The organism is Marinobacter sp., from assembly GCF_039977835.1.
In the GTDB taxonomy this organism is placed as follows: Bacteria; Pseudomonadota; Gammaproteobacteria; order Pseudomonadales; family Oleiphilaceae; genus Marinobacter.
This window is the reverse complement of sequence record NZ_JBDWCL010000017.1, coordinates 1-57,671: the sequence shown is the minus strand read 5'-3', so window position 1 is coordinate 57,671 and position 57,671 is coordinate 1. Positions and strand designations below refer to the sequence as shown.

The 57,671-nt window shown below is 54.5% G+C and carries 53 protein-coding genes and 1 pseudogene (1 of these 54 running past the window's edge); 16 read left to right on the top strand and 38 right to left on the bottom strand.

Annotation, left to right across the window (positions count from 1 at the left end; all coding sequences use genetic code 11):
• The 6 genes from purE to ABJM11_RS06610 all read left to right on the top strand — a co-directional run.
• Positions 1 to 170: the final stretch of a 5-(carboxyamino)imidazole ribonucleotide mutase gene (gene purE / locus ABJM11_RS06635; protein ID WP_348294969.1), read on the top strand. It extends 322 nt beyond the left edge of the window; the window shows 170 of its 492 coding nt (coding positions 323-492); its start codon lies off the left edge, out of view; its stop codon occupies positions 168 to 170.
• Between the two features lie 176 nt (positions 171 to 346).
• Positions 347 to 1,465 carry a 5-(carboxyamino)imidazole ribonucleotide synthase gene (locus ABJM11_RS06630; RefSeq protein ID WP_348294968.1) on the top strand — a complete coding sequence of 373 codons (1,119 nt, stop codon included), beginning with the start codon at positions 347 to 349 and terminating at the stop codon, positions 1,463 to 1,465.
• Positions 1,466 to 1,537: 72 nt separating this feature from the next.
• A complete protein-coding gene (sodB, locus tag ABJM11_RS06625; protein ID WP_348294967.1) occupies positions 1,538 to 2,116 on the top strand; it encodes a superoxide dismutase [Fe] in 579 nt (192 codons plus the stop codon).
• A gap of 273 nt (positions 2,117 to 2,389) precedes the next feature.
• The gene (locus tag ABJM11_RS06620) at positions 2,390 to 4,456 is read left to right on the top strand and encodes an EAL domain-containing protein (RefSeq protein WP_348294966.1); all 2,067 of its coding nucleotides are present in this window, start codon (positions 2,390 to 2,392) and stop codon (positions 4,454 to 4,456) included.
• Between the two features lie 45 nt (positions 4,457 to 4,501).
• The gene (locus ABJM11_RS06615) at positions 4,502 to 5,089 is read left to right on the top strand and encodes a LemA family protein (RefSeq protein ID WP_348294965.1); all 588 of its coding nucleotides are present in this window, start codon (positions 4,502 to 4,504) and stop codon (positions 5,087 to 5,089) included.
• Between the two features lie 11 nt (positions 5,090 to 5,100).
• Positions 5,101 to 7,053, top strand: coding sequence for a M48 family metallopeptidase (locus ABJM11_RS06610; RefSeq protein WP_348294964.1), 1,953 nt, complete (start codon positions 5,101 to 5,103; stop codon positions 7,051 to 7,053).
• 48 nt (positions 7,054 to 7,101) lie between these two features.
• Here ABJM11_RS06610 and gspD read toward each other — a convergent pair whose 3' ends face one another.
• From gspD to ABJM11_RS06580, 6 genes are all read right to left on the bottom strand, one after another.
• Positions 7,102 to 9,051: a type II secretion system secretin GspD gene (gspD, locus tag ABJM11_RS06605; protein ID WP_348294963.1), complete on the bottom strand. Its 1,950-nt coding sequence runs from the start codon at positions 9,049 to 9,051 to the stop codon at positions 7,102 to 7,104.
• A gap of 32 nt (positions 9,052 to 9,083) precedes the next feature.
• On the bottom strand, positions 9,084 to 9,938 hold the full coding sequence (locus ABJM11_RS06600; RefSeq protein WP_348294962.1) for a type II secretion system protein N: 855 nt from the start codon (positions 9,936 to 9,938) through the stop codon (positions 9,084 to 9,086).
• Positions 9,938 to 10,732, bottom strand: a complete 795-nt coding sequence (gene gspN, locus ABJM11_RS06595; RefSeq protein ID WP_348294961.1) for a type II secretion system protein N — start codon at positions 10,730 to 10,732, stop codon at positions 9,938 to 9,940. Before gspN ends, ABJM11_RS06600 begins: the two co-directional genes overlap by 1 nt.
• Before the next feature lie 168 nt (positions 10,733 to 10,900).
• Positions 10,901 to 12,553, bottom strand: coding sequence for a chaperonin GroEL (gene groL / locus ABJM11_RS06590; RefSeq protein ID WP_348294960.1), 1,653 nt, complete (start codon positions 12,551 to 12,553; stop codon positions 10,901 to 10,903).
• Between the two features lie 64 nt (positions 12,554 to 12,617).
• Complete coding sequence (gene groES, locus ABJM11_RS06585; protein WP_007155569.1) at positions 12,618 to 12,905, bottom strand: co-chaperone GroES; 288 nt, start codon at positions 12,903 to 12,905, stop codon at positions 12,618 to 12,620.
• A 161-nt stretch (positions 12,906 to 13,066) separates the two neighbouring features.
• A complete protein-coding gene (locus tag ABJM11_RS06580; protein WP_348294959.1) occupies positions 13,067 to 13,627 on the bottom strand; it encodes an FxsA family protein in 561 nt (186 codons plus the stop codon).
• A gap of 96 nt (positions 13,628 to 13,723) precedes the next feature.
• Here ABJM11_RS06580 and ABJM11_RS06575 point away from each other — a divergent pair, with 96 nt between their 5' ends.
• Positions 13,724 to 14,485 carry an SDR family oxidoreductase gene (locus ABJM11_RS06575; RefSeq protein WP_348294958.1) on the top strand — a complete coding sequence of 254 codons (762 nt, stop codon included), beginning with the start codon at positions 13,724 to 13,726 and terminating at the stop codon, positions 14,483 to 14,485.
• 215 nt (positions 14,486 to 14,700) lie between these two features.
• On the opposite strand, the gene ABJM11_RS06570 is transcribed toward ABJM11_RS06575, so the two are convergent.
• The 3 genes from ABJM11_RS06570 to ABJM11_RS06560 all read right to left on the bottom strand — a co-directional run bounded on the left by ABJM11_RS06570 (position 14,701) and on the right by ABJM11_RS06560 (position 16,997).
• A complete protein-coding gene (locus ABJM11_RS06570) occupies positions 14,701 to 15,012 on the bottom strand; it encodes an MGMT family protein (RefSeq protein WP_348294957.1) in 312 nt (103 codons plus the stop codon).
• Positions 15,013 to 15,086: 74 nt separating this feature from the next.
• On the bottom strand, positions 15,087 to 16,436 hold the full coding sequence (locus tag ABJM11_RS06565) for an AmpG family muropeptide MFS transporter (RefSeq protein ID WP_348294956.1): 1,350 nt from the start codon (positions 16,434 to 16,436) through the stop codon (positions 15,087 to 15,089).
• Between the two features lie 78 nt (positions 16,437 to 16,514).
• Positions 16,515 to 16,997, bottom strand: a complete 483-nt coding sequence (locus ABJM11_RS06560; RefSeq protein ID WP_348294955.1) for a YajQ family cyclic di-GMP-binding protein — start codon at positions 16,995 to 16,997, stop codon at positions 16,515 to 16,517.
• A gap of 157 nt (positions 16,998 to 17,154) precedes the next feature.
• On the opposite strand from ABJM11_RS06560, the gene ABJM11_RS06555 reads away from it, so the two are divergent.
• Both ABJM11_RS06555 and ABJM11_RS06550 read left to right on the top strand, forming a co-directional pair.
• Positions 17,155 to 18,126 carry a response regulator gene (locus tag ABJM11_RS06555; protein WP_348294954.1) on the top strand — a complete coding sequence of 324 codons (972 nt, stop codon included), beginning with the start codon at positions 17,155 to 17,157 and terminating at the stop codon, positions 18,124 to 18,126.
• Between the two features lie 268 nt (positions 18,127 to 18,394).
• Complete coding sequence (locus ABJM11_RS06550; RefSeq protein ID WP_348294953.1) at positions 18,395 to 19,417, top strand: AraC family transcriptional regulator; 1,023 nt, start codon at positions 18,395 to 18,397, stop codon at positions 19,415 to 19,417.
• Between the two features lie 154 nt (positions 19,418 to 19,571).
• Here ABJM11_RS06550 and ABJM11_RS06545 read toward each other — a convergent pair whose 3' ends face one another.
• The 6 genes from ABJM11_RS06545 to ABJM11_RS06520 all read right to left on the bottom strand — a co-directional run bounded on the left by ABJM11_RS06545 (position 19,572) and on the right by ABJM11_RS06520 (position 26,601).
• Entirely contained in the window at positions 19,572 to 20,783 is a 1,212-nt protein-coding gene (locus ABJM11_RS06545; protein ID WP_348294952.1) for an argininosuccinate synthase, read from the bottom strand.
• 121 nt (positions 20,784 to 20,904) lie between these two features.
• The gene (gene fliS, locus ABJM11_RS06540; RefSeq protein ID WP_348294951.1) at positions 20,905 to 21,306 is read right to left on the bottom strand and encodes a flagellar export chaperone FliS; all 402 of its coding nucleotides are present in this window, start codon (positions 21,304 to 21,306) and stop codon (positions 20,905 to 20,907) included.
• Positions 21,307 to 21,395: 89 nt separating this feature from the next.
• Positions 21,396 to 23,387, bottom strand: a complete 1,992-nt coding sequence (fliD, locus tag ABJM11_RS06535; protein ID WP_348294950.1) for a flagellar filament capping protein FliD — start codon at positions 23,385 to 23,387, stop codon at positions 21,396 to 21,398.
• A gap of 235 nt (positions 23,388 to 23,622) precedes the next feature.
• A complete protein-coding gene (locus tag ABJM11_RS06530; protein ID WP_348294949.1) occupies positions 23,623 to 24,075 on the bottom strand; it encodes a flagellar protein FlaG in 453 nt (150 codons plus the stop codon).
• An 84-nt stretch (positions 24,076 to 24,159) separates the two neighbouring features.
• Positions 24,160 to 25,287, bottom strand: a complete 1,128-nt coding sequence (locus tag ABJM11_RS06525; protein WP_348294948.1) for a flagellin — start codon at positions 25,285 to 25,287, stop codon at positions 24,160 to 24,162.
• Positions 25,288 to 25,464: 177 nt separating this feature from the next.
• Complete coding sequence (locus tag ABJM11_RS06520) at positions 25,465 to 26,601, bottom strand: flagellin (protein ID WP_348294947.1); 1,137 nt, start codon at positions 26,599 to 26,601, stop codon at positions 25,465 to 25,467.
• A 382-nt stretch (positions 26,602 to 26,983) separates the two neighbouring features.
• Between ABJM11_RS06520 and ABJM11_RS06515 the strand changes: the two genes are divergently transcribed.
• Entirely contained in the window at positions 26,984 to 28,447 is a 1,464-nt protein-coding gene (locus tag ABJM11_RS06515) for a flagellin (RefSeq protein WP_348294946.1), read from the top strand.
• An 88-nt stretch (positions 28,448 to 28,535) separates the two neighbouring features.
• Here ABJM11_RS06515 and ABJM11_RS06510 read toward each other — a convergent pair whose 3' ends face one another.
• Positions 28,536 to 29,942, bottom strand: a complete 1,407-nt coding sequence (locus tag ABJM11_RS06510) for a plasmid pRiA4b ORF-3 family protein (protein WP_348294945.1) — start codon at positions 29,940 to 29,942, stop codon at positions 28,536 to 28,538.
• 125 nt (positions 29,943 to 30,067) lie between these two features.
• On the opposite strand from ABJM11_RS06510, the gene ABJM11_RS06505 reads away from it, so the two are divergent.
• Both ABJM11_RS06505 and ABJM11_RS06500 read left to right on the top strand, forming a co-directional pair.
• Positions 30,068 to 30,307 (top strand): type II toxin-antitoxin system Phd/YefM family antitoxin, encoded by a 240-nt coding sequence (locus tag ABJM11_RS06505; protein WP_275704463.1) that lies wholly within the window; start codon positions 30,068 to 30,070, stop codon positions 30,305 to 30,307.
• 1 nt (position 30,308) lies between these two features.
• The gene (locus ABJM11_RS06500) at positions 30,309 to 30,695 is read left to right on the top strand and encodes a type II toxin-antitoxin system VapC family toxin (RefSeq protein WP_348294944.1); all 387 of its coding nucleotides are present in this window, start codon (positions 30,309 to 30,311) and stop codon (positions 30,693 to 30,695) included.
• Positions 30,696 to 30,786: 91 nt separating this feature from the next.
• Here ABJM11_RS06500 and ABJM11_RS06495 read toward each other — a convergent pair whose 3' ends face one another.
• Both ABJM11_RS06495 and ABJM11_RS06490 read right to left on the bottom strand, forming a co-directional pair.
• Positions 30,787 to 31,158 (bottom strand): type II toxin-antitoxin system HicB family antitoxin, encoded by a 372-nt coding sequence (locus ABJM11_RS06495; protein WP_348294943.1) that lies wholly within the window; start codon positions 31,156 to 31,158, stop codon positions 30,787 to 30,789.
• Entirely contained in the window at positions 31,155 to 31,421 is a 267-nt protein-coding gene (locus ABJM11_RS06490) for a type II toxin-antitoxin system HicA family toxin (protein ID WP_348294942.1), read from the bottom strand. Before ABJM11_RS06490 ends, ABJM11_RS06495 begins: the two co-directional genes overlap by 4 nt.
• A gap of 435 nt (positions 31,422 to 31,856) precedes the next feature.
• On the opposite strand from ABJM11_RS06490, the gene ABJM11_RS06485 reads away from it, so the two are divergent.
• The gene (locus ABJM11_RS06485; protein ID WP_348294941.1) at positions 31,857 to 33,854 is read left to right on the top strand and encodes a hypothetical protein; all 1,998 of its coding nucleotides are present in this window, start codon (positions 31,857 to 31,859) and stop codon (positions 33,852 to 33,854) included.
• 69 nt (positions 33,855 to 33,923) lie between these two features.
• On the opposite strand, the gene ABJM11_RS06480 is transcribed toward ABJM11_RS06485, so the two are convergent.
• From ABJM11_RS06480 to ABJM11_RS06470, 3 genes are all read right to left on the bottom strand, one after another.
• On the bottom strand, positions 33,924 to 34,139 hold the full coding sequence (locus tag ABJM11_RS06480) for a hypothetical protein (protein ID WP_348294940.1): 216 nt from the start codon (positions 34,137 to 34,139) through the stop codon (positions 33,924 to 33,926).
• A gap of 99 nt (positions 34,140 to 34,238) precedes the next feature.
• Positions 34,239 to 35,684, bottom strand: coding sequence for an exodeoxyribonuclease I (gene sbcB / locus ABJM11_RS06475; RefSeq protein WP_348294939.1), 1,446 nt, complete (start codon positions 35,682 to 35,684; stop codon positions 34,239 to 34,241).
• 48 nt (positions 35,685 to 35,732) lie between these two features.
• Complete coding sequence (locus ABJM11_RS06470) at positions 35,733 to 36,599, bottom strand: hypothetical protein (RefSeq protein ID WP_348294938.1); 867 nt, start codon at positions 36,597 to 36,599, stop codon at positions 35,733 to 35,735.
• Between the two features lie 200 nt (positions 36,600 to 36,799).
• Here ABJM11_RS06470 and ABJM11_RS06465 point away from each other — a divergent pair, with 200 nt between their 5' ends.
• Both ABJM11_RS06465 and ABJM11_RS06460 read left to right on the top strand, forming a co-directional pair.
• Positions 36,800 to 37,825 carry a response regulator gene (locus ABJM11_RS06465; RefSeq protein WP_348294937.1) on the top strand — a complete coding sequence of 342 codons (1,026 nt, stop codon included), beginning with the start codon at positions 36,800 to 36,802 and terminating at the stop codon, positions 37,823 to 37,825.
• A gap of 2 nt (positions 37,826 to 37,827) precedes the next feature.
• A complete protein-coding gene (locus ABJM11_RS06460; protein WP_348294936.1) occupies positions 37,828 to 38,793 on the top strand; it encodes a diguanylate cyclase in 966 nt (321 codons plus the stop codon).
• Between the two features lie 49 nt (positions 38,794 to 38,842).
• Here ABJM11_RS06460 and ABJM11_RS06455 read toward each other — a convergent pair whose 3' ends face one another.
• From ABJM11_RS06455 to ABJM11_RS06375, 17 genes are all read right to left on the bottom strand, one after another.
• Positions 38,843 to 39,211, bottom strand: a complete 369-nt coding sequence (locus ABJM11_RS06455) for a histone-like nucleoid-structuring protein, MvaT/MvaU family (RefSeq protein ID WP_348294935.1) — start codon at positions 39,209 to 39,211, stop codon at positions 38,843 to 38,845.
• Between the two features lie 157 nt (positions 39,212 to 39,368).
• Positions 39,369 to 40,631: a Vi polysaccharide biosynthesis UDP-N-acetylglucosamine C-6 dehydrogenase TviB gene (gene tviB / locus ABJM11_RS06450; protein WP_348294934.1), complete on the bottom strand. Its 1,263-nt coding sequence runs from the start codon at positions 40,629 to 40,631 to the stop codon at positions 39,369 to 39,371.
• Positions 40,632 to 40,665: 34 nt separating this feature from the next.
• Positions 40,666 to 42,078: an MBL fold metallo-hydrolase gene (locus tag ABJM11_RS06445; protein ID WP_348294933.1), complete on the bottom strand. Its 1,413-nt coding sequence runs from the start codon at positions 42,076 to 42,078 to the stop codon at positions 40,666 to 40,668.
• Between the two features lie 65 nt (positions 42,079 to 42,143).
• Positions 42,144 to 42,335: a DUF2283 domain-containing protein gene (locus ABJM11_RS06440; RefSeq protein ID WP_348294932.1), complete on the bottom strand. Its 192-nt coding sequence runs from the start codon at positions 42,333 to 42,335 to the stop codon at positions 42,144 to 42,146.
• A gap of 5 nt (positions 42,336 to 42,340) precedes the next feature.
• Complete coding sequence (locus ABJM11_RS06435; RefSeq protein ID WP_348294931.1) at positions 42,341 to 42,598, bottom strand: DUF4258 domain-containing protein; 258 nt, start codon at positions 42,596 to 42,598, stop codon at positions 42,341 to 42,343.
• Positions 42,599 to 42,812: 214 nt separating this feature from the next.
• Positions 42,813 to 44,582 carry an SLC13 family permease gene (locus ABJM11_RS06430; RefSeq protein ID WP_348294930.1) on the bottom strand — a complete coding sequence of 590 codons (1,770 nt, stop codon included), beginning with the start codon at positions 44,580 to 44,582 and terminating at the stop codon, positions 42,813 to 42,815.
• Between the two features lie 6 nt (positions 44,583 to 44,588).
• Entirely contained in the window at positions 44,589 to 45,209 is a 621-nt protein-coding gene (gene cysC / locus ABJM11_RS06425) for an adenylyl-sulfate kinase (RefSeq protein WP_348294929.1), read from the bottom strand.
• 35 nt (positions 45,210 to 45,244) lie between these two features.
• Positions 45,245 to 47,185, bottom strand: coding sequence for a nucleoside-diphosphate sugar epimerase/dehydratase (locus tag ABJM11_RS06420; protein WP_348295137.1), 1,941 nt, complete (start codon positions 47,183 to 47,185; stop codon positions 45,245 to 45,247).
• 38 nt (positions 47,186 to 47,223) lie between these two features.
• Positions 47,224 to 48,399: a DegT/DnrJ/EryC1/StrS aminotransferase family protein gene (locus ABJM11_RS06415; protein WP_348294928.1), complete on the bottom strand. Its 1,176-nt coding sequence runs from the start codon at positions 48,397 to 48,399 to the stop codon at positions 47,224 to 47,226.
• Between the two features lie 25 nt (positions 48,400 to 48,424).
• The gene (locus ABJM11_RS06410; protein WP_348294927.1) at positions 48,425 to 49,042 is read right to left on the bottom strand and encodes an acetyltransferase; all 618 of its coding nucleotides are present in this window, start codon (positions 49,040 to 49,042) and stop codon (positions 48,425 to 48,427) included.
• Complete coding sequence (locus tag ABJM11_RS06405; RefSeq protein ID WP_348294926.1) at positions 49,039 to 49,635, bottom strand: sugar transferase; 597 nt, start codon at positions 49,633 to 49,635, stop codon at positions 49,039 to 49,041. The genes ABJM11_RS06410 and ABJM11_RS06405 overlap by 4 nt, the downstream gene beginning before the upstream one ends.
• Complete coding sequence (locus ABJM11_RS06400) at positions 49,628 to 50,851, bottom strand: glycosyltransferase family 4 protein (RefSeq protein ID WP_348294925.1); 1,224 nt, start codon at positions 50,849 to 50,851, stop codon at positions 49,628 to 49,630. The genes ABJM11_RS06405 and ABJM11_RS06400 overlap by 8 nt, the downstream gene beginning before the upstream one ends.
• Positions 50,848 to 51,963, bottom strand: coding sequence for a glycosyltransferase family 4 protein (locus ABJM11_RS06395; protein WP_348294924.1), 1,116 nt, complete (start codon positions 51,961 to 51,963; stop codon positions 50,848 to 50,850). Before ABJM11_RS06395 ends, ABJM11_RS06400 begins: the two co-directional genes overlap by 4 nt.
• Entirely contained in the window at positions 51,944 to 53,401 is a 1,458-nt protein-coding gene (locus ABJM11_RS06390) for an O-antigen polymerase (RefSeq protein ID WP_348294923.1), read from the bottom strand. The genes ABJM11_RS06395 and ABJM11_RS06390 overlap by 20 nt, the downstream gene beginning before the upstream one ends.
• Complete coding sequence (locus ABJM11_RS06385) at positions 53,388 to 54,293, bottom strand: hypothetical protein (RefSeq protein WP_348294922.1); 906 nt, start codon at positions 54,291 to 54,293, stop codon at positions 53,388 to 53,390. Before ABJM11_RS06385 ends, ABJM11_RS06390 begins: the two co-directional genes overlap by 14 nt.
• Before the next feature lie 85 nt (positions 54,294 to 54,378).
• A complete protein-coding gene (locus ABJM11_RS06380; RefSeq protein ID WP_348294921.1) occupies positions 54,379 to 55,707 on the bottom strand; it encodes a hypothetical protein in 1,329 nt (442 codons plus the stop codon).
• Positions 55,700 to 56,491 carry a hypothetical protein gene (locus ABJM11_RS06375; protein WP_348294920.1) on the bottom strand — a complete coding sequence of 264 codons (792 nt, stop codon included), beginning with the start codon at positions 56,489 to 56,491 and terminating at the stop codon, positions 55,700 to 55,702. Before ABJM11_RS06375 ends, ABJM11_RS06380 begins: the two co-directional genes overlap by 8 nt.
• A gap of 530 nt (positions 56,492 to 57,021) precedes the next feature.
• Here ABJM11_RS06375 and ABJM11_RS06370 point away from each other — a divergent pair.
• Positions 57,022 to 57,564: pseudogene (locus ABJM11_RS06370) on the top strand (IS110 family transposase); the annotation flags it as partial.
• Positions 57,565 to 57,671: the final 107 nt, after the last annotated feature.

Below are 57,671 nucleotides of genomic sequence, written 5' to 3'. Positions count from 1 at the left end.
GCATCGCGGTTGGTACTCTGGCCATTGGCAAAGCCGGGGCTACCAATGCAGGGCTGCTGGCAGCTCAGATTATCGGTACATTCAGGGACGATGTTCGTCAGGCTGTTGATGAATTCCGTGCGAACCAGACACAGACGATTCTGGACAACCCTGATCCCAGCGATCAGTGAATTCAACTCCACAGTCGACTGAGCAGGTCGGGGCAGGCTTTCCAAAACTGTGCGGAGCCATGGATGGCGGAGCTCAAGCGCCACAGGGATGTGCTTGAGCGTGTTTTGGAAAGCCTGCCCCGACCTGCTCACAACACCGAACTTTGCAGAGGCCTACTAATGGCAGGAGATAACGAATGAGAATTGGTGTTTTAGGGGCGGGACAGCTTGGGCGCATGTTGGCGCTTGCTGGGTACCCACTGGCCAAGACGTTTGTTTTCTACGATATGTCGGGTAGTCCCAGCGCTGGACTGGGCGAGGTTATCATCGATCGGGACGGACAATATCTGGACGACTTTATTTCCAGAGTAGACCGGGTCACTTACGAGTTCGAACACTTACCGGTCGACGTAGCCGAGCGAATCGCGAAGGAAAAGCCGGTTCACCCCTGCCCTCGGGCACTCCGGGTTTGCCAGAACCGTGAGATGGAAAAAACACTCTTTGGCGAACTCGGCATCCCTACCCCGGAGTGGAAAATTGCGGATAGCGCAGAATCCTTGCAGGCTGCCGCTGAAGAACTGGGCTGCCCCGTTGTCGCCAAATCCAACACCGAGGGCTACGACGGCAAGGGACAAGCAGTTCTGCGGTCCCCGGAAGAAGCCGCAGCTGCCTGGAAGTCCATCGGCCATCCCCGTCTGATCGTTGAAAAGTTCGTCGAGTTCCGCCGCGAGGTCTCCATTATTGCGGTGCGCGGTGAAGACGGCGAACTGGCCTTTTATCCGATGGCGGAGAACACCCACCACGAAGGTATCCTGCGCTACTCCATCGCGCCGGCGCCGAAGCTGGAAAAGCACGTCCAGGAAGACGCCGAGCGTTATATCAAGGCGTTGCTGAACGAACTGGACTATGTGGGCGTGCTAACGCTGGAGTTGTTCGAAACCGCTGATGGTCTGGTGGCCAATGAGATGGCGCCTCGGGTGCACAACTCCGGCCACTGGAGTATTGAAGGCGCCATGACCAGTCAGTTCGAGAACCATATTCGCGCCGTCAGCGGCCATCCGCTGGGAAGCACCGCCCCACGTGGTGTCAGCTGCATGATCAATATCATTGCAGAGCACGGTGATATTGAACGAATCCTTGAACTGCCTTACGCTCATGTACACCTGTACAATAAAGGCGAGCGACCGGGGCGGAAACTTGGACACGTGACCGTTCTGGCCGACAGCTACGAAGAATTGGTATGGCGGGTAAAAAACTGCTCGCAGTTTTTGCCCGGTTGTCCGGAGTTCAACAGCACGCTCACGGCAAGGGGTTGATATAACTCAAAGCGCCCCTATATTTACAAGTCGACATACACATAAACAGAGAGAATCAGGGAGAACGACCTCATGGCATTTGAACTTCCCGCACTGCCTTATGAAAAGAACGCACTGGAACCGCACATCTCTCAGGAAACTCTTGAGTATCACTACGGTAAACACCACAACACCTACGTCACCAAGCTTAATGGTCTGATCGAAGGCACAGACAACGCCAACAAGTCGCTCGAAGACATTATCAAGAGCGCCAGTGGCCCGCTGTTCAACAACGCAGCACAGGTCTGGAACCATACCTTCTACTGGCACTGCCTGAGCCCGAACGGCGGTGGCGAGCCCACTGGCGCAGCCAAAGACGCTATCGAAAAAGCCTTTGGCTCCTTTGAAGACTTCAAGAAAGAGTTCAACGACAAGGCCGCCAACAACTTCGGTTCAGGCTGGACCTGGCTGGTCAAGAAAGCAGACGGCAGCGTCGCCATTGTGAATACAAGCAATGCCGAGACGCCGCTGACCACTGCGGACAAGCCGGTATTGACCGTTGATGTCTGGGAGCACGCTTATTACATTGATTACCGTAATTCGCGCCCGAACTACCTGGAAGCCTTCTGGAAGCTGGTTAACTGGGATTTCGTGAACGAAAACCTGGCGTAATAAGGCTTCAGTTCTCCCTGCCCATAATGCGGCAGGGAACAGGCGTCTGAAAAAGAAATGCCCGCTGAATGGCGGGCATTTTTGTATCTGGACGGAAACCTGCATTACAAAATGATACACCCGAACCCTGAAATATCTGAAAAAATTGCCGATACTTAATCCAGTCACTGGGAACCGATCCATACTTGCACAGAACAATAAACCGGGAGCCCCCTCGCCCCCTGAAATGCGGTGCCGGGTCTCCATCAGTTGGAATGAATCATACAGGCTTCGATGCAAAATTCCTTTGAGGTAGAACATCGCCTGGGGTACCGGGTACTGCGATGGGTGCTGGCTGTTGCGCTGATCAGCGGGATTCTTGTCAGCACCATTCAGGTGATCCTGGATGCAAGGCGCGTATCGGCCTCACTTGACGCCCAGGCACAGCAGACCATGGCACTGGTCCGGGACGCCTCAACCCAGGCCGTTTTCAGCATTGACGCTGACCTGGCGCAGCAGGTGGTCGATGGCCTGTTCGCCCAGGAATCCATCCATCTGGCACGCATCGCCCACCCGGACGGCGAGGCGCTTGGCCGTCGTGACCGACCACTCAGGGAAAATGCCTTTCGAGCTATTACCGATCCGATTTTTGGTGCCGAGCGAACTTACCGCCAGGAGCTTTCCCGCACGGGTAATTCCGGCCGCCGCAACGTTTATGGGTATCTCGAACTTCACTACGACACGGGGCCATTTGCGGGCACCTGGCTTGAACGCGCGTCGGTAACTTTTGGCTCGGGCATCGCCATTGCCGTCATTCTGGGAATGGTACTGTTCGTGGTCTTCCATTTGCTGCTGACCCGCCCTTTGCTGCGAATCGTGCAGTCCGTCAAACAGGTGGACCCGGACCACCCGGACGACAACCTCATTCATCTTCCCCACGGCCATCAGAACGACGAGCTCGGGCTGTGGGTGAATGCCACCAACAACCTGCTGGTGGCCATTGGCGACAGCCAGACCCGTCACCGGGAAGCTGAGGACCGGGTAAACCGGCTCGCCAGATATGACCAGCTGACCGGCCTGCCAAGCCGGGATACTTTTATGGAGTTACTGCAAACGGATATTGAAGAGGCCAGGGACGACAAATCCGTACTCTCTCTTATCTGCTGCGGCATTGATGATTTCAAATCGGTTAATGAACAGTGTGGCTTTCGTACCGGAGACCTGATCCTCCAGGCCGTCGCTGATCGCCTCACCCAGCTGCTGGGGGGCAACCGGTTCACCATTGCCCGCCTGGGCAGCGACCAGTTTGTTATCGTGGAAAAGGGGCTGCGTGACGGATTTCAGGCTGCCAATACCGCAGACCGTATTCTGGCGACCCTCAGCACCCCGATGATTTTTGACGACCAGACCGTCACCATGACGGCAACTCTGGGCATTGCCCTGTTCCCGGGCGACGCCGAAAAGGGCGACAGATTGCTGCAAAGTGCCGAGCAGACCATGGCACTGGCCAAAGAAAGCGGGCACAACTACTTCCAGTTCTACGTTGCCAGCGTCGACCAGGAGATTCGTGAACGGAAACAACTTGAGAAAGATCTGTCCGTTGCCCTGAGCAACCACCAGTTCCACCTCGTCTACCAGCCGCAGATCAACCTGGAAACCCGCCGGATTATCGGCGCCGAAGCACTGCTGCGCTGGGAGCATCCGGAAAAGGGCCTTGTTCCACCAGACCACTTTATTCCGGTTGCTGAAATGAACGGTAGCATTGTAGAGATCGGCCAATGGGTGCTTGACCAGGCTTGCTGGCAGGCCGCCCGCTGGGCGAGCGACAGCATGCCGCTGAGAATTGCCGTCAATCTGTCAGCGGTCCAGCTCCGCCAGGACTCCATCGTGGACGACATTCTGGACACCCTGAAGCGGCACAATATCCCCGCCGGCAGGCTGGAACTGGAGGTAACCGAAACCAGTTTCATGACCAACCTGGAAGAGGCGGTGGATAAACTGAAACGCCTGCACAGAGCCGGCATCAGCATCGCCGTTGACGATTTCGGAACCGGTTACTCATCGCTGACCTACCTCAAACGGATGCCCGTACAGCACCTGAAGATCGACAAACAGTTTATCCGTGACCTGCTGGTCAACGAAGAAGACACCCGAATTGCCAATACCATTATCGATCTTGGCAAGAGCCTGAACCTGACCGTGGTAGCGGAAGGTGTCGAAACAGCAGAACAGGAATACTATCTCGCCCAGCGGGGATGCCAGCTGGCGCAGGGGTATTACTTCAGCAAGCCACTCAAACCTCACGATTTTGAGAGGTTCGTTGCCAGTTTTCACAGTAAAATCGTGGAAAATAACGCCTGACATCTGCACTACCCACCCTGATCCCCCAGCACGCAAGGAGTTGCCATGGGAACCACGCTGATCGGCCTGATCGTCATTGCGGTCGTTGTTGTCTATATCGTCTTTATCTATAACCGTCTGGTGTCCCTGCGCAACCAGTTCAAGAACGGGTTTGCCCAGATTGACGTGCAGCTGCAGCGGCGCCACGACCTGATCCCCAACTTGGTGGAATCCGCCAAGGCGTACCTCTCCCACGAGCGCAATACGCTCACCGAGGTGATGCAGGCCCGCAATAATGCGGTCAGTGCCCAGAAAGACGCGGCCGGCGATCCTGCAGATGGCGGCAAGATCCAGCGCCTCGGAAGTGCCGAGAACATGCTGTCCAAGGCCCTTGCCAATTTCTACGCGGTGGCGGAAAACTACCCGGAACTGAAGGCCAACGAAACCATCCAGCAGCTGATGGAAGAACTCTCCAGTACCGAGAACCGCGTTTCGTTCGCCCGTCAGGCCTACAACGATGGCGTGATGAGCTACAACATTTTCCGCGAGCAGTTCCCCAATAACATCGTGGCCGGGCTGTTCGCCTTCAAACCGTCCTCCCAGCTGGAACTGGAATCTCCTGAGGCCCGCCAGGCACCGAAAGTCGCCTTCTGAGGCCGTTTGCCATGTCGCACCAGGGATTTTTCCAGCGCCAGGCCAGCGCCCGCCGGAATACGGGATTGCTCGTCATCCTGTTTCTGGCGGCGGTGGCTCTTATCACGCTCAGCGTCTGCCTGGTGGGCTATCTGGTTACCCGTAGCGAAACCACCGGCCTCGCGTTTGCTGACTGGCTGACCAGCCGTCATGGGCTGTTCACGGCGCTTGCAGTGGTCGGGCTGATCGGTACTGGCTCGCTGATCCGCTGGGCCGACCTCGCTGGTGGCGGTGAACGGGTAGCAAAAATGGTCGGTGCCAGGGCTATTGACCCCGACACCCGGGATGCAGACGAGCGCAAATTACGCAACATTGTCGAGGAAATGGCCATCGCCAGTGGCGTGAGCGTTCCGGACCTCTACGTGATGGACCACGAAACCGGCATAAACGCCTTTGTCGCCGGCTACACCCCCGGTGAAGCCGTTATGGTGGTAACCCATGGCGCCCTGACCCAGTTGAGCCGTGACGAACTTCAGGGCGTGGTTGGCCACGAGTTCAGCCATGTCCTGAATGGTGACATGCGGCTCAATGTTCGCCTTATTGCCATTCTCGCCGGCATTCTGATGGTCGGGCAGATTGGCGGCTTCCTGCTACGCGTGTCCTTCTCTGGCTCTCACCGCTCGGTACAAACATCACGCAACAGCCGGGGCACGGCAATCTTCGGCCTCGTGGGCCTGGCACTGGTGGTAATCGGATATGTCGGGGTGTTTTTCGGCAGGCTTATACAGTCAGCCGTCTCGCGGCAACGGGAAATGCTGGCGGACGCATCCTCGGTTCAGTTTACCCGCAATCCCGAAGGCATCGGCGGAGCCCTGTTCAAGATCGGCCTCAAGGGCGGGTATCTGGACACCACCAGCCACGCCAGTGACATGAACCACATGTGTTTTGGCGAAAGCACCCGGATGACGTTTACCGCCCTGCTGGCGTCACACCCACCGGTACAGGAACGCATCGAAGCCATACAGCCCGGGCTTTTTGCGCGTCTTCGCAGCCGCCTGAGAGATACTGAGCCAGAGGCAACACTACGATCAGCCGGTTCAGGCGCTTCCAGCTCTCCGCTTCCGGAAGCTGCAGCGGGGTTTGGCACCGGCACCACGTCGCCAGTGAACACCCGGCCGCCGCAAAAAATCTCGGACAGTGTAGGCACCGTTAACCGGCGCAGCGAAGACTACGCAGTGACGCTTCTGAACAGCCTGCCGTCCACTTTCCGCAATTTGCTATACACTCGTGCCGGTGCTGTCCAGTTGTGCTATGCACTTCTGGTTTACCAGCTGCCGCCGCAGACAAGACACCAACGACTGGCATTGATTAAAGGCACTTCGATCCTTGTTCCCAACCAGGAATTATTGGGCAAACTGTTACCCGCCCTGGAATCGTTGGGCCCGGGTGTTCGTTTCCCTGCCCTGGAACTGGCCATGCCTGCCCTGCGCAAGCTGGATCCGGACGAACGCGCCCGGCTAATGGCCGGGACCGAAACGCTCATCAAAGCAGACAACCGCCTGAGCCTCTTCGAACTGGCCATGCACACCTTTCTGCGCCGCCACCTGGCTGAAAACTCGGCACGGTTGGTGCCGGTTCGGTACCGTAGCTATCGGCCGGTGACAGCCCAGTTACAGGTCGTATTCAGCCTGATGGCACGGGCCGGCGCGGAGGATGGTCGTAACAGGCAATCCCTCTTTGAGGAAGCCATGGCTGGATTCGTCTCGAACGGGGAAAAACCGGAACTGCTTTCGGAAGTGTCAGTTACCCTGCTAAGACACGCACTGCTGACGCTCAATAGCCTGTCGCCACTGCTTAAACCCGGCGTCATTGACGCCTGTGGTCACTGCATCGTGGCCGATGGCGAAGTCAGTACCAGCGAATACGAGTTGATCCGCCTGATAGCGGACCAGCTCGATTGCCCGATGCCGCCAATGGCGGCCTAGACCGGGAGGTACCCTCGGCTTCCCTGCCCAGGCGACCGGCAAGAAACCTCAGTCATTAGTCGGGCTAAACAGCGAATCTTTCGTCGGTGGGCTTTCAGGATCGGGCAGCCCCAGTTTGCGGCGAACGTCGAGATTGATCTCCCACAGGCTCTGGAACTTCTCATCGGTGGCGGCGACCGACTCGGCTTTGCCCAGCATGATGGTGGGCCGCAGGAACACCAGCAGGTTACGCTTCACCCGGCGCTCCGACTCCGATGAGAACAGGCGGCCAAGCACCGGGATATCACCCAGCAGGGGCACCTTGCTCTTGTTGATCTGGAGGTCGTCCGTGGTCAGTCCACCTAGGACAATAGTCTCACCGTCATCCGCCAGCACGGTGGTCTTGATCTCTCGCTTGTTGGTGATAATGTCCGAGGCGGACTCAATACTGTCTGCGATATTTTCAGTGGTCTGCTCCACTACCAGGCGAACCAACCCGTCGGCACTGATGGTTGGTGTCACTTTGAGGGTCAGGCCGATATCCCGGCGCTCGATGGTGGTGAAAGGATTAGTGGTGCCGTCACCGGTCACGGTGGATTGCCCGGTGCGGAAAGGCACGTTCTGGCCGACAATGATTTCGGATTCCTGATTGTCCAGGGTAATGATACTGGGTGTGGACAAGAGGTTCGCTGCCGCAGAGGTAGACAACGCCTGCAGCAGAACACCCCAAGACACGCCGTCTTCATTGCGCTGGCCGGCTCCAACCGTAATGCCACCCACTGCCGGCGCCAAAAACGAATCCGACAGAATAGCGCCCAGAACGTCGCCGAGGCTTTTACCAACGTTGTCGAAATTGCTACCCGCCACGGGGGTGGAGCCGCCGGACTCATCGCCAACGGCTAATTGAACGCCCAGGTCCTGCCCTACTGAATCGCTGATCTCAACAATGGCAGCCTCAATCATCACCTGGGCACGACGCACGTCCAGCGCCTGCACGATCTGCTCGGCTTCCTGCATCATTGACGGTTCACCACGCACCACCAGCGCGTTAAGACCTTCATCCGCGAAGACGGCAAAGCCAGAGTTACGGCTGTTGCCAGAGCCCCCGCCCGTCGAGCCATTGGCGCCAGAAGACTCTTTGACCAACTCTCCCATCACACCCTTAAGAATTTCCGTCAGGTTTTCCGCATCGGCATGGCTCAGACGGATGACCTTCGTGGTGCCGCCGGTGGCAGAGGGCTGATCAAGCTTGGTAATCAGCGACCGCATCTTCTCGCGGAAGGTCTCGTCACCGCGAAGGATCAGCCGATTACTGCGTTCGTCCGCCGTGACACTGTACTTGCGGGCTGCATTTTCGCCGCCTCCCTGCCCGAGCTCATCCGGTGCCAGTTCCTGCAACAGTTCCACCATGTCGCCGACCCAGGCTTCCTCCAGCTGGATCACCTCCACTTCATACTTGGAGGGGCTATCCAGCTCCCGGACAATCTGTTCAATGCGGCGGATATTGGACGAATGATCACTGACAATCAGGGCATTTGCCGCTGCAACGCCTGCAAGATGGCCATACTTCGCCACCAGTGGCCGCAGAATGGGCACCAGCTCAAGAGCGTTGGCATTATCAATCTGGATGACACGGGTGATCAGCTGTTCCGAGGGCACCTGCGTGAACCGGTCAAGCGACTCCGCGGACTGTTTGGCATCCACCTGCTGCACCACTTTGATCACTTCCTCACCGGGAATAGCCGTAAACCCATGCACCTGGAGTACGGCAAGGAACAGATCGTAAATTTCATCCCTGTTCATCGGGGCACTGGAAAGCACTGTGACCTTGCCCTTTACCCGTGGGTCCACCACGAAGCTGTATCCGGTAATGTCAGCCACCTGGGTTACAAACGCACGAATGTCGGCGTCCTTCAGATTCAGCCGCCAGGTTTCCTCCTGGCCGTAAGCGACAGACATAAGGGGCAGCAACAGGGCCACAACGAAAGCCCGGAATAGATTGGATCTGTGGTTCAGCATCTGGCGTTCTTGTCCTGTATGGTTAAATCTGTTCAGCGCCACTGTTCAGGTATGGCATAGCTTACGGTCAGAATGGATCCGTCCCGTTCAATTTCGATTTCAAGCTGCGGCTCGGACCGCCAATTCTCCAATAGCGCCTTATCCTGCTCGAGATCACCCAGGCGCTGGCCATTGACGGCCGTAATCACATCCCCGGCCCTGAGGCTGACGGCATTGAGCATGGCATTCGAGCCATCGTAAACATAACCTGAGCTGCCGTCATCGCCCGCCGGGCTCAACCCGTAAGGAGCAAGAGCGGCAGCACCCTGGGAGTCGAGTTGTTCCCGGGCTTCACTCAGGAACTGCTCGGGGGAAGAGGCTACCGGAGCTTCCTCTACATCCTCAACCAGGCCTGCTGGCACCTCATCATCAAAGGTAAGGCTTTCATACTGGCCATTCCGACGAATCAGGACCCGGCCAGGTTCCACCTCCGAAAGCTCTGCGTTGCCGGGCAATACATCACCCACGCGATAATGCTCTGTTACGCCATTGCTTCCCGCCACTATAGCACCGGAGTCTTCCGGGCGCTCTGCTACCAGCACACCCTCAAGTCGGAGGTTAAGCCGGGTTTCCGGTGCCGAACGGCGAACCACTTCCGCCACCCGGGCTCCTTCTGGGGGCTGGCCGAAGAAATGATGGGCCGCCATGGGCTGCAGGCGCCTCGATGTGGCAGTGGTTAGGGAGCCGTCAGCGGAAGACGACGCGACGGAAACCGTGCGCTCGTCCCAGGCAATCAACCAGGTTGTCTGCGCCAACACCCACGCCAGATAAACAACCAGTCCGGCCAGTAAAAGGTTGGCCAGCACACGCGGAACACGCTGGCTGCCGAAGGCTGTTGCCAGAGCCATCACAGGGAACCTCCCGGAATCAGTGGTTGCCTGACCCGGAAAACCACATCGTCGGGACTGGCCGAGTCCGGCCAGGGCTGGCCTGCGAGATCCACCATGCGTTTGTACACCCTTAAATCCATCATGCCGTTCCAGCGTATCTCGGCATCAGCTGCGGGGCCATCACCGCTCTGCTGGGCCACAACCAGTGCAACCCCATCAGCCGTACTGTCGAGGGTCGCCCGCATCGGCGGAAATTCAGCCCGCCCAACGCTGTTACCCATAGGCCAGGTCACTTCGCCGCCCGCCCACCGGCCTACTCCGTCAGCACCGGTTATGCGGCCGTCCCGCCAGGACAACACCAACTGATCAACGGTGACATCGCCTTCGATCACCGCACCACCGCTGCGGCGTATCATATCTTCAAACTCGGCCACAGCCAGCCTGCCACTTGCATCCAGACTACCGGACCCTTGCCAGCCGAGATTAACACGGCCATTAACCGAGGATTGTGATGTCGCCAGTGAAAAGTCAACCGGCACCGCCAACTCAGATAGCAAGGGAGCGCCAAGCTGCCAATCCAGCCGGACAGGATAGCCGGCAACCACGGCACCAGCGGCGCCGGACCAGGCTTTACCGGAAACCTGCCTGACCTGGATTTCCGGTGGCAGCTGAATGTGGGCCGAAGCCTGGTGCCATAACCAGCCGGCAGGGACAAGAACCACCAGCGAAACCAGATAGATCAGCACACCGGCAAGGGTCAGAAGGAAGACCTTGCCGGGTCTGAGAAAGGCTTTTGCAGGGGTTTCGCTCATACAGTGTCACAAAGATGAATGGCCGGTTGCCGAGTCTAGCAAAGCCATTTCGCAAGTTCATGACAAAAAAACAAAAAACCCCGCGTCAGTGTGAACCGACGCGGGGTTTTCTATGGGTTTACGGGGCCATTTCTCAAAAAATGAGAAATGATCCGGGTCAGGCCGGCATTACATCATGCCGCCCATGCCTCCCATTCCGCCCATACCACCCATGTCCGGCATACCACCGCCGGAACCTTCTTCTTCAGGCTCGTCCGCAATCATCGCCTCGGTGGTGATGATCAGGGAAGCCACGGAAGCGGCTGCCTGCAGTGCAGAGCGGGTCACTTTGGCCGGGTCAAGAATACCCATTTCCAGCATGTCACCGAACACTTCGGTAGAGGCGTTGTAGCCATAGGCGCCTTCGCCTTCCATGATCTTGTTCACAACAACGGAGGCTTCGCCACCGGCGTTGGTTACGATCTGGCGCAGCGGAGCTTCCATGGCGCGGCGCAGGATGTTAACGCCAGCCTTCTGCTCTTCGTTGATGGCGTCTACCTTGTCCAGGGCCGCAATGGCACGGATCAGGGTGACACCGCCGCCCGGTACAATGCCTTCTTCAACCGCAGCGCGGGTGGAGTGCAGGGCATCTTCAACGCGGGCCTTCTTCTCCTTCATTTCCACTTCGGAACCGGCGCCAACCTTGATGACGGCAACACCGCCAGCCAGCTTGGCAACACGCTCCTGAAGCTTTTCCTTGTCGTAGTCGGAAGAGCTGTCTTCGATCTGCTTGCGGATCTGCTCGACGCGGGCTTCGATATCACCCTGGGCACCAGCGCCATCGATGATGGTGGTGTTTTCCTTGGTGATGTTAACGCGCTTGGCAGTACCCAGATCGTCCAGAGTGGTGTTCTCCAGCGTCAGGCCAACTTCTTCGGAAATCACGGTACCACCGCTGAGGATCGCGATGTCCTGCAGCATTTCCTTGCGACGGTCACCGAAGCCAGGTGCCTTGACGGCTGCCACTTTTACGATACCGCGCATGTTGTTCACAACCAGCGTTGCCAACGCTTCGCCTTCGATGTCTTCAGCGATGATCATCAGCGGCTTGCCAGCCTTGGCAACAGATTCCAGCACCGGTAGCAGTTCGCGGATGTTGGAGATCTTCTTGTCGACCAGCAGGATGTACGGGTCATCCAGCTCGGTAGACATGTTTTCCTGGTTGTTGATGAAGTACGGAGACAGGAAACCACGGTCGAACTGCATGCCTTCGACCACGTCCAGCTCGTCTTCCAGGCCACGGCCTTCTTCAACGGTAATGACACCTTCCTTGCCAACTTTTTCCATCGCGTCTGCGATGAGCTGGCCGATGGTCTCGTCGCCATTGGCGGAGATGGTGCCTACCTGGGCAATGTTGCGGCTGTCGTCGCAGGGCTTGGACAGGTCACGAATGGCCTGTACCGCAGCGATGGTTGCCTTGTCGATGCCACGCTTAAGGTCCATCGGGTTCATGCCCGCGGTAACGGCCTTGATGCCTTCACGGACGATGGCCTGAGCCAGAACCGTCGCAGTGGTGGTACCGTCACCGGCGGTGTCGTTGGTCTGGGAAGCAACTTCCTTGACCATCTGGGCGCCCATGTTTTCGAACTTGTCTTTCAGTTCGATTTCCTTGGCGACGGATACGCCGTCCTTGGTCACGGTCGGCGCGCCAAAGGACTTGTCCAGAACCACGTTGCGGCCTTTCGGGCCCAGGGTTACCTTAACTGCGTCTGCCAGAACGTTAACGCCCTGAACCATACGTTTACGGGCGCTGTCACCGAATCTAACGTCTTTTGCTGCCATGTCTTCTATTCCTGTTCGTTAAACCCAATTTGATCGTTCAATCGGATTGCTGCGTAACCGAGGTTTACTCGAGAACGCCGAAAATGTCGTTTTCGCTCATGATGAGCAGGTCTTCGCCGTCAACTTTCACGGTATTACCGGCGTACTGGCCAAAGACCACGGTGTCACCAACCTTGACCGCCAGTGCGCGGGTTTCGCCATTGTCGAGAATACGGCCATTACCTACGGCGATAACTTCGCCCTGGGAAGGCTTCTCCTTGGCATTGCCCGGCAGTACGATGCCACCAGCTGTTTTCTCTTCTTCTTCCTTACGGCGCACGACAACACGATCGTGTAGCGGACGTATTTTCATTGCTCGATATCTCCAATGTCAGGTTAGGTTTGGCAATGATGGTTGCGTTAAAAGCCGGGGCTTTTAACCAACTGTTTTACAGCGGTTATTAGCCCGCAGCGAACTTGTGAAACCTATGTGGGGGTGGCGCATTCGTTTTCAATACTTGGCAAAAAAATTTTTCACTTTTTTTTCGGCGCTTCGTCATCATCGCGATCCAGGCGCTGATGATCACGCTCAGTCTCATCCCGGTACTCTCCTTCAATGATGTCGTCATTCCTGTCGAAGGGGTTCTGACGGCCGAACGGGCTCTCGCGGCCGCTGAAAGGTCCCTGCCCATCGAAGGGTCCGCGTTGGCCACCTGTAAACGTGAAACTGCTGCCCCGGCCCGCAACAACCATACGTTTGAGCGCCTGGGCGGCGAGCCAGTGGCGGGAACCGGGAATCAGGCACAAAAAGCCGATGGTGTCGGTGACGAAGCCGGGGGTGAGCAGCAAGGCACCACCCACCGCCAGAATCAGGCCCTCGGCCACTTCTTTGGCAGGCAACTCGCCGCTGTTAAGCCGCTGGTTGGCCTTCAGCAATGTGGCAAGCCCCTGCTGTCTGAGCAAGGCCGCACCGATAACAGCCGTCAGCAATACCAGGCCCACGGTGTTAAGGGCACCGATGACGGTCCCCACCTTGATCAGGATCGTCATTTCGACGATGGGCATTACGATGAACAGAAAGAGAAAAACGCCCAAAAGAGCCTCCCGGGATGCACTGTGTCTGGTAGCGGCGACGGTAAAAAGCTCTGGTATACTCGCGTCGCTTGTTCATTCATTACCTTAGGGCGAAACATGAAACTTCAAGATTCCGTGATTGCAATTACCGGCGGTGGCCAGGGGCTGGGCCGTGCCATGGCAGAATACCTGGCGGCCAGAGGCGCCCGCCTGGCACTGATCGACCTGATGCCTGAGAAACTGGACGAAGCCGTCAACGCCTGCAACAAAGCCGGAGGCGAGGCCAAAGCCTACGTCTGCAACGTGGCGAAGGAAGAGGACGTGGAAAAAACCTTCGAAGCCATCGTGGCTGATTTCGGGCAACTCAATGGCCTGATCAATAACGCCGGCATCCTGCGGGATGGAATGATGGTGAAGGTAAAGGATGGGCAGGTGGAAAAGCGCATGGAGCTGTCCCAGTGGCAGGCGGTCATTGATGTGAATCTGACGGGTGTTTTCCTGTGCGGGCGCGAGGCGTCCACACAGATGATCAAGAACGGTGACCAGGGTGTGATCATCAACATCGCCTCCATTTCCCGCGCCGGCAACATGGGCCAGAGCAACTATTCTGCCGCCAAGGCCGGTGTGTCGGCTCTGGTTCCGGTCTGGGCCAAGGAACTCGCCCGCCATAACATACGCTGCATGGGCATTGCTCCGGGCTTTATCGAAACCGAAATGACCGCGTCAATGAAGCCGGAAGCCCTGGAGAAAATGACCGCTGGCATCCCGTTGAAGCGTATGGGTAAGCCGGAAGAGATTGCTTCGGCTGCGGCGTTTATCTTTGAGAATGACTATATGTCCGGGCGGGTGATTGAGGTTGATGGGGCGCTTCGGCTTTAGGCTTTGGCTTTGGCTTTGGCTTTGGCTTTGGCGTTTGCCCTCCCCCTAGCCTGAAGGTTTTGGGGGCTGGCTAGGGGGTGGCGGTATTTTTTCTTTGGAAAAAGAACTCGCTTCGCTCAGACATCTTTTTCTGGCAGAAAAAATACCGCCACCCCCTGCCCGACTGAACCCTTGATGGGATCGCTAGATAAATTTATCCAAAACATCATTAACGTTCACGGACGCCACTGGTACTGTTTCATCGAAATCCTGCCATCAACCACCACTACCCCTTCTTCCCGTAAGCTCTGGGCCTGTACCTCAAACGCTTCGCTGCCGATCGGAAATGCAATCTGACCGTCGCTTCTGATTACGCGGTACCACGGGATGGAATGCCCTGCTGGAAGTTTGCCGAGGGCTCTACCAATATATCGAGCCTGTCTGCCCAACCCGGCCATATCGGCGACCTGGCCGTAGCTGGCTACGCAGCCAGGGGGGATAGCGGCAACGACTTGCCAGATTTTTTGGTCTTTGGTGGGTTCTGTCATGGTGTTTGATTAGAGTTTATATTTTTCGCGAGATGCCCGCTCAGGAGCTCGATCGGCCCGCGGGCCAGCCCCCCTCAACCGGTGTTGGACTGCGGACTGCCGGTTTCGCCTTCGATTTCTTTATTGCGCGGTGCCAGGGCGTCCAGGCGCTCGCCTTTGCTGATCATAAACCATGCCAGAAGGATAGCGGGTATGCCCATCAGCCCGGCCACCAGGAAGAACTCCCCATAACCGAAGCCGGCCACCACCATACCGGAGAAGCCGCCAATAAATTTGCCGGGCAGCGTCATCAGCGAGCTGAAAAGTGCGTACTGGGTTGCCGTGAAGGCCGCGCTGGTCATGCTGGAGAGCCAGGCGATGAGTGCCACGTTGGCGATGCCGCCGCTGAGGTTGTCCGCGCTGACCACCAGCGCCAGGGTGGCGATGTTCGGCGGGTATTGCGCCAGAACCACGAACAGCAGATTGGTGGCTGCCGTCATGATGGCACCGGTGAGCAATATCTTGCGAACGCCGTAGCGTACAACCAGCACGCCACCCACCAGGGAGCCGGCGATGGTCATGAAGAAACCGAAGATTTTGGTCACATCGGCTACCTGGGTTTTGGAGAAGCCCATAAAGTCCAGGTAGAAGGGGTTGGCCATCACGCCCATGGCAATGTCGGATATGCGGTACACCGCCACCATCACCAGAATCAGGATCGCCAGCTCCTTGTAACGCCGGAAGAAGTCCAGAAACGGCCCGGCCACTGCGGCATAGAACCAGCCAACAAAGCGGGCCAGGCGGGGGTTCAGGTGGGTGCGTTTACTGGCTTCCTGCTCGATCCTGTCCGCAATATCCTGGGCAGCCGCGAAGTGATTGACCGCAGGTTCCCGCACGATGAGTACGGTCGCCATGCCCACGCCAACCAGCAGGGCCATCACCTCATAAGAGACTTGCCAGGACCAGAATTCCGCCAGGTACAAGGCCCCTGCCCCGGCAACAAGCAGCGCCAGGCGGTAGCCGAAAATATAGGTGGCGGCCAACGCCGCCTGCAGCCGTTCCTCGGCGATCTCGATCCGGTAGGCGTCAATTGCCACGTCCTGGGTGGCAGAGGAGAAGGCTACCAGCAAGCCGCAAAACGCCATCATTTCCGGGGCAACCGTGGCGTCCACATGGGCCATCAGGTATAGCCCTGTTGCAATGCCCGCCTGGGCCAGCAATATCCAACTGCGGCGCTTACCCAGCAGCCTGTCGAGAAGCGGAAGCTTCACCCGGTCCACCACCGGGGCCCAGAACACCTTGATGGAGTAGGTAATTCCCAGCCAGCTGAAAAAACCGATGGTGGCGGTTTCCACTCCCACATCGGCCAGCCGTGCATTCAGCGTGGAGAACACCAGCAGAAAAGGCAGGCCCGCCGAAAAGCCAAGAAACAGGAGCGCGATCACCTGCCAACGGGTGTAGGTGTATATAGTTTCCCTGAGCAGTGCCAGGTTGCTGCCGGATAAGATGGTTCGGCCCCCGAATCAGTCGCGGAAATTATTGAATTGCAGTGGCACGTCCAGCTCGGCTTCTTTGAGCAGGGCGATTGCCGTTTGCAGGTCGTCACGTTTTTTGCCTTTCACCCGCACCTTGTCGCCCTCAATGCTGGTCTGGACCTTCAGCTTGGCGTCCTTGATCATCTTGACAATTTTCTTGGCCATGTCGGTTTCAATGCCCTGCTTCAATTGCAGGTGCTGCTTCACCAGCTTGCCGGACTTGCTCTCGCCATCCTCAGACAGCGCCCGGGCGTCGATGTTGCGCTTGGCAAAGGCCATTCGCAGCATGTCCATCAGCTGCTCCAGCTGGAATTCCTGCTCGGCACTGATGGTAATGCCCTTGTCGTCCAGTTCGATGTCCGCTTCCACATTCTTGAAGTCCCAGCGATTGCCCAGCTCGCGTTTGGCCTGGTCAACGGCGTTGGTGACTTCGTGCATGTCGATTTCAGAAACTATGTCAAAAGAAGGCATGATGTGTTCTCACTTTTTACAATTATCCACGTCAGGCTGCGCACAAAACGCTATACTGGGGCCCTTCTGGGTAAACTCTGGTTTTATAAGGTGCCAAAGCATACCAAGACCGGGGCGGCACCGCATCTGACAATGGACTGGTGAGTAGTAGATAACAATGCCAAATCTTGACCTTCCCATCCTCGTGGTAGACGACGCCAAGTTCAGCAGCATGGTGGTGGGTCGCACCCTCCGCAATGCAGGATACCGCGACGTACGAATCGCTAACAATGCGCCTGCCGCACTGGAGTTTATCGACCAGCGCCCGGTAAGCGTGCTGATTGCTGACTGGCTGATGCCGGAGATGGACGGGCTGGAGCTTACCGACCAGGTACGCCAGCAGGACGAGCAGAACAATCACTACACCTATGTCATCCTGCTCACCGCCCGCGAGAGTGTGGAAGCCCTGTCGGAAGCCTTCGACCGCGGCGTGGATGACTTCATCTACAAGTCTGACATGACCAAGCAGCTGATTCCCCGTATCTTTGCGGCTGACCGCATGGCGGACCGGCAGAACACCCTGCTGAAAGCCAACTCCCTGCTGATCGAGAACAACCGGGAGCTGGAGAACAGCAGCATCATCGATCTGGAAACCGGCCTGTGCAATAACCGCTATTCCCGCGACAAGATCGGCAAATGCCTGCGCCAGGCGGAATCCCGTGGTGGCGCCTCCGCTTACGTGCTTTGCGGCATCCGTAACTGGCAGGAACTCAAGCGCAAACACGCACCTTCGGTCATGAGCGAACTGGCGGTAGGCATCGCCCGCCGCCTCAGCCACCTGATTCGCCCAATGGACTCCCTGTGCCGCGTGGGCGACAACCAGTACGCGATCATTGCCCACTTTCCCAACAGTGACCATTGCTCCACCACGGCGTTTCGGCGGGTGTTCGATGGCATTAACCACAAGGCTTTGAAGACCACTGCGGGTTATATCTCCGTTGAGGCGGGCATGGTGCTTTGCCGGGCCGATGCCCAGAACGGCACGCCATCAGTGCAGGAGGTGGAGCGGGCGGCGGTTCAGGGGCTGGTGGATGCTTACGAGACGCGGAGGTTTACCGAGACCAGGCCAGAGATCGGCGAGAAAGCCTGAATCACACTCCGTAACACCAAGACACACATCACAAACAGACTTCCCCGAGCGAAAGCCCTATTCTGAAATTGTGGATTCAAGCAGTATCCCCCATGGCGGAGGAGCCGAGTTGTACCTCCGCCGCTAAATGGGAAAGTCCACAGAATTAACGAATTTTTCAGGCACTTTCGTTCTTTCCTTGTTTTTAAGCCAGCTTTTTAGCTGGCTTTTTTCGTTGCAAACTTCGGTATACTTCTACCAACAATAACCCCAAGAAGTTGCCGTAACCATGAACACCCTCGGAACCGCCTCCGTTGCCGCCCTCAGACAATACGTTCGCGCCGCCAACGCCCGTGGCATTGATACCGGCTCACTATTTACCAAAGCCGACCTTGATCCGTCGAACCTGCAAACCGACGACGGCCGTATCAACGGAGAACAGTTCCAGGTATTCATCCGGCTTCTGTGTGAGGAAAGCAATAACCCCATTCTTGGCCTGGAAACCGGCGATTTTGTGCAGCCCGGGTCCTATAGTGTTGTAGGGTATATCACCATGAGTTGCGCCACGCTCGGTGAAGCGGTGGCACGAATTGCCCCGTTCGAAAAGCTCGTTGGCGATATGGGCACCACCAGTCTCTCAATGAACGGCGACGACCTGAAGCTGACCTGGAACTGCAACTACACAGACCCCGTGATCCGGCCACAGATGGTCGACAACATCTTTGCATCGTGGATCAACTACGCACGCTGGCTGGCGGATGATAACAAGGCCTCACCCAGCTCCGTGCACTTGCGCCGGTCTTCCCCGGGCCCGGAACTTGAACAGGCTTACACCGAACGCTGGGGCTGCCCGGTCCGATTCTGCGCTGGTGAAGACGCCATCGTGCTGCATAAGGCCTTGCTGAACACACCGCTACGCCAGCCAGACCCCCTGCTCCGAAAGACACTGGAAGCCCACGCTCTCAGCCAACTCGCGACCCTGGAAACCGACACCGCCCTCACCCACCGGGTAAAACACAGCATCCGCCGACAACTGATGCACGGCATCACCCGGCAGGACATGGTTGCGGACCACCTGGGCATGACCAGCCGCACGCTGCAGCGCAAACTCAGCCAGGAAGGCGTTTCCTATCAGCAGTTGCTGGATGAGGTCAGGCAGGGCATGGCGGAAGATTTCTTAACGAATAGCGAACTGGGAATTCCAGACATAGCACTAAGGCTGGGGTACAGCGAAACAACGTCATTCCATAGGAAGTTCAAAGCAGAAACGGGAAAAACCCCGGGAGAGTTCCGTCAGTTAAAAGCGGAATAAACAAAGGCCAGAACGACCAAGGCCGGTGCAGGTTCCCAGAAACGTGGAGCGCCAGGGATGGCGCGACCGAGCCCTACATGGATGTATTCACGGGCGTTTTCTGGGAACCTGTACCGGCCTTGCTCAGGCACCATTGTTCGGAACAAACTCAGCTTTAAAGTTTGCGGCCTTTGCCAGCGGCAATACGCAGGCGCAAAGCATTCAGCTTGATAAAGCCCTCAGCATCCTTCTGATCATACGCCCCCTGGTCTTCCTCAAAGGTCGCAATCTTCTCATCAAACAGTGAATCGTCAGACTTACGCCCAACCACATCCACATTGCCCTTGTAGAGCTTCAGACGCACGGTACCATTTACATAGGTCTGGGTCTGGTCAATCAGCGCCTGCAGCGCCTCGCGCTCCGGTGACCACCAGTAACCGTTGTAAATCACCTCCGCGTAACGCGGCATGATGCTGTCCTTCAGGTGCGCCACTTCGCGGTCCAGAGTAATGGACTCAATGGCCCGGTGAGCGCGCAGCATAACGGTACCACCCGGAGTTTCGTAGCAACCGCGGGACTTCATGCCCACATACCGGTTCTCAACGATATCCAGACGACCAATGCCGTTCTCGCCCGCGACCTTGTTCAGGTGCTCAAGCACCTCATGAGGCTTCATGGCCTGGCCATCAATGGCGACAATATCGCCTTTCTCATAAGTCACTTCGATATAGGAAGGCGTATCGGGAGCCGCTTCCGGAGACACACTCCAGCGCCACATATCTTCCTCGGCTTCCGCCCAGGGATCTTCCAGGTTGATGCCTTCATAGGAAATGTGCAGCAGGTTGGCATCCATGGAGTACGGGCTCTTGCCCTTCTTCTTCTCCACCGGAATGTTGCGCTCGTCGCAATAGGCCAGCAGCTTCTCACGGGAATTCAGGTCCCACTCACGCCAGGGCGCAATCACCTTCACGCCAGGCTTCAGCGCGTAGGCGCCCAGTTCGAAACGCACCTGGTCATTACCCTTACCAGTCGCGCCGTGGGAAATGGCATCGGCGCCGGTTTCGTTGGCAATCTCGATCAAGCGACGGGAGATCAGCGGGCGTGCGATGGAAGTACCCAGCAGGTACTCCCCTTCATAGATGGTATTGGCGCGGAACATCGGGAACACGTAATCGCGCACAAATTCCTCGCGCAGATCCTCGATATAGATTTCCTTCACTCCCAGCGCCTTGGCCTTCGCCCGCGCCGGTTCCACTTCCTCGCCCTGGCCGATGTCGGCGGTAAAGGTTACCACCTCGCACTCATAGGTATCCTGCAACCAGCGAACGATTACCGAGGTATCCAGGCCACCGGAATAGGCCAAAACCACCTTTTTAATATCAGACATGCCCTTGCTCCAGACTGAACAGAATGGATGTATCGAAAATAAGGCACGTATTGTACGGGACAGCGGGGGGAATGGCTATTGGTGGGAGCGGGCCCACATCAGGCCCGCACAACGCCCGCGCTCAGACCGCTTGCTGTTGCAACGCGGTGGCTTCTTCGCGGATGCCGTCCCAGCCGTCTTTGACTGAACGCAACAGGTCAGCCACTTCATCCAGCTTGGCAACATCATTCTTGGCGTTCGCCTCGAACAACGTCCGCTCCATGTAGTCATAAAGCGACTCCAGACGCACCGCCAGGTCACCGCCTTTCTCAAAATCCAGGAAGCCACGAAGGCCGCCAATGATTTCTATCGCCTTGGAGACGAGTCTGCCCTTGCCCTCGTAGTCCTTTGCCTGCATCCGGGCTTTCGCCATATTGATGCGCTCCAGCGCTCCGTTGTATAGCAACTGGATCAGCTTGTGCGGGTCCGCATCGGTAACGCTGGTTTGGGTGTTTACGCGTTGGTATGCCTGTAAACCGTTCATAATCTACCTCTTTTTTTACCGGCTTTCCGGTTATGCCGTGTTGGCCGCCATACTCTTGGTATAGCTGAGTCCGAATCTATTTAGCAACTTTAGTTGTTGCCATTGTTCGCGTTGGGTGCCAAGGCCGCCAACTGCTGGGTGACATAATCCCGGGTGCTGTTAAGCTGTGAAATCAGCGAATCAGCTGCACTGAACTGGCTAACCAGGCGCTCCCGATATGCTGTGACCCGCTCTTCCAGCCTGACACGGCTTTCCTGAATCTGCTCCAGCTCACGGTTAAGGCTGTCGGTGCGGGATTCGAAGGCGCCACCGGCACCCACCATATTGGTGACCAGATCTACGGTACGCTCGCCGACGCCTTCAATGAAATTGATGGAGCCACGATCGCCTGTCTGGTCACCCATAATCCGGACCTGCAGGCCGGAAGCACCACCGTTACCACTGGACAAGAACAAAACCTGACCATCACCTTCGGCTGCCCTGCCATCAATGGTGCCGGCCACATCCAGCCCCTTAGTACTGGTGTTGGTATCCAGACCGAAAGTCGCGGCATTTTCCGCAGAAGACAGCGAAACACCAGATTCACTGCCATAGCTGGAGGAAGTGAAATTCAGATTACCTGAACCATCCACCCCGGCCTGAACCGAAACGCCAGCCGCATTCAATGCATTATTGGAATCCAACTGGGCCTGAATTTCGTCCAGCATGCCTTGCTGGTCGGCGTAGGTTCCCTGGGTCAAAGCCAGGTTCACAGTAATATTACCGTCTACATTCAGGGTCAGCTCATCATTGGTGTCGGTGATATCGAAACTGCCGCCCAACGCAGAACCACCCAAAAGCTGGCCACGGGTGGCAGCCTGAGTCACGTTTATGTCGTACTCCCCCGGCTGCGTATCCAGACCACTGCGCACAAATTCAACCTGGCCATCAGAGACTCTGCCCTGCTCAGCGAACAGCGCAGTAACATCGTCCGGATTGGCCTTGAGCTGCTCCTCGAACTTTTCCTGATCAAACTCGAGCCCGCCGGTTTCCCAGTTGGTGGTAATCCCAACATCTGCCAGGCTGCGAACACTGGCGTTCTCCATCCCCGGAACCACACGTGTAAGAATATTGCGCAACTGGCCCTGGATATTACGAACCGTGGAATCGCCCGTCAGCACACTGCCTCGTCCTGCTTCAGCATTGAATCCGGCGAGGCTATCGATGGTGGACTGCAGAGCATTGAACTTGTCGACAAAACCCTGAACCCGGTCCGCTACTGCACCCAGGTCCTGTTCAACCTTGATGGTCGATGCACCCTCGGCAGTGATATCAAAGGTCAAACCATCGATCACATTCTCAAAAGTATTAGTTGAGCGGGTAACTTCGATGCCGTTAACCTTCATCACCGCATCGCTGGCAGCAATGGTTTGCTGCAGGCCAGCCCCCGCGTCCATAGTGTCGTTGAACGCGAAACGGGAAAGCCCCTCATTATCCGTATTGGTTCCGCCAGTATCACCACTGACCGAAATGCTTACAGAGTTGGCTGTGCCGGTTTCGTCAGCTGAAAGCACCAGTTGATAACCGTTACCGGTATCGATAACACCGGCAGAAACACCAGCGTCGGATTCATTGATGGCATTCGCCAATCCCTGCAATGAATCATTGCTGCTATCAATTGTAACGTCAGTAATCTTGTCCCCCACAGACAACTGCAAGGTACCCTGGCCAACGCTGGTCGAATCCCGGTCTGCAAATACCGCCTGGGACGCCAGCGCCTGCGCAGATGCCAGGCTGGTCACCTCAACACTATAGGTACCCCGACTGGCTTTGGTGCTATCCACGGACACCCCGATATCGCTATTGGAGGAGGACGCGGAAAAGGCCTTCAGGTTATCTGGTGAGCTGAGTTGACGCATGGGCAGGCGTAGCTCGGTTACAGCACTACGGAGCTTGCCATAGGCGGACAGTAGCGTCTCAGTTTGCTGAGCCTGTTGGTTCAGGCGGGTTTCAGTCGGTTTGCGTTCTGCTGCAACCAGCTGATCTACCAAATCCGAGGTAAGAACCCCGGAACCAATACCCAACGATGAAATGCTTGCCATAACCATGCCTCCTCAAGGGGGCGAAAATCGATACTGATCAGTTTATCGGCAAAAGGCGGCAAAACTTTGCCTTTTCCGTCTACCTTTTTGTAACAAGAGGTAATCTCCATGCTTCCCCTCTCCCCTCGCGGGAGAGGGGGTTAGTCCTTCCCCAAACGCAGAACACCGCCGGCCCCTCTCAGGTGCGGCGGTGCTGAAATCCCGTCATTCGCATCAAGCCAAAAGCAGCAATGCTCTAGACCTTAATGTTAAACAACGTCAGCGGTTCATCCTGCTGCAAGTTCTCTGCCAACCTCAATGCAACCTCATCCGGAATCTGGCGAATCACTTCCTGGGTAGACTGATCAACCACTTTTACGATCGTTTTTCCAAGGTCGTTATCCACTTCAAACTGCAAATCCCGCTGGACGGTCTGAACAAAGTCATTCAACTGCGACACCGCGTCATCCAGTTGCTCCCGCTGGGCTTCGTTACGCTTTTCGAGCCGTTCGGCTTTCGAAGGCTGCTCAGCCTGATTGGGGGCCTGACTGGGAGACTGCGCACGATCCGCACGGCCAGCCGATGAAGGTGCAACCTGGGCTGAGGCATTCCTGCCTTCGGCCTGAGATGACGACATTGCCCTTACCGGAGCCTGCTCACTGGAACGAACCAGCTTCAAATCCGGGCTGTTCAGGTTAACGTCATTCATAGCTTTACCTCACTATCCTCAAACGGCGTTAAACCGGGGCTTCTCTTTATCAGAAAAGCCCCGGCTTGTGCCGCTATGCCCCGATTACTGCAGGAGGGACAGAACCTGCTGAGGCCGCGCGTTGGCCTGTGCCAGTACCGAGATACCCGCCTGCTGCAGTACCTGGGACTTGGACAGCTTCGCAGTTTCTGCGGCGAAGTCAGCGTCCAGGATACGGCTGTTGGCAGCACTCAGGTTTTCTGAGGTAGTTGCCAGGTTTGCAATCGTGGAACTGAAGCGGTTCTGGACCGCACCCATATCAGCTCGGGCTGTGGTGACTTCCTCCAGGGCTGCGTCGGCGATTTCGAGCGCTTTCTGGGCGCCTGCGAACGTTGAAACATCCAAGTCTTTGACGAATGTTTCCGTTCCATCTGCAGCAGCAGTTGTATCAGCTGTCAGCCCAGTTCCCGTTACCGTACCTCCAATTACCAGATCCTCTCCTGCCTTCACAGAGGTAAGGGTAAGAGTCGTATCGGAAACTTCGGCGTAAACCCCCGTCTGATCGAATTTATCGTTAATAGCTTTTGCTAGGTCGACTGCTTTTGCAGCCGCATCGCCGGTATTCGCAGCCACGTCATCAATTGTAATATCGTTAATCGTCAATCCGGACACCGCTGCGTCATCAACTGTGCCTGTAACAGCATCAGCAAACATGGCACTTCCGAGCCCATCAGCATTAGCGTCAACAATTTTACCTACGCCAATCGTCTGGCCAGCATCCGCGCCAACCTGGAAAAGCTGGTTAGAGAAACTGCCGTCCAACAACTTGGTCCCGTTAAAATTGGTCTGATTCGCTACCCGATCAATTTCCGAGGCCAACTGCTCTACTTCCGCATTAAGCGCGGCGCGATCCGAGCTTGAGTTGGTCGCGTTGGCGGACTGCACCGCCAGTTCACGGATACGCTGCAGGTTGTTACCCACTTCAACCAGCGCACCTTCTGCTGTTTGGGCCAGAGAAATACCATCGTTAGCGTTGCGTGAAGCCACGTCCAGGCCGCGAATCTGAGTAGAAAAGCGCTGGGAAATTGCCAGACCGGCAGCGTCGTCTTTTGCCGAGTTGATACGGAGGCCGGACGACAGGCGCTCAAGCGCCTGATTGCTCAGATCCTGAGACTTGCTCAGCTGATTCTGAGCGCTGAGTGATGCGACGTTGGTGTTGATGCCAAGAGCCATAACCATACTCCTAATAAGCTTTATGAACCGAATCCGAAGGTCTTTGCTGCAGATTCTGGCCGTTGTAACTAACTAACGGCCAGGTGGTTCGTTTCTTTAATGGTTTAAAGCGCTAATTTAGTAATGGATTCTATTCAGCTAAGCCGAGTAACCCCGATTCAAAAGCGCTATCAATACTTACTGTAAAAGGGACAGAACCTGCTGTGGCCTTGCATTAGCCTGGGCCAGAACTGAAATGCCAGCCTGCTGCAGCACCTGGGACTTGGACAGCTTCGCGGTTTCCGCGGCGAAGTCCGCGTCCAGGATGCGGCTGTTGGCAGCACTCAGGTTTTCCGAGGTCGTTGCCAGGTTTGCAATTGTTGAGCTGAATCGATTCTGTACCGCACCCATGTCAGCACGGGCTGTGGTGACTTCTTCCAGGGCCGCATCAGCAATTTCGAGGGCTTTCTGAGCCCCGCCAAATGTTGAGATATCCAGATCCTTGACGAAGACTTCTTGATTGGCAGCAACGGTCGTAGCGTCTGTTAGACCAGACCCGTTGACGGTTGCACTGACGCCTACTGTCAAAGCTTGGTCCGCCTTGACTGAGGTCAGCTTGATTTCGCTAGAGGCAGTAATCTCTGCATAGACCCCTGTCTGATCAAACTTAGCGTTAATTGCTTCAGCCAATGCGTCAGCGGTTTCAGCCGCAGAACCTTGGGCAGCCACATCGTCAATGTCGACGTCATTTATGACAAGGTCTTCAGTAGCAGCATTTGTCACCTGTGAACCACCAGTCGTTTCGGCGGCAAAACTCGCGCTACCCAAAGCTTCTGCATTTGCATCAACGAGACTGTCGATGCCAATGGTCTGACTTACATCCGCGCCGACCTGGAACAAAGCACTGGAAAAACTGCCATCCAGCAATTTCGTGCCGTTGAAGTTGGTTTGGTTAGCAACACGGTCAATTTCCGAAGCCAACTGCTCAACTTCGGCGTTCAGCGCCGCGCGATCAGAGCTTGAGTTTGTAGCATTAGCAGATTGCACCGCCAGCTCACGGATTCGCTGCAGGTTATTACCCACTTCGACCAGCGCACCTTCCGCCGTTTGGGCCAGGGAGATACCGTCATTGGCATTACGTGAAGCAACGTCAAGACCGCGAATCTGGGTGGAAAAACGCTGGGAAATTGCCAGGCCAGCGGCATCGTCCTTAGCGGAATTGATGCGCAGACCGGACGACAGGCGCTCAAGCGCCTGATTGCTCAGATCCTGAGACTTGCTCAGCTGATTCTGAGCGCTGAGTGATGCAACGTTGGTATTGATACCGAGAGCCATAATGCTTCTCCTAAAACTATTTGCTGTTCTCGTGGAAGAGGGCTGGCATCCGTTTTTGCGTTGCTGGCTGCCGTCCTGCTGAATTGCTTAACGACCAGCGTTTTCAGTTCTTTAAAAAATTGGCAAAGAATATTGTTAGCAAATGTAAAAGCGGCAAAAGGCTTCCCTTGCCTGCGGCGATAAACCGGCAACCTCCTTCGTTACGCGCTCTTGTCAACACGAATATTTAACTATTTATCAGTTACTTATGACGAAGGCCGAAAAACTGGCACGCACTTCGCTTTCCTCCTGACAAAACGGCAACTCAACGAATTCCTGCCGGCAAGGCGTCCATTTTGATCGGGCGGCGGGTTACCGGCATCTCTGAGCAGGGAGAAAAGATATGCCTCAGGTCATTAATACCAATATTGCTTCGCTGAATGCTCAGCGAAATCTGAATACATCTCAGGGCGATGCCAATGTGGCACTTGAGCGTCTGTCTTCCGGGCTTAGAATCAACTCTGCAAAAGACGATGCGGCTGGCCTGGCGATTTCAGAACGTTTTCAGTCACAGGTAACTGGCCTGAACCAGGCCCAGCGCAACGCCAACGATGGTATCTCTCTGGCGCAGACCGCTGAAGGCGCGATGGATGAGATCACCAACAACCTGCAGCGAATCCGTGAGTTGGCAGTGCAGTCTGCCAACGCCACTAACAGTATTTCCGACCGCCAGGCACTTAACCAGGAAGTGCAGCAGCGGATAGAGGAAATCAACCGAATTGCCAGCCAGACCTCCTTCAACGGCCTGAAAGTACTGGACGGCACCTTTGGCACGCAAACCTTTCAGGTGGGCGCTAACGCGGGTGAAACGATTGGTATCAGCGGACTGGATTCCCGGGGGAGTCAGTTGGGAGCGACCCTTGGAAAAACCGACGGATTTGCTGACAAGATTGTACCCTTAACAACTGAGACCAACGAGCTCGGGCTCAATTACGCAGGCAACGTTAACTATACCTTCTCAATAGACGATACCGAGTACACTGGTACCAGTACTACTCCAGGCACTCTTACAGATCTTGCTGACGATCTCAATGCAGAGCTGCCTGCCGGCAGTGAAATTACCATTTCGGCCAACACCGCCGAAGACAAACTTGTTTTTACCAACAGCTCCGGTGAAACGGTGCCGGTTTCGCTAGACCTGGTAGATGCGGATACCACCCAGCCGGACTTCGCCCAAAGCTTGAATGCCGAAGGTGGTGATCTGGCTGCTTACTTCGATACTAACCAGCAGACCACAGTTGACTTCAACATCAATGGCGTATCCTTTTCATCTGACAACATCACGTCTTTGAATGACCTTGTTGGCAAGATCAACGCCAAGTCCAACGAAACGGGTGTCGAAGCGAACCTGGACAGAACGAACAAAGACATCGTCTTCTCGTCACAGTTCGGCGAAGACTTTTCGGTCCAGATCACTGCAGACCTCGATGGCGATACTGCAACTAACGAGATCGACGTGGACGAAACCTATACCGCCGCGGCCAATACCGTGTCGGTCAATGACACAGACATTTCGACTCCCGACGGCGCCGACGAGGCAATGGTATCCATTGACTATGCCATCGATAAGATCAACAGTTTCCGCGCCGAGCTAGGTGCAGTACAAAACCGATTCGAGTCCACCATAGCAAACCTATCCACCACATCGGAAAACCTGTCAGCGGCAAACAGTCGAATCCGCGATGCGGACTTCGCGGCCGAATCCGCCGAACTGGCCCGCACTCAGGTGCTCCAGCAGGCCGGCCTGTCAGTGCTGGCCCAGGCAAACGCAAGGCCACAGCAGGTGTTGCAGTTGCTGCAGGGTTAAGTATCGATCCGAAGTAAACGAACAAAACAGCCGGGCTTTGAGCCCGGCTGTTTTGGTTTAGGCTTCCCTGTTGGGTTGTTTTGTCGGATTACGCCGGAACAAACACCCCCTCAAACAACGCAGTTCGCCGCATTACCTGCCCGCCCTCATCCCGCAACCTTGCATGCTCTGGATCCAGCTCGATCAGGCCGAGGAGCTGAAACAACGTCAGCATTCTCGAGCGCAGCGCCGAGCGTACCTTCTGTTCCTCACTCATATAAACCACAGGGTAGGCGTCAAACGGCAGCCGCGGAAAGGCCTTCAGCATATCCTCCAGGTACTCGTCCACCGGGCGCCACTGATCGCCTTTTCCTGACAGTAGCCAGAAGCAGAACGGCGCGGTGTACTGTATTGCATCCAGGCCCTCGTAGTGGTCCATCGGCGCCCAACTGAGACGGGTGAGCACTGTTGAGAGCAGATCCCGGTATACACCCAGCCAGCCTTTTTTCTCCAGCCTGGTTTCAGCGGACTTCTTGAGGGAAAGTACGCCTTTCTGTTTTTTTGTGTAGCCGGCAATCTCCAGCAACATGCGGGTAAGGATCACCGCCAGCACGTGCTCTTCAGAGCGAATCGGCGAATACCTTGCCATCGGTGCCACAATGGGTTGTCCGCCTGCTTCAATCATTGCCTTCACGTGCTTCAACGGCAGATTGCCCTTGCCGGTCAGGCGAATGCCTTTGCCCTTCATCGATTCCACCAGCACCCTGGCCATGCGGATAACCGGTGCCGTATCGATCCGTTTATTCACCGCGTCGGCATCAAAAAGAGGATTGAAAACCGAGGGACAGTTCAGTGGATTCTGCAGCAATTCATGCACCTGCGCCGGGCTCAGACCCTGGAAATCACTGGCTGCGGGTGCGCCATGCTCCGGATCCTCTGGGAACCACTCATCGCGTTCGGCAAGGTCTGCGTTAATCTGTTCGAGATCGACGAAGTCCGGGTCGAACCATTCGCCGCACCACTCGCGAACGGCGATGTGTTCAGGATGGGCCATATCTTCCATGGCCTCGATAAAGTCGTAGAAGCCCGGCAATCCGCCCACATCCTCCGGCGGGCATTGGCGCACGGCCTTGATACAGCGTGGCAGTGTATCGCTACCGGCCTCAACGGCTGCGATCTTTTCAAGCACGATTTGATGCTCCCAGCCATCACCGAAGTCATACTCGTAACGCAGCGCCCGCCCTTCTTCTGACAACACAGCGGAGACCGGCACAACGGCCTCATCCCGGAACTCCATCATGCCGTCAAAGTCCTCGGCCGGGTCGCCAATCAGGATGCCGTCTTCTGCCTCGAACAGATGCAGGTGCGAGGCCTGCCAGCCCATGGCCACCTGGATAATGCGGTGGAAATCCTGGAAGGTGGTGCCGGGCTCAATCAGTAAACGCCGCCATATTGGGGGTTCAGCGCCGGCGAGGGTTACTTTGAGCTGATAGGCAGTTTGGGATTCGGTGGGCATGAGGGCTCCTGAAATTTGAATGCCACAATAGTTGTCAGTTTACTTTTGTGATCCGATTATGCGGTAGTACGTTGAACCCGGCAATGATAAACTAACCTAAATTAGCTAACCAATCGGAGAGCACCATGGAATCCGTCAACATGCACGAAGCCAAAACCCGCCTCTCGCAACTCGTTGCCCGGGCCGCCAAGGGCGAAGCATTCATCATCGCCAAAGCGGGAAAGCCGGTTGCTCGGGTAACGGCTTTCGATTCTCCCGAGGAAAGCCAGCAGAAAAGGATTGGCTTCATGGCAGGGGAATTTACAGTGCCGGACGATTTCGACCGGATGGGCCAGGACGAAATCGTTGAGATGTTCGGAGGCTGACGTGAACCTGCTTCTGGACACTCACATTCTGCTATGGGCAGCGGCCGAGCCGGATAAGCTGTCTCCCGAGGCCGCAACCCTGATCACCAGTGAAAGTAACCGGCTGTATTTCAGCGCAGCCAGTCTTTGGGAAGTGGTTATCAAGAATGGGCTGGGCCGACCAGATTTTCACATTGATCCGCATTTGCTGAGGCGCGGCCTTGTAGACAATGGTTATCTGGAATTGCCGATATCGTCGCAGCACACACTCGCAGTGAGCCACCTGCCAGATATTCACAAAGATCCCTTCGATCGCATTCTGGTTGCCCAGGCCGAAACTGAAGGCTTCTTGCTACTTACCTCTGATGAGCTGGTTGGGCGCTATCCGGGGCCTGTTCGGCTGGTTTAGGGTCGTTCAAATCAACTGGGGTCAGACCCCAAGACATTTCGATGCAGCAAATGTATCGGGGTCTGACCCCGCTTTGAGATTACGGCTTTGCCTAATCTGACCTACGGTGGGGTTCTGAAATGTCGGACTGGGTGACGAAGTATTCGACGGCGCGCTGAACTGCTTCGTTCAGGCCCATTCCTTCGCCCGCTGCCTTGATTGCCAGTTTTCGATGAAGGTCCCTACCAATCCGGATATTGAACGACCCGTTGAAAGGTTTGTTTGGCTCAATGCCCATGTCAGCGCAGTCTGACAGGTATTCATCAACCGACACACAAAACTCCTGCTCCAAGCCTCGCAGACTTTCAGATTCGTAAGTCACCAGGTCTTTGATGAACAGCAATTTCCCGTAGAGTACGCCACGGTCTAAATCATGCTCAATAGATCCGATCTGGCCTTTGTATTTTAATGCCTTGCTGTTCATAGCAGCCCCCAAGTTTTTAAGGTCTGGACCACGTCTCTGATCATTAACGGGCCACACACTTTTTCCGGATGCGGTCTGTGTAGCCGGATCATCACGCCTCTATCCCCGGATTCACCTGGCTTATAAAAACGCACGCGAGATCCGCTGCCCTGCAATTCTTCGAAACCCAAACTCAAAAGAAAGCTTCTTAAGTCGTTCCACTTGATATCTTTGGGAGTCTGCTTTCGCAAAAGCCGCTCCCGAAACCTGTCCTTGTTTACCATGCGATCATCCTGATCATTTAACGCAACTGAATTGTAGTTGCATAGAGTCGTCAGGTCTAGCTCATTTGTTGAATTACGCCTAACCAATTGGGGTCAGACCCCAAGACATTTCGATGCAGCCAATGTATCGGGGTCTGACCCCGCTTTTGTTGGCTTGCTTTGTCAGATTGCGCTTTGCTAAACCGACCTGGGTAGGCCTCGGAGACCTGATCGGCCCGGGGGTGGGGGTTCCTTTTCTGCCAGAAAAAGGTGTCTGAGCAAAGCGAGTTCTTTTTCCAAAGAAAAGGAACCCCCGCCCACGGGCCAGCCCCCAAAGCCCCAAAGTCCACAAACTGGCACACCTTTCGCAGTATCACTTTCAAAGCACTGCAAAACGTCAAAAAACTGCAGACCATTGCCGCTCGGTTGCCGCGGCGGGGTTTTACGAGGTGTCCCATGCAAGCACAGCACAACGTTCACGCTACCGAAGCACAAAAGGCTCATATCGCACGGCTTCTGCTCCAGGCGAATCTGGCCTATGGCGAGTCCAACAGCCCCGTCTCGCTGGCCCAGCGTGTCAAAGCGCGGCATGAATGCCGGGGATACCTGAACGAAGTACTGGCGCAGGAGCCCGGCAATGCCGGAGCACTCGGCTTGCTGGGCCGGGTGGAGATGGACGACGGGGCGCTGCAGAAAGCCCACACCCTGTTCACAGACAGCCTCAGCCAGGACCCTGCCCAACCGCAGCAGTTTACCAACCTGGGCTACTGGGCCATCAAATCAGAACGCCCTGCCCTCGCGGCGCAGTATTTCATTCAGGCCCTGGAGAGGGACCGGCAATCCGCCGCCGCTTTCTGCGGGGTGGCCCACGCCAAGCGCCTGCAGGGCCAGTTTGACGTGGCTTACCTGCATTATCGCAAACTGCTGGAAATGGGCCTCGAATGGCCCTCCCTCTACAGTGGCATGCTGACCTGCGCCGAAAATCTGAACGTTCAGAATGCCGATACCAGGCTGGCCCGGGACGCCATCCTGCTATTACGCCATGATGGCCTGCCCCACCAGGAAATTGGCCGATTCGTAGCCGCTATCATCTGCCAGCAGTACGACCTGGAAAACCCGAACGCCCAGGTAGCCCTGGACGCCGCCAGCGAAGACGAACTGCTGATTCTGGCCCTGAAAAAGACCCTGATGCCAGATCCGGCCGTGGAAGAACTGATCACTCTGTTGCGCCGCGCCATTGTCGCCGAGGTGGCCCAGACGGTTGAACTGAGGGAAGAGCTGCAGCCACTGGCGTTGGCCCTTGCAGTCTATGCCGACCGCACCGGCTACGCCCTGACGGCAGAAGATGATGAAGAACGCCTGGTCTCTGCCATCAATGACAGCATCTGCGCGCAACTGGCCATGGGTGAGGAACAGGACGGCATGATCGGCTCACTGATCATCAGTGCCATGTATGGTGCAATGTTCCACCAGAGTTTTGCAGTACAACTTGGCCGCTGGAACCTGGTGGACTGGCCAGTTGCCTTCCAGCCGGTAATGGCGGCAAGTTACTACAACCGCACCGCCGAAGAAGCCATCAAACAGAATTTCGACGAAAAAGCAGAAGAACTCTGCCTGGAAAAAACCGACGTGCCCCAGGCCTGGCCGAGCTGGTCAAAGCTCGCCTACCGCACCGAGTCCAGCCTGAAAGCCATGATGGCTACGGAGTTGGGCATGAACACCGAACAACTGCCAGATACCCTGCGCATCATGGTGTGCGGCGCCCAGTCTGGTCAGCGTGCCATGGAACTGGCTCACTACCTGAAAGATGTCGAAGTGATCGCGGTAGACGAGTCCCTGGCAAATATCGCCAAAGCGACACGGCGGGCCGGAGAAATGGACATCAGCAACATCGTTTTCTGGCCCTGGTCCATTGCCCAGCGCTTCGTAGCTGATGACCATAAGGTTCACTGGATCGAAGTCGGCCGACTGCCCTCGGCAAAAATGACCGACGTCTCCCTGGCAGCCCTGGTCAGCTCCGCTACGGGTAATGGTGCGGTAGTGCATATGCACACCGCCGTCGATGAACAGACCGATGGCGACCAGCAGATCCGCCGCCTGATTGCCCAGCACAACCTCAAACCCTCCCGCACAGCCCTGCGCCAGCTTCGCAAAATGGTACTGACCAACCGCCAGGACCCGATGTGGCAAGCGCTGGCATCAGAAACCGACTTCTACGGCCTGGGTGGCTGCCGGGACCGCTGGTTCCGCCAGCAGGATACCGCCCAGTTGAAGGAACTGATGGCGTTGGTGAGTAATGAGGTGGAGTGGAAACTGGTGAAAGCGCGCGACACGGATGGGCATAGCCTGGCAACAAAGCCGGTACAGAAGCAGATTCAAGCCGAAGCGCTGGGGAACGAGGTGCAGAGTCTGATGGGGCAAGGGCTGAGTGTTTATTTCCAGCGGCGGCGGTGAGTTTTTGCTGGGATGAGCCCCTCTCCCCTCGCGGGAGAGGGGTTGGGGAGAGGGGGAACCTGATCAGTACTACACTTCCTTTTTTAAATGCTCCCATGCTTCATCTTCCTCATCCTTGAGCCAATCATCCTTCAGCGCAGACTCTGCCGCCACCAGAACCTCTTCCTGAGATTCGTCATCGTCCAACAAAGTAATTAAAACTCTGCGGTATCCTTTTATAGATACCTTCTCGAGCCACTGTATATGGCCCTGCTCGTCAATTAATGCCTCTACTGTTTGCAACACCTTGTGCCTCCTGTCTGGATGGCGTTTTAGTTATTCTCGCACCGGGGCCGGGGGAGAGGGGGCATTCAAAAAGCGGCGACTCCGAAAGAGCCAACATCCTTATACATAAGGAATCAAAGACTCCCCATACAAATGCAACTCCTCCAGCACATGTCGCTTCTCGGGCGTCAGTTCCGGGTCTGCTGCAAGCCGCTGTAATTCCATGGCAAAGGCCTCCAGTGACCGCCACCCCTTTTTCGGTTTCATCAATCGCTGGCCCCGAAACGCTTCCCAGCGCTCCATCTCTTCACCGATCAGCGTATTGGGGTAGTTCCTGGCGCGATAGCGGAACAGCAGCTCGTCCAGGCGGCCATCTTCAAACCTTATTTCCTGCTCTCCCAGGGTTTCCACCGGTTGTTGCAGCAGCCAGTTGAGCTTTTCGCGGTCAGTTTTGCTGATAAAGCCACCCGCGTAGAGTTGTTCGTCCGGGTCAGTCAGGTCGCCCTCGTGGGGTTGGTCAAAAGCCTCGGCAATGCGGGCGGACAAGTCCGGCGCCTTGCGAAGGATGGCCAGGTGTTGCCGCAGCTTCTCACCGTCCAGCTCCAGTTCCGCCAGCCGTTCTTCGGACAGGGATTTCAACATGGTGGCGGGAGCCAGCACCGGGCACTTGTTCAACTGAACGCCTTTCAGCGGAAATCGGCTTGTTCCCTCACCCAGGTCCGCCTGGGAAGTAAATACCCGCTCACGGATTTGTTCAGAGCTGGCGTGGATCAGCTCGCTGGGGTCTTCCCTAAGATCATAAACAATCACCAAATTCTTGTTGGTGGGATGCTCGGCTACCGGGGCCACCATAGCGCAGCAGCCTCTGGTGGCCGGGTACTTGGCGGAAACGTGGAACACCGGCTTCATGCTCGCGGTATCCAGCATTGCCCGGGCGGAGTGTTTATCCTTGTTCTGAAGTACGAAGTCGAACAGCTTGGGCTGCTTTTCCTTGATCAACTTTGCCACAGCGATGGTGGCCTCCACGTCTGACATCGCATCGTGCGCTGCTTCGTGGGCTATGCCGTTGGCGACGGTCAGCTCTTCCAGCCGGAAGCTCGGGCTGCCGTCTTCCTTCTTCGGCCAGTTGATGCCTTCCGGCCGCAGGGCGTAGGTCAGCCGCACCATGTCGATGATATCCCAGCGGGAATTGCCACTCTGCCATTCCCGGGCGTAGGGATCGCGGAGGTTGCGATACAGGGTGTGGCGGGTAACTTCGTCGTCGAAACGCAGGCTGTTGTAACCCACGGCGCAGGTACCGGGCTGGCTGAAGGCTTCGTTGATCCGGGCGATGAATTCCGCTTCCGGGTAGCCATCTTCCAGTGCCTTTTGCGGGGTGATGCCGGTAATCAGGCAGGCTTCCGGCGAGGGCAGGTAATCGTCCGCCGGGGCGCAGTAGATGACCAACGGATCTTCAATGATGTTCAGATCGGCATCCGTGCGCACACCGGCGAACTGGGAGGGGCGATCATGTATCGGATCGACACCAAAGGTTTCGTAGTCGTGCCAGTAGAAAGAACGGATCACCAAAAGGACTCCTGCATTACGTGAATGGGCGAATGCAGGGTATTGTAATCAAAACATCCCCGTACCACGATCCACGTAATGCGTCCGTTCCCGCTGCACCCCGTTCTGCAGCGTCTGCATATCCAGCGTCATACTCGTAGGCAGATTAAGGAAGACTCCTTGCGGCCCCTGGATCACGTTGGTGCCATCCAGGTCCTGCCAATCCACTGACTCGCTCTGGAATGCCAGGAACAGGTCTTTGGTGAAGCCCACAGTGTCATCGCCATTATCGACACCAATATCCATGGAAAGCAGATTGGTCAGTGGCACACATTCTCCACAGCTTCCGTCTTCTGCCGCCAGGCCAATCTGCGTAGCGCGGTAATTGGTGGCTACCCCTGCGCTATCAAACAGCGTGGCATCCACCGGGTTGCCACTGGCATCGTTGATCTTCAGGCCAAGGTTGCCGCTAAAGCTGGCGATCTCACCGGAAAGCGTGCCCCGCGCCTGGTTCAGGCCAAAGCGAAAACCGGACAGCTTGCCGTTTCTCTCAGCCAGTTCCAGATAGGGCTCGACACCCTCAAACGGAACCACCTCGTTCACATCGTAGGTGTTGCCATCCAGCTGAATGCGGTCTTCGTCACCCTCGCGCACATAATGGCCAAGGGCGAAATTCTTGATATCAAGGTCGGCGCCAGAGTCGTCCCCGCCCATGATCACACGGTCGGCATTCAGCCGCTTCTCGGAATCAATCCCCAGTGTTACGCGGGTAAACTGGTGGTCAGCTCCAGCCACATTGTCTACCCTCATCATTGCCTGCCCTTGCACCTGGCTCATCTCCCGGTCGGAAATGGGCTCCAGTTCTGCCAGGGCAACAGGCGAAATACCCAGGCAGATGGTGAGAGGGACAGCATACCAATAAGCATCCTGTCTCATAGTGTTGCGTCTCTGATGTGTTAGTAGGCCTTGCCATCCGACGCCCGGCCCTGCGGACCGCAGTTATTATTTTTGTTACTGCTTGTTACCGCAGAGACACTATATCCCAGGCACCAGGGCCAATAGAGTGAGATAGATCACAGGGCATAGAATTCGGAAGGGCCGCTGCTATACTGACGAAAATAATAAACGGAGCCCCCATGACCACCCGCGTTCTTATCTGCGACGACTCCTCTCTCGCCCGCAAACAAATGGCCCGCGCCCTGCCCGCCAACTGGAACGCTGATGTTACCTTCGCCACCGATGGCCGCGACGCCCTGGAAAAGCTCCGGGCCGGTGCCGGCGAGCTGATGTTCCTGGATCTCAACATGCCGGAAATGGACGGCTACCAGGTGCTGGAAGCCGTACTGAAGGAAGATCTTCCGGTGCTGACGATTGTGGTCTCTGGCGATATCCAGCCCGAGGCTCGGGCCCGCGTACGCAAACTGGGTGCTATCGACTTCATCAAAAAACCCACCGACACTGACCTGGTGATAAAACTGCTGCAGGATTATGGCTTTCTTCGCCCTGAGGAGCTGGCCCAAGTCACTGAACAACCGGATAAGCAGCAAGCCGCCTCCACCCCCGGCGAAAGCCCCATCAGTCTCCACGAGTATCTGCAGGAAATCGCCAACGTCGCCATGGGCCGTTCGTCGGATCTGCTGGCAAGGCTGCTGAGAGTCTTCGTTAAGCAGCCGATCCCTCGAGTGGAGATGATTGCGCGATCAGAACTGAGCATGGCGATCTCCGCCGCCGAGGAAGACAGTTGTTATTCCGCCGTCTGCCAGGGGTTCACCGGGGCAGGAATAGCCGGCGAGGCGTTGTTACTGTTTTCTGACGCCAGTTTCAACGACATGGCCGAGCTGCTCCATTACGAAGAGATGGACCCCGAAACCGTCCAGGTTGAGGTGCTCATGGACATGTCCAGCATCCTCTTCGGTGCCTTTCTCAAAGGTATTGGCGACCAGCTGGACCTGAAACTCGGCCTGGGCCACCCTACGGTACTGGGCCAGCACCGGCAGATCGGAGACCTGCTTGAGCACCACAGCACACGACAGGAAAAGCTGCTGTGCATTGAAATCAGCTACGAACTGGAAGACAGGGACATCAGTTGCGACATGCTGGTACTGCTTACCGAAGACTCAGTACCCTTCCTTGAACAACGGCTGCAGTACCTGGTGGATTAATCATGGCAATGAACGAAATCGAGGCAAGTACCTTTCACTGGCTGGTCGACATGCTGGAATCGGTGGAAGTGGGCCTGGTGGTGCTGGATCTGGAGTTCCGCGTACAGGCCTGGAATGGATTCATGGAGCACCACAGCGGTATCACCGCCAGCAGGATCCGTGAGCAGGTACTGTTTGACGTATTCCCGGACATCCCCAAGCCCTGGCTGACCCGCAAGGTAGACTCCGTGGCGATGCTCAACACCCGGGCCTTTACGTCCTGGGAGCAACGCCCTTACCTGTTCCGCTTTCGCAACACCCGGCCCATTACCGGCACCGAAGATTACATGTTCCAGAACCTGACCATCAGCCCTCTCTCCGGCCCCGACGGAAACGTCGAGAAAATCTGCCTGATGGTCTACGACGTGACGGATGTCGCCACCAGTAAACGGGCACTGGAAAAAGCGAATGAACAGTTAGCCAAACTGAGCATGACCGACCGCCTCACCGGGCTGCTCAACCGCGGCACCTGGGAAAACCTCATAGACGCCGAGTTCGAACGCTACCGCCGCTATGGCCACCCCACCTGCCTGGTGATGTTCGACATTGACCACTTCAAACCGGTGAACGACACCTACGGCCACCTGGCCGGCGACGAAGTGATCAAATACACCGCCAAGGTCATGAAAGACAGTCTACGACAGGCCGACAGCCCCGGCCGCTACGGCGGTGAAGAATTCGGCATCATCCTGCCGGAAACCGACCCGGAAGGCGCAAGGATCATCTGCGAACGCATCCGGGAAACCATCCAGAACAGTACCGTACAAACCACCGCGGCCCCCATCCAGTACACCGTCAGCATCGGCATCGCCCCGTTGACCGACGGGCCAGAGAATCACATGCAATGGCTACAGCAGGCGGATGAGGCGTTGTACGCGGCAAAGGAGGGAGGAAGAAACCAAGTGGTGGTCTACAGTACGCCGGATTAGCGCCAACGGCGCGTAATCCGACACCAGGGTATCCGCTTACATCAACAATTCAGTCCTGCTGCCAACCCTGCACAGTTTCCTTCCCATGCTTCTTCCGCCACTCATTCAAAACCTTGTGATTACCACCACGGGTCTGAACCACTTCGCCAGTGTGCGGGTTCTTGTAGGTCTTCATCGGTCGCTTGGCGCGGCTACTGGTTGAGGTGTCAGCCTTGGCGCCCGCAATGGAAGGATCAATAGCACCCAGAATCTGGAGAACGTCTTTTGGCGACTTATCATATTTCTTCATCAGCTCGCGAACCTTGGTTTCAAACTCAAGTTCGCCCTTCAGCGCCTGGTCCTCTTCCAGTTTCGCCAGTTCTTCAGAGAGCTTTTCCATCAGCTGCTTTTTCTGGTAATAATCATTAATCTTTGCCATGGATACAAACCCTTATTTAATTATCTGCAATTGAAATGACAAAAGTCAGATCAGATAATAATAGATAAATTAATACATGGCAAAATAATTAATTTTGAACTCAGTCACCCATAAAAAAACCAGCCCGAAGGCTGGCTTTATTAAATAACCAGAAGGACTACAAACGCAAATCGGCCTCACCCAAAGGCAACACGCCCTTGAGATCAAACAACACGCCATTGCCATTCAGGTATTCCCGTAATTGGCCGGAAGAACGCTCTGCATATTCCCGGTGTGGAACGGCCAGCAATACCGCGTCATATTGGCCTTTCTCAGGGTTCTGATGTAACGAAATGCCATACTCGTGTTCGGCTTCTTCGTTATTGGCCCAACAATCGGTTACATCTACCTGGCAACCAAATTCAGCCAATTCTTTAACCACATCAATTACGCGGGTATTACGCAAATCGGGACAATTTTCTTTAAAAGCAAACCCCATAATCAACACACGGGCGCGGGCGATGGTGTGGCCTGCCTTGATCATAGCCTTTACCAGCTCAGAGGCGGCGTACGGGCCCATATTGTCATTTACCCGGCGCCCCGCAAGAATAATGTCCGGGTGATAGCCAACAGCCTGAGCCTTGTGAGTAAGGTAGTAAGGGTCTACACCAATGCAATGCCCGCCAACCAGGCCAGGCTTGAAGGGTAGGAAGTTCCATTTGGTTGCCGCTGCAGCGATCACTTCATGGGTATCGATTTTGAGCTTTGAGAAAATCATCGATAACTCATTCATCAACGCTATATTCAAATCGCGCTGGGTGTTCTCAATCACTTTTGCCGCTTCAGCCACTTTGATGGAACTGGCTTTATGGGTGCCGGCGGTAATAATGCCGGCATACAACTCGTCCACTTCTGTCGCTATTTCCGGCGTAGAGCCAGACGTCACTTTTTTAATCGTTGTTACGCGGTGTTCTTTATCACCGGGATTAATCCGCTCCGGGCTGTAACCGGCATGGAAGTCCTGGTTGAACACAAGGCCGGATACCTTTTCAAGAATCGGAACACAGACCTCTTCCGTCGCGCCGGGATACACCGTGGACTCATAAATAACGATATCGCCACGCTTGAGTACTTCCCCCACACTCTCACTGGCTTTAACCAGCGGTGTTAAATCCGGCGTTTTGAACTCATCTATCGGCGTAGGCACCGTCACAATATAAATCTGGCAATCCCGAATACCTTCCAGGGAATCAGAAAAGGACAGGCCTTTTGATGACGCTAACTCTTCCCGGGAAACTTCGCGGGTGAAATCCACACCATCTTTTAATTCCGCAATGCGCGTTGCATTGATATCGAAACCAACAATCTCGCGTTTTTCCCCGAAAGCTGCTGCCAGAGGCAGGCCGACGTATCCAAGGCCGACTACGGCGATTTTCTTCATAATCCCTGCAATCCTTTAATAACAAATAACGGGTTCAGGCCAAACCGGGGATCATTATCCCCTTTAGCCCAATGGAATGAAATTGACTTTTTAGTAATTCCTTTGCACCGGTATCCCCATGAACAATTCGGATTTCTGAAGGAGGTGGCTCGATTCCACTCACAAACCTCACCAGATCCGACTGCCCCGCGTGGGCCGAATAACCGCCCACCTGGTGTATCCGAGCACGAATATCGTAACGCTTCCCATCCAGCTCAACCCAACCACCACGAGGGCCATAGGTGAGGATGTCCCGCCCCGGCGTCCCTTTCGCCTGATAGCCTACAAACAGCACATCATTGCGCTTGTCCGCCAGCATGGCCTTCAGGTAGTTCACCACCCGGCCACCGGCACACATGCCAGAGCCTGCCAGCACTACGCAGGGCCGGTGGGATTTTGCCAGGTATTCAACCGCGTTCAGGTGGTCTTCGTGGGAATTGATGACGGTGAGTTGCTCGAAAGACAGCGGGTGCCGGCCCTGGTTGACCAGCTCGATGGCTTCGGCGTCCCAGAAGGGTTTGAGGTCGCGGTAGATGCGAGTGAAGGTAGCGGCCAGTGGCGAGTCGACGACGATTTCGAGATTGCTCCAGATGTCAGTAGGTGTGGGGTCTGACCCCGAGGGGTCAGACCCCTTAAACTCTGCAATTAGCCCCTCAATCTCATACAACAACTCCTGCGTCCGCCCAATACTGAACGCCGGTATCAAAACCGTCCCGCCATCCTCAAGTGCGTGCTCCAGCACCGCCTTCAACCGGTACCGCCTGTCCTCCCGGCTCTCATGGTCTTTGTCGCCGTAGGTGCTTTCAATCACCACACGGTCCGCCCGCTCCGGCGGCTGGGGCTCCGGCAACAAAGGTGCATGGGGCGCGCCAAGGTCACCACTGAACACAATCCGCTCGAACTCGTCGTCGCTCTGCGCCTCACATTCCACATAGGCCGACCCCAGAATGTGCCCTGCCATCTGCAACCGAACCGACAAAGATTCACCCTCGCCATCAAAAACCGTATGCCACTGCCCATAAGGCACCGGCACAAGCCGGGACCGAATCAGCCCAAGCACCCGCTTTATCAGTGCCCTGTCGCGAGTGAAGCCAATCTTCAGGGCATCCTCAAGAATCTCCGGCAACATGATGGCCGACGGCTCCGAACAGATAATCGGCCCTTCGAACCCGGCCGCAAGAAGATAAGGAATGCGCCCTACATGGTCGATGTGGACGTGGGTGACCACCAGCGCGCGAATGTGGCTATTGGGAAAATCAATGGAAAGATCCGAGGCACTAGCCCCGTTGCCTTCTTCCTCGCCCTGGAAAAGGCCGCAATCGATAAGAATGCCAGAGCTGCCAACGACCAGCTCATGACAGGAACCCGTTACGCCTTTCACCGCTCCGTGGTGTTTTATGTCTATCATAGTCCCTTACTACTTACTCTAGATATTCGGCATCGAATTCTGGCTTACCACCCCAAAACCCGACATTACGCAGCATGTGTTTTCACTAAAGGCCACGCACCATTTTTTTGCGCATCAAGAACCACAACTTCAACGATAGAACCGTCGGCTGCATAACTGATGTGAGTATTCCAATCCTGTGAAACCTCTTTCACAATCGTCTTGTCATTGAGATGGATTGTGAGGATATCATCTGCTTCATCATAGACGGTGCGCATCGCTCTCAACCCTCCCATGAAAAATGGTGCATAACTGTTTTCACTATTAACAAATTTTCTTCAAGCACTACCGGAGCGCACAGCAAATTATCAAGCCGCTCTTCAAAATGATGAGCAATCCACAATCTCTGCTCATCCTTGTAACGAGTTTGCCCTTCTTCAACCAATATCTCCAGCTCAGCATCCGCAATAAATCGGGTTCTCATTCTCTGCATTGCGTGGTGGGTAATTCTAACTTCGCGGCCAAAACGCTCTGAATACATATATACACTCTCCTTCCATGGATGAATGTTACTCCCTAAAAAGTTCGATCGGCTCGGGGGTGGGAGTACCTTTTCTGCCAGAAAAAGGTGTCTGAGCGAAGCGAGTTCTTTTTCCAAAGAAAAGGTACTCCCACCCCCGGGCCAGACTTCATAAGCAGCAGGCTACGAGGTGTCGGATTACGGCTTCGCCTAATCCGACCTACAAGGACCCCAATCAGAAACCCCAGACGAAGGGGATCAGACCGATAGCGGTTGAGCCTACCAACAGGCTCAGCGGGAAACCCAGGCGCACATAGTCCATAAACTGGTAGCGCCCCGGGCCATAGACCATCAGGTTGGTCTGATAGCCCAGCGGAGTGATGAACGAGGCTGAGGCTGCAAACATCACCGCTATGGCGAAAGGCAGGAAATTAACACCCAACTGCTCGGAGACCGCCAATCCAATGGGAAACATCAACACCGCCGCCGCATTGTTGGTGATAACTTCCGTAAAAGCGGCCGTAAGAATGTAAACCAGAGCCAGAGCCAGCCAGGGCGTCAGCGGCCCAAACAGGCCCAAAAGGCTGGATGCTACCCACTCTGCCCCGCCGGTCTCTGTCATGGCGGTCCCCAGGGCGAACGAGGCAGCAATCACCACCAGAACTGGCAAATCCACACTACGCCGGGCACGGCTGGCCGTAATGCACCCAGTGACTATCATCGCGCCCGCAGCAAGGAAGGCAGCCTCGATGATCTGCAACAGGCCGGACGCACTGACAAGCACCATCAGCAACAAGATACCCAGCGCGCGGGGCGCCTTGTGGAAATCCGGCGGCGTGGAATCGTTCAGCCCGCTGACCAGCAGAAAGTCCCGGCGGAACCGGTACTGTTCAACGAATTCATGGCTGGCTTCCAGCAACAGGGTGTCGCCCATTTTGAAGCTGATATCCCCTAGCTTCCCCGGCACACGGTTACCCTCGCGGGAAACAGACAAAATGGCCGCATTGAACCGGGTACGGAAGCGGCTTTCCCGCACCGTCTTGCCCAGGGCTGGGAATTCCTGGCCAAGTACCACTTCCACCAAACAACGCTGATGATTGGCCAGGTCCAGCTTCTGGATGCTGGCCTGGGCGGGCTTCAGCCCCTGAATCCGGCGCAGTTCGCTGGCGCACTCTGGCGCTCCTACAAAATACAGCTTGTCGCCGGGCTGCAACATCCGGTCCGGCTCCACCGCCGTAATCAAACGCCCTCCCCGGTCAATTTCCGTCAGGTAGCCATAATTAAGTGCCCGCAAACCGGCCTGCGCCACTGTCTTGCCGACAAGAGGTCCGGAGGCTTCCACTTCCACCTCAACCCCATACTGCCGCACCTGCTCCAGTTCCTCCTTCATGCCTCCACGGTCCGGCAGAATACGGGAAGCCACCAATACCAGATAAATACCACCAACCAACAGCAGCGGCACACCCACCCAGGCCAGCTCAAATAACCCCAGGTTGATCCCCAGGCGTGCCTGCAGCATGCCGTCCACCACCAGATTGGTGCTGGTGCCAATCAGCGTACAGGTGCCCCCAAGAATGGCGGCATAACTCAGAGGTAAGAGAAGACGGGAGGAAGGAATGCCCAGGCGCTGGGCCCAGTCCTGAATGGCGGGGATAAACATGGCCACGACGGCGGTATTGTTCATAAAGCCGCTGAGAATACCGGTGGGCGCCAGCATGCGCAGCTGGGCACCTTTCTCGGTTTTGGGGTGGCCCAGTAACAACCGGGCAATCCACTGCACAGCACCGGTTTCTTTCAGACCTGCTGCCACCACATAGAGCGTTGCAATGGTAATCACTCCCGGGTTGCCGAACCCGGCCAGCGCCTCAACCGGGCCCAGAATGCCGGTTATCAGCAGGAATGCCAGGGCCGCCATCAGCACAAGATCGGCAGACACCCGGGTAATAACCAGTGCTGAGAGAACCGTAAACAGGGTAAGCAGGGTAACAATGGCTTCCCACGCCATAGCTACTTACACTCCAGCAGCGTGAGGCGGGGTAAAGATCAGTTGTCGATCAAGGAGGTAATCAATCAAGCGGTTTACACAGTCTTCAACCGACATCTGCGACGTATCAAGGCGCACTTCCGGCCGCTCCGGAGCCTCATAGGGGGAATCGATCCCCGTAAAGTGCTTGATCTTGCCGGCCCTGGCCTTCTCATAAAGCCCTTTAGGGTCCCGCTCTTCACAGGTCTCAAGCGGCGTATCCATGAACACCTCGATGAACTCCCCTGCCGGGAACAGATTGCGCACCAGGCGCCTGTCGCTGGTGAACGGGGAAATAAAGGCGCTTAGGACAATCACACCGGAATCGGTAAACAGCTTGCTTACTTCCCCAATACGGCGAATATTCTCAACCCGGTCCTCATCGGAAAAGCCCAGATCCTTGTTCAGGCCGTGGCGTACGTTGTCACCGTCCAGTAGAAAGGTATGGTAGCCCCGTTCGAACAGGGCCACATCCAGCGCATTGGCAATGGTGGATTTACCGGAGCCACTTAGGCCCGTAAACCATAAAAGGCAGGGGCTCTGGTTCTTGATGGAGGCGCGGTCCGCGCGGGTGACTTTCTGGTGATGCCAGACAACATTTTCAGACATTGATCAGCTACCTTGCTTTTGAGACGTTGTTTTCCCTACACCGACAATCGATGCACTTTATCATCACTGCGCTCTGTCGCCACTACATCGAAGTGCCCATTACACCAAACCAGATCTTCCAGGGCGCCATTAGGCGCATAACCCGTTTTGGCTTCTTTAAGAACCTCGATAATCGCGGCGCAGTCGAAGGATTGGCTGGCACGTTGCAATTGGCTAAGGAACTCTTCAACCTTCTCCCAGGGTAATGATACTTCCCTGGCCATCATAATACGGGGATGCGAGGTACCCTGTGGGTCATCACCAATCAGCAACTCTTCGTACAGTTTTTCCCCCGGGCGCAGGCCAGTGAAGACCACTTCGATATCACCGCCGGGGTCATCGTCAGTTTTTTCTTCCAACCCCATCAGATGGATCATCTTCCGCGCAAGGTCCGCAATCTTCACCGGCTCGCCCATATCCAGCACAAACACCTCGCCGCCCACGCCAATACTGCCCGCCTGCAGCACCAGTTGGCTGGCTTCGGGGATGGTCATGAAGTAACGGATAATATCAGGATGGGTAACGGTAACCGGGCCACCATCACGAATCTGGTCCCGGAACAGGGGAACCACGGAACCGGAGGAACCCAGTACGTTGCCAAAACGCACCATCGAAAAAATAGTCTGCTGCTGCCGCTGAGCCAACGCTTGCAGCACCAGTTCCGCCAGCCGCTTGCTGGCCCCCATCACGTTGGTGGGGCGAACGGCCTTGTCGGTAGAGATCAGCACAAAACGCTCCACTCCAGCGGCAATCGCTGCTTCGGCAGTGTGCCAGGTGCCGAATACGTTGTTCTGTATCCCCTCAATAACATTGTGTTCTACAAGAGGGACATGCTTGTATGCTGCGGCGTGATATACGGTCTGGATGCCAAAAGCCCTCATCACGGTCTCACAGCGGCGACGGTGACTCACATTGCCTAAAAGCGGATGCAACTCTACCTCAAGCCCTTCGATCTGATTGATGGAAGCCAGCTCACGCTCAATGGCGTACAAGGAAAACTCGGATTGCTCGAACAGCACCAGCTTACTCGGGCGATGCCGAATGATCTGGCGGCAGAGCTCCGAGCCAATTGAACCGCCCGCGCCGGTGACCATAACCGACTTCTGGTATAGACTCTTCGCAACAACTGCAGAATCCGGCCGAACCGGGTCCCGACCTAACAGGTCCTCAATCTCCAGATCACGGATATCGTTAATACGTGCCTGGCCGGCCACCAGTTCCGACATGGAAGGAACCGTCTGAACGGGAATAGAAAGTGGCTCCAGCTGCTTCAGCAATTTCTTGCGATCAACCTGCGTGTTCTCATCCAACGCCAGAAGAATTCGCTGCACGCGGTGCCGGGGCAAATACTTGGCAATGTGGGTAATACTCACCACCGACAAGCCGTTGATCATGGATTTGTGATTGGCACGGTCAAGCGTCACAAACACCACTGGCCTATACTCAGTCCCCTGCTCTAGCGCAGAGGCCAGCTGCATACCGGTTTCGCCAGCCCCAACGATGGCAACAGCCTCCTTTGCCATCTGTTTGGGGTGGTTCACAATTATCCGCACGCCTAGGCGAGTACCGCTGACAAAAAGGAAGGCCAAAGCCCCATATATGATTGGCACAGAGCGTGGAACGAACACTTGTAACAGATAGCCCAAGGTGATCAGGGCTACACTAGAAGCAATTACCCCATAAACAATGGTGAGGATAGCCCGGTCACCCAGGTAACGGATCACCGCCCGGTAGAGCCCCAGGCGAACAAACACTCCTATGGTAAACACCACAGTAATGGCAGCAGCCGTCAATTGTCCCTGGGTAGGCAGCCAGAGGTGCTGCTCCAGGCGTAGTGCAAAAGCAGCCCAGATCGCGAAGAACAGGAAGAAAGCATCTGAAAGTACCGAAATAATCCGCTTATGAAGCCGGGGAAGGTTCAGAAACGCCCTGATCAGTAAACTATTGTTACCACTCTTTGCCAACTCCCCCTTGTTCAAGCGCTCGCCTCCTCCGCTACGCGCGCAATTACTTCACACGTGAGTTTGATTTCATCGGAAGTCAATGTAGGGTGCACCAGAAACATCAGGCTGGTTTCACCCAAATCCCTGGCCACCGGCAAGCGCTCCACCGGCGCCATGCCTGCATCTTGTATAGCCTTTTCAAAATATACTTCCGAACAGGAACCTGAAAAACAGGGCACGCCTGCATTAACAATCTCCGCCTGCACTCTATCCCGGTCCCAGCCCGCTTTCAGGGCTGCAGGCTCCACAAAAACATAACATTTATAGCCGCCATGGCCGATGTACTCCGGAACGTCCGGCACCCGCAACGCCTTGCACTTCCTCGCCGTCTGCCAGATAGTCTCGCAGTTCGCCCGGCGGCGGTCAGTCCAGCCCGGCATACGCTGCAGCTGGATTCGGCCTATCGCAGCCTGCATCTCCGTCATCCGCCAGTTAGTGCCAAAACTCTCATGAAGCCAACGGAAGCCGGGCGGGTGCTCGCGTTCATAGACTGCTTCCCAGCTTTTACCATGATCCTTATAAGACCACATACGAGACCAAAGTTTCCGGTCATTGGTGGAAACCATGCCACCCTCACCACCGGTAGTCATAATCTTATCCTGGCAGAAAGACCAGGCGGCCACATGCCCAAGCGAGCCGACGGGATTGCCCTTGTATGTCGCTCCGTGGGCCTGAGCACAATCCTCAATAACCGATAAATCATACCTGGAGGCCAGCTCATTCAGACCATCCATGTCGCAAGGCCATCCAGCCAGGTGTACAGCAACAATCGCCCTGGTATTCTCGGTGATCAATGGAGCAACCGTTTCAGCGGTAATTCCCTGGGAATCCGCATCCACATCTGCGAACACCGGCCGGGCACCTGCGTTAACAATACACGTTACCGAGGCCAGAAAGGTTCGGGAAGTGACAATAACTTCATCACCATTGCCAATACCCAACCCTTTCAGAGCAAGGTCCAGAGCCACTGTACCGTTAGCAACCGCCACGCAATACCCGGTGCCCGCAAACGCGGCAAACTCTCGCTCGAATTCGCGACCCTCCTGGCCAGTCCAATAGTTGACGCGATTGGACAGCAAGACACGGGCAACCGCGTTAGCCTCTTCCTGCGTGTAGGAAGGCCAAGGAGAAAAAGAAGTGTTAAGCATTAACAAACTCATCTGTGGAAAATGTTTACAGTATGCGAACGGGATTGCCGACAACCGTCACTTCAGGAGCAACATCCCGAAGAATCACACTGCCCATACCGATTACCGCCTTGTTGCCCACCGAGACCAACTGTTTTATTGATGCAGCAGCACCAACCCAAACCTCATGGCCAAGAGTTACACCCCCCGAAAGCACAGCGTTAGGGCTAACATGCACGTAATCACCCAAACAGCAATCGTGCTCGATCACCGCGCCAGTATTGATAATTCCACCGGCACCAATTTGAACGTCAACATTAACTGCCGCCTTGGCGCAGACCACTGTTCCTTTACCAATGAGGGCATAATCACTAACCACAGCAGATGGATGGATAATTGTTGCCAACTTTAAACCCTTGCATTCGATTAGCTTCATTTTCTCGCGACGAACGCTGTTATTACCAATGCCCACCGCTATGCCATCATAGCCTGCCGCAAAGCACAAAAGGCTTTCAGTATTGCCCAATACAGGCCACCTGCCATTTGAGGAAACGTTTGGCCAGGCATCATCAAAAAAAACGATTTCACTCCATCCTTGAGCCAAAGCCGTATCCGCAACAACCTTGCCATGACCGCTAGCTCCAAGGATAGCAAGGCGCCTCATTCCCGATTACCCGTAAACTTACTCATGGTAGCTTCACCATCAGCACTGATACCTTCGCGTGCACAAACTTTCTTTACTGTGAGAAGGAGAATTTTCATATCTAACCAGAAACTACGGTTATCCACATACCAAACATCCAACCTAAACCTCTCCTCCCACGAGAGCGCATTACGACCGTTAATCTGAGCCCAACCCGTTATTCCGGGACGTACTTGGTGGCGACGAAACTGCTCCTTTGAATATAGCGGCAAGTAATCCATTAGAAGCGGTCGAGGCCCGACCAGACTCATGTCACCTTTCAGAACATTCCAGAGTTCGGGAAGTTCATCAAGACTGCTCGATCGAAGTAACTTCCCAATACCAGTCATCCGCTGGGAATCTGGCAGTAGGCGCCCCTGGTCATCCTCTAAATCAAGCATAGTCCGAAACTTAACCATCTTGAACGGCTCACCGTTTACACCAGGCCGAACCTGTGAAAAAAAAGCAGGCCCTCCAAGTTTTAGGCGGATGATGATTATCAACAGTAGAATACACGGTGAGAGAATCAGCAAAGAGAAAAGAGCGACTGAAGCGTCAAAAATCCGCTTACCCATTGTAATCCCGCAAAGCACGCTCTAGCGTGTCGTTTAATTGTTCTGCCAATATAGCCCGGTCAAACCGTGATTTTGCCAATTCGAGGGCCGCTTTGCGAGCCGACTTAACCCTTTCGGCATCCTTCACAAAACTTAAGATTTCAAGAGCAGCTCCACTCGCATCTTCGCATGAGACCTCAAACCCTGCCCCTGACTCCCTTAGAATTTCGGCCTGCCACCCACCATGATTGACAAAAATAGGCCGTCCTGCCGCAAGAGAATCAAAAAACTTATTAGCAGAGTTATGCCATAGAGCTTTATTTGGAATGACAAGAGAGGTCGTTATAGTCGCAGCGCTCAGCAATGCAGGCATTTCAGACTTCGATACTGGAGGCTCTATAAAAAAGTTTCTATCCAGCACCCCCAAAGCCTCCGCACGCTGCTTAACCTGTTTAGCTTCAGCGCCATCTCCAACTGCCAAAAAGCGTACTTCCGGATCATAATCAAGCATTACACTTGCGATATCGGCAAGATAGCCCACACCATTTACAAAACCAAAGGTTCCTGCGTAAAGAACCAAAGGCCGATTTCCAAGCCATGGCCGAGCGAATCTAACCCTATCTCCATCACTTTCAGGAACGTCGAAAAAATCCAAGTCAGCGCTATTAGGAATACAGTGGACTTTTTCGGGACTAAAACCGGTGCGAATAACACCCTCACACATTCCCGGCGAGAGACCCACCACCCTTTCAGAGTGACTATAGGCCCATGACTCCAACCTTCTGGCAAGAAATTTTGTCACCGGGGATTTCAATACGCCCAGCGCGATTGGAACCTCGGGCCACAAGTCCCGCACTTCGAAAACGAGAGGAGCTGCCAGAGCCTTGCTGGCCTTCACTGCCGGGATTGCAATAGTTAGCGGGGTACTGGTTGCAAACACTACGTCTGCCTCCAATTGTGAAGCGTACTGCCCCGCCTTTCTGGCAAAGCTGGTAAAAGCGAGCAACCTGCGCGTATAGCTCATAGCGTTGCTATACGGAACCGGCAACCAATGTACGTGGATGCCCTCAATTATCTCCAGAGACCAATTATTCCCTTTTAGTTTTCCATCAGTTCTGGAAGTTACCATGTGCACATCATGGCCAGCTTTCACAAGTCTTCGGGCCATCTCATAGGATCGGGTTCCGCCCGACATATCCGGCGTCCGGAAATATTGATGCAGATAAATAATCTTCAAGAAAAACACCCCAAATATTCAGAAGCAACGTTGTCCCAACTAAATCGCCTGATTTCCCTCTGAATCCATTCGTTCGGAACGCCATCTGGGTAATTCCTTAACAAAACCATCAAAGACTTGGCAATACTAGCTGGTGATCTTGGATCAACAGGAAGCGTAAAGGGCTCGTTCCACATGCCATCAATACCCTCTCCCTCGCTAAATACAACAGCGCACCCCTGAGAAAGAGCTTCTACATAAACCAGCCCAAAAGTCTCCGTCAGTGATGGCATAGCAAAAACACGAGAACTGCGATAAACGTCCCTTACTTTCTGTGCTTCACACAGTCCACGAACTTCAACGAAAGACGGCACCGCATCAAATCCAGTTACCTGCAAAAACTCACTTTCGGATCCACCTACAAGAACCAAGCGGAATTCCGGAATGGCACCATGAATAATTTTTGCCGCCTCTCCAAGCTTGGTAAGATTTTTATTTTTGTTAAACCTTCCTACGAAACACGCTTGAAAGGGCCTTTGGATGGGTTCCGTAATCAGATTCTCCAGCCACCAATTGGTAATGGCATTGGGAATCACCTTTACGCGTCTCGAAGCTTTTAGCACACTGGGCCAATTGCTCTCAAAGCGATTACGGTGTGCCTGGCTTACAAAAACCACCCCCGACGATCGACGAACCATTAGCCGCATAAGCCACCTATAGTGAGGAAGTTTAGCGACAAAATAATTGATATCGGTGTTCCTCACTACAAGCACATACTTTAACGGATAGAAAAAAGAGAACAAAAATCCGACCATACCATCGGACCAAAAATTATGGCAAAGCAGCGCCGGCTCTTTTCCTATTTTTAGGACGGCATCACGAGCATCCTTAAGAGCGAAAAAGCACTTTAAAAACACATAAAAAATTTTTGCGAGCGGAAAAAATCGAATCACCCTGTTTCTAAACAAACAAAACTTTATGTGAACCGCACTTCCAACCGACGAATTATTAACCATGAGCTTACGATTTCGAACCGGCACCACAACATACTGGGCGCCATCAATACCAGAAATCGATTTTATCAAATTCAGATGAACTGAACTGCTCACAAAGTTATTGGAAAGATGAATCATAAAAACCTTTCAAGCGAATACGACTTATAATATACGTAACCCATATCAGAGCAAAAATCGATATTACACTCGGAATAAATAACCATATAGCATTACTTAGGACAGCAAACTCAACTTTAGGCAAAATAAACCAGAACCTCACCAAGAGCGCTGAATAAACAAGAAACACCAGAACGCTTTTGGATCGCGATACCAAATTAAACGAAAGAGCCCCTAAATAGCCAAAAATATATGCCGCCACTAAACTACCGAAATACCCAAAATTCGCGTACAACTCATGTATCAAACCTGGAGGTATACCGCCAACATTATTTGGATACCATATATCGCTAATTCCGTAACCAATATAAGTACCATTCCAGGTCGGGACAAACGCAGTGATCCAATTAAGCAGTGACTCGCCCCACAAAAAACCCTCAACACCTCCGTAATGATCCTCATAAACAATCATGGCAGGAAGATTTGGCACGTTACCCTTGCCAAAAATTAGCCCCATAAACTGAGGTAATTTTTCGGAAAATGCAGAAAACCAGCCAATCTCATCCCCCGAAATTCTTGACAAATAAACCTCAACACTTACAAGACGGAGAAAATAAGCACCTACCATTACGAGAAAAATAGTCGGAAAAAGTACTAATGCCCAACGAAAATAAGCTCTTCTATTTCGAATTAAGAAGTACTCCAAAATGAAGATAAACATTAGTACTGAGAATGTGAAAAAAATCTGACCCCGCGATACCATTGCGAAAAGCGTAATGACAAGCATAGAAAAATATATAAAGCTGCGCCGGAAACTCCACTCACTAAACGAACACCGGAAAAGAACAAGGCCAACGATAAATAAGTTATAACCCAAGGTAGTATATATCCCATCATTAACCATATCTCTATGGCGAGCAACACCAAAGTTTAGGAAATAACCGACCGGATCGCTAGGACTAAACAGCCAGACGTTGTACAACACATTCGCAATGGCTACAAGAAAAAGAAAATAAATAGAGACCTTCAAAACCAGAGGATCTACGCCTTTTAATGGTTCTGAAACAACGTTATCCACGTCTTCTTTGAGGGGAACTTTCCTTATCGATAAATATCCACCGTAGAATACCAAAAGCCAAATCGAAATATATAGCACCACCAATGGAGCACGCTTTTGAAGCTCTGCGATACCATGGATAGCATGTTCAGCTCTAGAGAAACCGGATACAGAAAAATATATCACCGCTAGAGCAAAAAGTGCATACATTGCATTTACAGCAAATACAGGTTCATACCATTTCACGTTTCTGAAGAAGAGGGGAAAAAATAACACAACGACCAAAATTAGTGCAGATAAAGCCAACTCATAGAAGATCCCGAACATTTCCAATACAGTAATGGATGCCAATGTGGTAATTGATATTATCAGGAACCACGATGAATACTTAATCAGCCTCATGCAACTCCTCACTAAAAAAAGAAGCTGCGCGCTGGGCAAGCACTCCCTCCGTAAGGTTGGCCATAACCCAGTGGCGGCCCTCCACATTGAACGGCAGCCGCCCACACACAAACTTTTCCCTAAGGTGGGTCAGGTTTTCCTCCATATCCCTTATCAAGTTGGGCGAACGATCCGGCTCAGGCAACAAAATCGCTGACGGGTGCGGATAGGTATATAAAACATAACGACCACATAAAAGAGCCTCCCGAACCGTGCCTCCCATTGCATCGTGCCTGACGGCACGTAACACAACCACGCATTTAAGGTACTGGTCTTGCGCGTGAGCCCACCCCAAAAAGGTAAGGTTTGGTGGGCAATCATCACACCATGCACCCTCTCCGCCCATTATGCGGAATTGAACATTCGGCATTCTTCGAGCCAGCTGAGCCAGTTCATCCCCGCAGTAATTGCTGTAATTATGATCAGGGACGTATGAGAGAACTGTGAATTCACTCGGCCACTCCGGATGAGATGCACCGGCCTCCTCAAACTCGTCAGTCGGTGTCGGAAAAGGAAGGCTTTTGGCGCGACACCCGAACTCCGCCAACTCTTTTATTAACCAAGGCGCAGCCACACAGTGCTTGCTATGTTGCAGGAGATAACGCGTAACGGGAATTGACCAATAACCTGCAATCGCACCAGGTGATTTGAGCAAAAGGGCCGTCCTTGGAACATCCGAACCGGTCCAATAGAAAAATAACTTACCGCCAAGAGCCACATAGAGCAAACAAAGGATGTCTATCACAAATGCTCGCGGGCGGAACTGTCCTGGTCTAAACCCCACGCGGATGACCGCTTGTGTTCCAAACAACCTCAAAAGCGAAAATAAATCTTTTACTTTGACCTCGGACACTGGTGAACATTTCAACTCAGAATGCCGGCTCAGCGATAAAGCTAACCGACGTGTCCACATACCAGTACCAATAAGGCCGACCCTCTCAGACATACGCAACCTTTTTACCTGCGATGATGATCATAATTGCTGTCAACATGCCGGCTATCCAAAGGTGGCCATGTATAAATAACATCCAGCTCGACACCAAGAGAGTGACCACACCAAATAGATGGATCCGAATCATGCGAAAAACCCTCAACAGACTGGCGTTAGCTAGCGTCATCGCACTCATTACCGATATACCATAAACAAACACCCCGCCAATTCCGAGTGCCGCTGCTGCCACTACAACGTCTTGGTAAAGAAAACCTATGGCCAAGGCCATACACCGGTTGGCCACATCCAACATGCTGAGGCCAAAAGACCAACGTGTTCTATTCAGTGCAACAAATACCATCGCAAGCGGCGAAGCGATGAACCAAAATCCTACTAATAATGACAACCAGGGGACAAGCTGAGAAATCCCTACCCATTCCTCCCCCATTATCAAAGGAAAGAGAGCCCCCCCATAGACTGCAAGGCTGCCGTACAAACAAATTGCAGTAAGCAATAAATTACCGACGCTGTGCTCCACAAAGCGATTTATTGAGGCGCCCTTACTCGTGCGCTTCCCCAATTCAACAAGCAGCGTATCGCTAGCCACCTTTGAAAGCAGTGAGTTCGGAACTACCACCATCCTATAGATCAGCAAGAATGTGCCTGCCGCAGCAGCACCGACCGAAAATGGCATTCCCAAAGGCAGCATCTGCAGAGCTAAAGCCCCCAGTAGGGCACTGGGTAACAACCACTTGGCTGTTGGCCATTGACTGGAAAATACAGCCCTTAACTGGCAGCTTGAGCGCCGTTCAAACCTTTGGAACACCAAAACAAGAGCAACACAGCGGCCAGCCAATTCTCCCCATAGCAACCCTGGCAATCCGATTCCAGATACGCCAAAAGAAACTTGCCCGCCTATAACACCTGTGGCCTGAGTAGCCCTCCCTGCAGAGGCAAGAAGGACTCGTCCATTCACGATGAGATAGTAATAAAAACCGTTAAAAACAGCAGCAGCAAGTGTTGTTCCCGCAATAAAAAAAGCCTCAAGTGGCGAAAGGAAGAGCAAACCGATCAGGCCGAGCAGAAACGCACCAACCATCGAAAAAGCAACAACAACCCAAAGAGTCGCGTGAGGATCCTCACTTGCTGGAATCAACTGTTCAAAACGCACAGTTACAGCCACGACGGAAATTCCAACAATACCCAATAAAACCGAGTATCGGCCAAACTCCTCAGGGGTAAAGATGTGGGACAGCAATGGGCCCGACGAAATGCCCACGAAAAGCGTGACCACCGGGCCGAGCAAAAGTTTTAAAAAGCGGGATCGACTATTCACGAGATTGTCGTGACTTCAAAGCGATTAATAGAAGAAGGGTAATGACAACACCCAATCCTGCCCACAGCAGAATTCGATGCAATCGATTAGTCCCAACCTGTTCCACCACTACAGGCATCTCCATTCCGAAATACGGACTAATAAATGGAAAACTTTTTGCAGACTTCTCGAAATCAGATGCAATTTGGCCGATTTCTCCCCTATCCTCTTCCAGAAAACCCAAACCTCCCTGCTCAGACAGAAGCCGTAAGGCTCGCCCCTTACGACTCAACCAAGCAGTCAGAGCCTCACTCGACCTTACCGTACTCTCCTCCTTAATTTCATCCACCCATTCCAACAGGCGATCTTCTGCATACTGGGGATTATCACCAGCCACGGTGAATGTAATCGAACGTTGATTTAAACCATCTATCATTCCTGGATTGGTGCGGGCATATCGTTGAAATTCATCCCCGATATTTCCAGTACTCAGGGCGCCGTCCACCACAAACCTGAATAGATTGTTATCAAGGAAACGAAACCAGGAATTGAGCAGCTCAGCCGTGAGGGAGTCAAGCGTAACGCCAGAGTCTGAGTCAGTTGTTACCAAGCTGTTCCGTACCAACTCTGCCTTGATAAGAAAATCAGGAGCAGCATTCCAATACTCGTCAAATAAAACCCTTTCTTTCAGCTCCAAGGATGCGACATATCGAGTTGAATCCGTGGCATACAACTGGATAGCACCAACACCTGCGCCAACGATAAGCCCAAAAAATGACCACACTATCCAGCGTAGATAACCCACAGAACACCCTCTTAAAGTTAAGATCTATTACGAATAATTATTAATCAGGCACGCTACCGCCCCACCAACCAGGGCTCAGCGTACTAAGGCTAACGGTATTTCCGTCTTCGAGACGGCGCAATTCTACGTGAGAAGCGTCAGTTATTCAGTTAACACGCATTATATATTTCAGCGTCTTTACAGGCACACACGCAAACATAGCCCACGAAAGCTTCGAGCCTGGGGTTTCTGGGCTGGATAAACTAAGGGGTTACCGTAAGCAATGGGGTGGACTCCTCCTCTCCTCACTCCTGCGTCAGCACGCCATAATGATGGGTGAGGCAAACCACCATCTTTAGGATGAGGAGAACTCCACATGACCATTGTCCGGGTTGGAGTCGACATCGCAAAGTCAGTTTTTCATGTTCATGGCGTTGACCGTCATGACACAGTTCTCTGGACCGGCAAGTACTCCCGCCGGAAATGGCTGGACGCTTTGTGCAGGGGGTGCCTGTCGGGGCTGAAATTGGCATTGAGGCTGCGCTTCCTCCCACCATTGGGCGCGACAGTTTCAAGCCCGTGGGCATCATGTGAGATTAGTTGCTGCCCAGTTTATTAAGCCTTATGTGAAGAGCAACAAGAATGATCGGGTCGATGCTGCGGCCATCTGCGAGGCAACGGGTCGCCCGCATATGAGATTCGTGCCGATTAAGACGGTAAACCAGCAAGATATTCAGGCCACTCACCGGATTCGGGAAGAATTGGTGGGACAGCGAACAGCAAAGTCTAACCAGATCCGGGGTCTTGTGGGTGAATATGGAATCGTTGCTCCGGCTGGCATCCAACAATTGCGCAAAGCGCTACCCTGCTGGCTGGAAGATGCCGAAAACGGGCTGACCGATGCCTTTCGCATTCTTTTGAATGGCCTGGCTGAGGATCTTCGTTACCTCGATGACCGAATTGCTTCGCTTGATGAACGGATTTCTCAGAGTGTTCAGCAAGACCCCGTCGCAAGTAAGCTGATCACACTGCGTGGCGTCAGGCCATTGAGGGCCAGCACTCTAGTGTGCCTTAACAAAAGTTCATCGATATAATTACAGCTCAAGAGTATAATTGCAGAAAGCATCGATGGAGCTACTGCAATGGGTCGACCCGTTATTCCTTTGATCATTACAGGCGAAGAACGCGAAGAGCTTAGTTC

What these genes read in the sequence shown, in the direction of transcription:
- fliD (WP_348294950.1), bottom strand. Translation starts at nt 23,387, where the DNA reads ATGGCAAGCATTTCATCGTTGGGTATTGGTTCCGGGGTTCTTACCTCG.
- ABJM11_RS06525 (WP_348294948.1), bottom strand. Translation starts at nt 25,287, where the DNA reads ATGGCTCTTGGCATCAACACCAACGTCGCATCACTCAGCGCTCAGAAT.
- ABJM11_RS06445 (WP_348294933.1), bottom strand. Translation starts at nt 42,078, where the DNA reads ATGATAGACATAAAACACCACGGAGCGGTGAAAGGCGTAACGGGTTCC.
- groES (WP_007155569.1), bottom strand. Translation starts at nt 12,905, where the DNA reads ATGAAAATACGTCCGCTACACGATCGTGTTGTCGTGCGCCGTAAGGAA.
- ABJM11_RS06465 (WP_348294937.1), top strand. Translation starts at nt 36,800, where the DNA reads ATGACCACCCGCGTTCTTATCTGCGACGACTCCTCTCTCGCCCGCAAA.
- ABJM11_RS06520 (WP_348294947.1), bottom strand. Translation starts at nt 26,601, where the DNA reads ATGGCTCTCGGTATCAATACCAACGTTGCATCACTCAGCGCTCAGAAT.
- ABJM11_RS06510 (WP_348294945.1), bottom strand. Translation starts at nt 29,942, where the DNA reads ATGCCCACCGAATCCCAAACTGCCTATCAGCTCAAAGTAACCCTCGCC.
- ABJM11_RS06610 (WP_348294964.1), top strand. Translation starts at nt 5,101, where the DNA reads ATGTCGCACCAGGGATTTTTCCAGCGCCAGGCCAGCGCCCGCCGGAAT.
- ABJM11_RS06490 (WP_348294942.1), bottom strand. Translation starts at nt 31,421, where the DNA reads ATGGTAAACAAGGACAGGTTTCGGGAGCGGCTTTTGCGAAAGCAGACT.
- ABJM11_RS06600 (WP_348294962.1), bottom strand. Translation starts at nt 9,938, where the DNA reads ATGGCTCTGGCAACAGCCTTCGGCAGCCAGCGTGTTCCGCGTGTGCTG.
- gspD (WP_348294963.1), bottom strand. Translation starts at nt 9,051, where the DNA reads ATGCTGAACCACAGATCCAATCTATTCCGGGCTTTCGTTGTGGCCCTG.
- ABJM11_RS06440 (WP_348294932.1), bottom strand. Translation starts at nt 42,335, where the DNA reads ATGCGCACCGTCTATGATGAAGCAGATGATATCCTCACAATCCATCTC.
- ABJM11_RS06575 (WP_348294958.1), top strand. Translation starts at nt 13,724, where the DNA reads ATGAAACTTCAAGATTCCGTGATTGCAATTACCGGCGGTGGCCAGGGG.
- ABJM11_RS06460 (WP_348294936.1), top strand. Translation starts at nt 37,828, where the DNA reads ATGGCAATGAACGAAATCGAGGCAAGTACCTTTCACTGGCTGGTCGAC.
- ABJM11_RS06430 (WP_348294930.1), bottom strand. Translation starts at nt 44,582, where the DNA reads ATGGCGTGGGAAGCCATTGTTACCCTGCTTACCCTGTTTACGGTTCTC.
- ABJM11_RS06560 (WP_348294955.1), bottom strand. Translation starts at nt 16,997, where the DNA reads ATGCCTTCTTTTGACATAGTTTCTGAAATCGACATGCACGAAGTCACC.
- ABJM11_RS06550 (WP_348294953.1), top strand. Translation starts at nt 18,395, where the DNA reads ATGAACACCCTCGGAACCGCCTCCGTTGCCGCCCTCAGACAATACGTT.
- gspN (WP_348294961.1), bottom strand. Translation starts at nt 10,732, where the DNA reads ATGAGCGAAACCCCTGCAAAAGCCTTTCTCAGACCCGGCAAGGTCTTC.
- ABJM11_RS06515 (WP_348294946.1), top strand. Translation starts at nt 26,984, where the DNA reads ATGCCTCAGGTCATTAATACCAATATTGCTTCGCTGAATGCTCAGCGA.
- ABJM11_RS06630 (WP_348294968.1), top strand. Translation starts at nt 347, where the DNA reads ATGAGAATTGGTGTTTTAGGGGCGGGACAGCTTGGGCGCATGTTGGCG.
- ABJM11_RS06410 (WP_348294927.1), bottom strand. Translation starts at nt 49,042, where the DNA reads ATGAGGCGCCTTGCTATCCTTGGAGCTAGCGGTCATGGCAAGGTTGTT.
- ABJM11_RS06485 (WP_348294941.1), top strand. Translation starts at nt 31,857, where the DNA reads ATGCAAGCACAGCACAACGTTCACGCTACCGAAGCACAAAAGGCTCAT.
- ABJM11_RS06495 (WP_348294943.1), bottom strand. Translation starts at nt 31,158, where the DNA reads ATGAACAGCAAGGCATTAAAATACAAAGGCCAGATCGGATCTATTGAG.
- ABJM11_RS06405 (WP_348294926.1), bottom strand. Translation starts at nt 49,635, where the DNA reads ATGGGTAAGCGGATTTTTGACGCTTCAGTCGCTCTTTTCTCTTTGCTG.
- ABJM11_RS06435 (WP_348294931.1), bottom strand. Translation starts at nt 42,598, where the DNA reads ATGTATTCAGAGCGTTTTGGCCGCGAAGTTAGAATTACCCACCACGCA.
- ABJM11_RS06530 (WP_348294949.1), bottom strand. Translation starts at nt 24,075, where the DNA reads ATGAATGACGTTAACCTGAACAGCCCGGATTTGAAGCTGGTTCGTTCC.
- ABJM11_RS06620 (WP_348294966.1), top strand. Translation starts at nt 2,390, where the DNA reads ATGCAAAATTCCTTTGAGGTAGAACATCGCCTGGGGTACCGGGTACTG.
- ABJM11_RS06545 (WP_348294952.1), bottom strand. Translation starts at nt 20,783, where the DNA reads ATGTCTGATATTAAAAAGGTGGTTTTGGCCTATTCCGGTGGCCTGGAT.
- ABJM11_RS06555 (WP_348294954.1), top strand. Translation starts at nt 17,155, where the DNA reads ATGCCAAATCTTGACCTTCCCATCCTCGTGGTAGACGACGCCAAGTTC.
- ABJM11_RS06615 (WP_348294965.1), top strand. Translation starts at nt 4,502, where the DNA reads ATGGGAACCACGCTGATCGGCCTGATCGTCATTGCGGTCGTTGTTGTC.
- ABJM11_RS06470 (WP_348294938.1), bottom strand. Translation starts at nt 36,599, where the DNA reads ATGAGACAGGATGCTTATTGGTATGCTGTCCCTCTCACCATCTGCCTG.
- tviB (WP_348294934.1), bottom strand. Translation starts at nt 40,631, where the DNA reads ATGAAGAAAATCGCCGTAGTCGGCCTTGGATACGTCGGCCTGCCTCTG.
- ABJM11_RS06395 (WP_348294924.1), bottom strand. Translation starts at nt 51,963, where the DNA reads ATGATTCATCTTTCCAATAACTTTGTGAGCAGTTCAGTTCATCTGAAT.
- groL (WP_348294960.1), bottom strand. Translation starts at nt 12,553, where the DNA reads ATGGCAGCAAAAGACGTTAGATTCGGTGACAGCGCCCGTAAACGTATG.
- ABJM11_RS06505 (WP_275704463.1), top strand. Translation starts at nt 30,068, where the DNA reads ATGGAATCCGTCAACATGCACGAAGCCAAAACCCGCCTCTCGCAACTC.
- ABJM11_RS06570 (WP_348294957.1), bottom strand. Translation starts at nt 15,012, where the DNA reads ATGACAGAACCCACCAAAGACCAAAAAATCTGGCAAGTCGTTGCCGCT.
- ABJM11_RS06415 (WP_348294928.1), bottom strand. Translation starts at nt 48,399, where the DNA reads ATGCTTAACACTTCTTTTTCTCCTTGGCCTTCCTACACGCAGGAAGAG.
- cysC (WP_348294929.1), bottom strand. Translation starts at nt 45,209, where the DNA reads ATGTCTGAAAATGTTGTCTGGCATCACCAGAAAGTCACCCGCGCGGAC.
- sodB (WP_348294967.1), top strand. Translation starts at nt 1,538, where the DNA reads ATGGCATTTGAACTTCCCGCACTGCCTTATGAAAAGAACGCACTGGAA.
- ABJM11_RS06455 (WP_348294935.1), bottom strand. Translation starts at nt 39,211, where the DNA reads ATGGCAAAGATTAATGATTATTACCAGAAAAAGCAGCTGATGGAAAAG.
- fliS (WP_348294951.1), bottom strand. Translation starts at nt 21,306, where the DNA reads ATGAACGGTTTACAGGCATACCAACGCGTAAACACCCAAACCAGCGTT.
- ABJM11_RS06390 (WP_348294923.1), bottom strand. Translation starts at nt 53,401, where the DNA reads ATGAGGCTGATTAAGTATTCATCGTGGTTCCTGATAATATCAATTACC.